The sequence below is a fragment of the Corynebacterium sp. ES2775-CONJ genome (genome assembly GCF_024814515.1).
Classification (GTDB): Bacteria; Actinomycetota; Actinomycetes; order Mycobacteriales; family Mycobacteriaceae; genus Corynebacterium.
Genome location: NZ_JANUXT010000001.1, coordinates 346029 through 403699, shown reverse-complemented (window position 1 = coordinate 403699; position 57671 = coordinate 346029). Strand labels below are relative to the sequence as shown.

The 57671-nt window shown below is 52.6% G+C and carries 51 protein-coding genes and 1 tRNA gene (2 of these 52 cut by a window edge); 21 read left to right on the top strand and 31 right to left on the bottom strand.

Annotated elements, in window-relative coordinates:
* From aspA to NXT01_RS01825, 6 genes are all read right to left on the bottom strand, one after another.
* A protein-coding gene (gene aspA, locus NXT01_RS01850) for an aspartate ammonia-lyase (protein ID WP_259076930.1) crosses the window boundary here: on the bottom strand, nt 1-682 show its 5' end (the start). Its footprint begins 773 nt before the window's first position; 682 of the gene's 1455 nt are visible here — the first part of the coding sequence; it begins with the start codon at nt 680-682; its stop codon lies off the left edge, out of view.
* 270 nt (nt 683-952) lie between these two features.
* On the bottom strand, nt 953-1627 hold the full coding sequence (locus NXT01_RS01845; RefSeq protein WP_259076928.1) for an HAD family phosphatase: 675 nt from the start codon (nt 1625-1627) through the stop codon (nt 953-955).
* A gap of 17 nt (nt 1628-1644) precedes the next feature.
* Entirely contained in the window at nt 1645-1836 is a 192-nt protein-coding gene (locus NXT01_RS01840) for a hypothetical protein (RefSeq protein WP_259076926.1), read from the bottom strand.
* Between the two features lie 329 nt (nt 1837-2165).
* The gene (locus tag NXT01_RS01835) at nt 2166-2621 is read right to left on the bottom strand and encodes a hypothetical protein (RefSeq protein WP_259076925.1); all 456 of its coding nucleotides are present in this window, start codon (nt 2619-2621) and stop codon (nt 2166-2168) included.
* Entirely contained in the window at nt 2618-3871 is a 1254-nt protein-coding gene (gene mshC, locus NXT01_RS01830) for a cysteine--1-D-myo-inosityl 2-amino-2-deoxy-alpha-D-glucopyranoside ligase (RefSeq protein WP_259076922.1), read from the bottom strand. The genes NXT01_RS01835 and mshC overlap by 4 nt, the downstream gene beginning before the upstream one ends.
* A gap of 67 nt (nt 3872-3938) precedes the next feature.
* Complete coding sequence (locus tag NXT01_RS01825) at nt 3939-4763, bottom strand: undecaprenyl-diphosphate phosphatase (RefSeq protein WP_259077104.1); 825 nt, start codon at nt 4761-4763, stop codon at nt 3939-3941.
* Nucleotides 4764-4940: 177 nt separating this feature from the next.
* On the opposite strand from NXT01_RS01825, the gene NXT01_RS01820 reads away from it, so the two are divergent.
* Nucleotides 4941-5948: a hypothetical protein gene (locus tag NXT01_RS01820; protein WP_259076921.1), complete on the top strand. Its 1008-nt coding sequence runs from the start codon at nt 4941-4943 to the stop codon at nt 5946-5948.
* A 29-nt stretch (nt 5949-5977) separates the two neighbouring features.
* Complete coding sequence (locus tag NXT01_RS01815; protein WP_259076918.1) at nt 5978-7090, top strand: quinone-dependent dihydroorotate dehydrogenase; 1113 nt, start codon at nt 5978-5980, stop codon at nt 7088-7090.
* Between the two features lie 69 nt (nt 7091-7159).
* Here the strand turns inward: NXT01_RS01815 and NXT01_RS01810 are convergent, their stop codons facing one another.
* Both NXT01_RS01810 and NXT01_RS01805 read right to left on the bottom strand, forming a co-directional pair.
* Nucleotides 7160-7528 carry a hypothetical protein gene (locus NXT01_RS01810; protein ID WP_259076917.1) on the bottom strand — a complete coding sequence of 123 codons (369 nt, stop codon included), beginning with the start codon at nt 7526-7528 and terminating at the stop codon, nt 7160-7162.
* On the bottom strand, nt 7521-8066 hold the full coding sequence (locus NXT01_RS01805; protein ID WP_259076910.1) for a YbhB/YbcL family Raf kinase inhibitor-like protein: 546 nt from the start codon (nt 8064-8066) through the stop codon (nt 7521-7523). Before NXT01_RS01805 ends, NXT01_RS01810 begins: the two co-directional genes overlap by 8 nt.
* Before the next feature lie 86 nt (nt 8067-8152).
* Here NXT01_RS01805 and NXT01_RS01800 point away from each other — a divergent pair, with 86 nt between their 5' ends.
* Both NXT01_RS01800 and NXT01_RS01795 read left to right on the top strand, forming a co-directional pair.
* Nucleotides 8153-9001 carry a potassium channel family protein gene (locus NXT01_RS01800; protein WP_259076908.1) on the top strand — a complete coding sequence of 283 codons (849 nt, stop codon included), beginning with the start codon at nt 8153-8155 and terminating at the stop codon, nt 8999-9001.
* 100 nt (nt 9002-9101) lie between these two features.
* Nucleotides 9102-9187 (top strand) — tRNA-Leu (locus NXT01_RS01795).
* Nucleotides 9188-9329: 142 nt separating this feature from the next.
* Here NXT01_RS01795 and NXT01_RS01790 read toward each other — a convergent pair.
* The 4 genes from NXT01_RS01790 to NXT01_RS01775 all read right to left on the bottom strand — a co-directional run bounded on the left by NXT01_RS01790 (nt 9330) and on the right by NXT01_RS01775 (nt 15093).
* The gene (locus NXT01_RS01790; RefSeq protein ID WP_259076906.1) at nt 9330-9740 is read right to left on the bottom strand and encodes a cupin domain-containing protein; all 411 of its coding nucleotides are present in this window, start codon (nt 9738-9740) and stop codon (nt 9330-9332) included.
* A gap of 64 nt (nt 9741-9804) precedes the next feature.
* Nucleotides 9805-10905 (bottom strand): methylmalonyl Co-A mutase-associated GTPase MeaB, encoded by a 1101-nt coding sequence (meaB, locus tag NXT01_RS01785; protein ID WP_259076904.1) that lies wholly within the window; start codon nt 10903-10905, stop codon nt 9805-9807.
* A gap of 156 nt (nt 10906-11061) precedes the next feature.
* The gene (gene scpA / locus NXT01_RS01780) at nt 11062-13281 is read right to left on the bottom strand and encodes a methylmalonyl-CoA mutase (RefSeq protein ID WP_259076903.1); all 2220 of its coding nucleotides are present in this window, start codon (nt 13279-13281) and stop codon (nt 11062-11064) included.
* A 3-nt stretch (nt 13282-13284) separates the two neighbouring features.
* Nucleotides 13285-15093 carry a methylmalonyl-CoA mutase family protein gene (locus NXT01_RS01775; protein WP_259076900.1) on the bottom strand — a complete coding sequence of 603 codons (1809 nt, stop codon included), beginning with the start codon at nt 15091-15093 and terminating at the stop codon, nt 13285-13287.
* Between the two features lie 203 nt (nt 15094-15296).
* On the opposite strand from NXT01_RS01775, the gene NXT01_RS01770 reads away from it, so the two are divergent.
* Together NXT01_RS01770 and NXT01_RS01765 are read left to right on the top strand one after the other, a co-directional pair.
* Nucleotides 15297-16016: a TVP38/TMEM64 family protein gene (locus tag NXT01_RS01770; RefSeq protein ID WP_259076897.1), complete on the top strand. Its 720-nt coding sequence runs from the start codon at nt 15297-15299 to the stop codon at nt 16014-16016.
* Between the two features lie 46 nt (nt 16017-16062).
* A complete protein-coding gene (locus tag NXT01_RS01765) occupies nt 16063-16623 on the top strand; it encodes a MarR family transcriptional regulator (RefSeq protein ID WP_259076895.1) in 561 nt (186 codons plus the stop codon).
* Nucleotides 16624-16663: 40 nt separating this feature from the next.
* Here NXT01_RS01765 and NXT01_RS01760 read toward each other — a convergent pair whose 3' ends face one another.
* The 3 genes from NXT01_RS01760 to NXT01_RS01750 all read right to left on the bottom strand — a co-directional run bounded on the left by NXT01_RS01760 (nt 16664) and on the right by NXT01_RS01750 (nt 19104).
* A complete protein-coding gene (locus NXT01_RS01760) occupies nt 16664-17803 on the bottom strand; it encodes an SPFH domain-containing protein (protein ID WP_259076893.1) in 1140 nt (379 codons plus the stop codon).
* Between the two features lie 6 nt (nt 17804-17809).
* Nucleotides 17810-18238 (bottom strand): NfeD family protein, encoded by a 429-nt coding sequence (locus NXT01_RS01755; RefSeq protein WP_259076891.1) that lies wholly within the window; start codon nt 18236-18238, stop codon nt 17810-17812.
* Between the two features lie 62 nt (nt 18239-18300).
* Nucleotides 18301-19104 (bottom strand): DUF3097 domain-containing protein, encoded by an 804-nt coding sequence (locus NXT01_RS01750; protein ID WP_396124703.1) that lies wholly within the window; start codon nt 19102-19104, stop codon nt 18301-18303.
* Nucleotides 19105-19151: 47 nt separating this feature from the next.
* On the opposite strand from NXT01_RS01750, the gene NXT01_RS01745 reads away from it, so the two are divergent.
* On the top strand, nt 19152-19871 hold the full coding sequence (locus tag NXT01_RS01745) for a hypothetical protein (protein WP_259076886.1): 720 nt from the start codon (nt 19152-19154) through the stop codon (nt 19869-19871).
* Here NXT01_RS01745 and NXT01_RS01740 read toward each other — a convergent pair.
* The 3 genes from NXT01_RS01740 to NXT01_RS01730 form a co-directional block, all read right to left on the bottom strand.
* Nucleotides 19826-20902, bottom strand: coding sequence for a ferrochelatase (locus NXT01_RS01740; RefSeq protein WP_259076883.1), 1077 nt, complete (start codon nt 20900-20902; stop codon nt 19826-19828). The two genes, NXT01_RS01745 and NXT01_RS01740, sit on opposite strands and share 46 nt — an antisense overlap.
* A 125-nt stretch (nt 20903-21027) precedes the next feature.
* Nucleotides 21028-22746: a DIP1281 family NlpC/P60 protein gene (locus NXT01_RS01735; RefSeq protein ID WP_396124702.1), complete on the bottom strand. Its 1719-nt coding sequence runs from the start codon at nt 22744-22746 to the stop codon at nt 21028-21030.
* A gap of 384 nt (nt 22747-23130) precedes the next feature.
* Nucleotides 23131-23610, bottom strand: coding sequence for a DUF6676 family protein (locus NXT01_RS01730; protein ID WP_259076879.1), 480 nt, complete (start codon nt 23608-23610; stop codon nt 23131-23133).
* 395 nt (nt 23611-24005) lie between these two features.
* On the opposite strand from NXT01_RS01730, the gene acnA reads away from it, so the two are divergent.
* The 5 genes from acnA (at nt 24006) to NXT01_RS01705 (ending at nt 29936) form a co-directional block, all read left to right on the top strand.
* Entirely contained in the window at nt 24006-26780 is a 2775-nt protein-coding gene (gene acnA, locus NXT01_RS01725) for an aconitate hydratase AcnA (protein WP_259076877.1), read from the top strand.
* A gap of 115 nt (nt 26781-26895) precedes the next feature.
* Nucleotides 26896-27465: a TetR/AcrR family transcriptional regulator gene (locus NXT01_RS01720; RefSeq protein WP_259076874.1), complete on the top strand. Its 570-nt coding sequence runs from the start codon at nt 26896-26898 to the stop codon at nt 27463-27465.
* 18 nt (nt 27466-27483) lie between these two features.
* Complete coding sequence (locus NXT01_RS01715) at nt 27484-28221, top strand: glutamine amidotransferase-related protein (protein WP_259076871.1); 738 nt, start codon at nt 27484-27486, stop codon at nt 28219-28221.
* 68 nt (nt 28222-28289) lie between these two features.
* Nucleotides 28290-28559: an ACT domain-containing protein gene (locus NXT01_RS01710; RefSeq protein ID WP_259076869.1), complete on the top strand. Its 270-nt coding sequence runs from the start codon at nt 28290-28292 to the stop codon at nt 28557-28559.
* Between the two features lie 12 nt (nt 28560-28571).
* Complete coding sequence (locus tag NXT01_RS01705; RefSeq protein ID WP_259076858.1) at nt 28572-29936, top strand: PFL family protein; 1365 nt, start codon at nt 28572-28574, stop codon at nt 29934-29936.
* 255 nt (nt 29937-30191) lie between these two features.
* Here NXT01_RS01705 and NXT01_RS01700 read toward each other — a convergent pair whose 3' ends face one another.
* The 8 genes from NXT01_RS01700 to NXT01_RS01665 form a co-directional block, all read right to left on the bottom strand.
* On the bottom strand, nt 30192-31823 hold the full coding sequence (locus NXT01_RS01700) for an ABC-F family ATP-binding cassette domain-containing protein (RefSeq protein ID WP_259076856.1): 1632 nt from the start codon (nt 31821-31823) through the stop codon (nt 30192-30194).
* A gap of 61 nt (nt 31824-31884) precedes the next feature.
* Nucleotides 31885-32295 carry a metal-sulfur cluster assembly factor gene (locus NXT01_RS01695; RefSeq protein ID WP_259076854.1) on the bottom strand — a complete coding sequence of 137 codons (411 nt, stop codon included), beginning with the start codon at nt 32293-32295 and terminating at the stop codon, nt 31885-31887.
* Nucleotides 32296-32311: 16 nt separating this feature from the next.
* Nucleotides 32312-32758, bottom strand: coding sequence for a Fe-S cluster assembly sulfur transfer protein SufU (sufU, locus tag NXT01_RS01690; RefSeq protein ID WP_259076851.1), 447 nt, complete (start codon nt 32756-32758; stop codon nt 32312-32314).
* Between the two features lie 18 nt (nt 32759-32776).
* A complete protein-coding gene (locus NXT01_RS01685) occupies nt 32777-34036 on the bottom strand; it encodes a cysteine desulfurase (RefSeq protein WP_259076848.1) in 1260 nt (419 codons plus the stop codon).
* A 35-nt stretch (nt 34037-34071) separates the two neighbouring features.
* A complete protein-coding gene (sufC, locus tag NXT01_RS01680; protein ID WP_259076846.1) occupies nt 34072-34830 on the bottom strand; it encodes a Fe-S cluster assembly ATPase SufC in 759 nt (252 codons plus the stop codon).
* Nucleotides 34831-34857: 27 nt separating this feature from the next.
* Nucleotides 34858-36051: a Fe-S cluster assembly protein SufD gene (gene sufD, locus NXT01_RS01675; RefSeq protein ID WP_259076843.1), complete on the bottom strand. Its 1194-nt coding sequence runs from the start codon at nt 36049-36051 to the stop codon at nt 34858-34860.
* A 5-nt stretch (nt 36052-36056) separates the two neighbouring features.
* Entirely contained in the window at nt 36057-37502 is a 1446-nt protein-coding gene (sufB, locus tag NXT01_RS01670; RefSeq protein ID WP_259076835.1) for a Fe-S cluster assembly protein SufB, read from the bottom strand.
* 25 nt (nt 37503-37527) lie between these two features.
* On the bottom strand, nt 37528-38208 hold the full coding sequence (locus NXT01_RS01665) for a metalloregulator ArsR/SmtB family transcription factor (protein WP_259076833.1): 681 nt from the start codon (nt 38206-38208) through the stop codon (nt 37528-37530).
* Nucleotides 38209-38560: 352 nt separating this feature from the next.
* Between NXT01_RS01665 and mptB the strand changes: the two genes are divergently transcribed.
* The 4 genes from mptB (at nt 38561) to NXT01_RS01645 (ending at nt 43073) form a co-directional block, all read left to right on the top strand.
* Nucleotides 38561-40294 (top strand): polyprenol phosphomannose-dependent alpha 1,6 mannosyltransferase MptB, encoded by a 1734-nt coding sequence (gene mptB, locus NXT01_RS01660; RefSeq protein WP_396124701.1) that lies wholly within the window; start codon nt 38561-38563, stop codon nt 40292-40294.
* 12 nt (nt 40295-40306) lie between these two features.
* Nucleotides 40307-41227, top strand: coding sequence for an ABC transporter ATP-binding protein (locus NXT01_RS01655; RefSeq protein ID WP_259077102.1), 921 nt, complete (start codon nt 40307-40309; stop codon nt 41225-41227).
* A gap of 13 nt (nt 41228-41240) precedes the next feature.
* Nucleotides 41241-42023, top strand: a complete 783-nt coding sequence (locus NXT01_RS01650; RefSeq protein ID WP_259076831.1) for an ABC transporter permease — start codon at nt 41241-41243, stop codon at nt 42021-42023.
* Nucleotides 42024-42122: 99 nt separating this feature from the next.
* Nucleotides 42123-43073: a heme A synthase gene (locus NXT01_RS01645; protein WP_259077101.1), complete on the top strand. Its 951-nt coding sequence runs from the start codon at nt 42123-42125 to the stop codon at nt 43071-43073.
* Nucleotides 43074-44637: 1564 nt separating this feature from the next.
* Here the strand turns inward: NXT01_RS01645 and NXT01_RS01640 are convergent.
* Nucleotides 44638-45567 (bottom strand): heme o synthase, encoded by a 930-nt coding sequence (locus tag NXT01_RS01640; RefSeq protein WP_259076828.1) that lies wholly within the window; start codon nt 45565-45567, stop codon nt 44638-44640.
* Nucleotides 45568-45877: 310 nt separating this feature from the next.
* Here NXT01_RS01640 and tkt point away from each other — a divergent pair, with 310 nt between their 5' ends.
* The 5 genes from tkt (at nt 45878) to pgl (ending at nt 52470) form a co-directional block, all read left to right on the top strand.
* Complete coding sequence (tkt, locus tag NXT01_RS01635; protein ID WP_259076826.1) at nt 45878-47968, top strand: transketolase; 2091 nt, start codon at nt 45878-45880, stop codon at nt 47966-47968.
* 91 nt (nt 47969-48059) lie between these two features.
* On the top strand, nt 48060-49142 hold the full coding sequence (tal, locus tag NXT01_RS01630) for a transaldolase (RefSeq protein ID WP_259076815.1): 1083 nt from the start codon (nt 48060-48062) through the stop codon (nt 49140-49142).
* Between the two features lie 83 nt (nt 49143-49225).
* On the top strand, nt 49226-50785 hold the full coding sequence (gene zwf / locus NXT01_RS01625) for a glucose-6-phosphate dehydrogenase (RefSeq protein ID WP_259076814.1): 1560 nt from the start codon (nt 49226-49228) through the stop codon (nt 50783-50785).
* Between the two features lie 17 nt (nt 50786-50802).
* Nucleotides 50803-51738 carry a glucose-6-phosphate dehydrogenase assembly protein OpcA gene (locus tag NXT01_RS01620; RefSeq protein WP_259076812.1) on the top strand — a complete coding sequence of 312 codons (936 nt, stop codon included), beginning with the start codon at nt 50803-50805 and terminating at the stop codon, nt 51736-51738.
* Between the two features lie 21 nt (nt 51739-51759).
* Nucleotides 51760-52470, top strand: a complete 711-nt coding sequence (pgl, locus tag NXT01_RS01615) for a 6-phosphogluconolactonase (RefSeq protein ID WP_259076810.1) — start codon at nt 51760-51762, stop codon at nt 52468-52470.
* 31 nt (nt 52471-52501) lie between these two features.
* Here the strand turns inward: pgl and secG are convergent, their stop codons facing one another.
* From secG to NXT01_RS01595, 4 genes are all read right to left on the bottom strand, one after another.
* Nucleotides 52502-52738, bottom strand: coding sequence for a preprotein translocase subunit SecG (gene secG / locus NXT01_RS01610; RefSeq protein ID WP_259076808.1), 237 nt, complete (start codon nt 52736-52738; stop codon nt 52502-52504).
* 82 nt (nt 52739-52820) lie between these two features.
* On the bottom strand, nt 52821-55589 hold the full coding sequence (gene ppc, locus NXT01_RS01605) for a phosphoenolpyruvate carboxylase (protein ID WP_259076806.1): 2769 nt from the start codon (nt 55587-55589) through the stop codon (nt 52821-52823).
* 173 nt (nt 55590-55762) lie between these two features.
* Nucleotides 55763-56545, bottom strand: coding sequence for a triose-phosphate isomerase (tpiA, locus tag NXT01_RS01600; RefSeq protein ID WP_259076803.1), 783 nt, complete (start codon nt 56543-56545; stop codon nt 55763-55765).
* 98 nt (nt 56546-56643) lie between these two features.
* A protein-coding gene (locus NXT01_RS01595; protein WP_259076801.1) for a phosphoglycerate kinase crosses the window boundary here: on the bottom strand, nt 56644-57671 show its 3' portion. 187 nt of this gene lie beyond the right edge of the window; 1028 of the gene's 1215 nt are visible here — the last part of the coding sequence; its start codon lies off the right edge, out of view; its stop codon occupies nt 56644-56646.

The following is a 57671-nucleotide window of genomic DNA, read 5'->3' as shown; positions in this document are numbered from 1 at the left end:
GCATAATGGCGCGTTCTTCACTCAGGTTCTGGGAGAAGGCTTTAAATTCATCGCCGAGGGTCATCGGTACCGCGTCTTGCAGCTGGGTGCGCCCCATTTTTAAGATATCGACAAATTCGTGCGATTTGACGTCAAATGCTGCCTGTAGGTGGTCAAATTCCTTGATCAAACGCATCATGGAGGCATAAAGGCCCAAACGGAAACCTGTGGGGTACGCATCGTTTGTTGATTGCGACATATTTACATCATCGTTGGGATTGATGACATCATAGGCTCCCTTGGGCTCACCTAAGTGCTCGAGGGCTAGATTGGCGACAACCTCGTTGGTATTCATATTCAGCGACGTTCCCGCTCCACCTTGGAATACGTCGATGGGGAATTGGTCCATGCAGCGGCCATGCTCCAAAATCTGATCACATGCCCACACGATTGCCTCTGCTTTGTTGGCGGGTAGTGTGTGTAGGCGTCGATTGGCTAGTGCTGTCGCTTTCTTTACCTGCACCATGCCCCGAATAAAGTCTGGGATCTGGTTGATAGTTGTTCCCGAAATCTGGAAATTTTCGATGGCTCGCTGTGTATGGATTCCGTAGTATTTGGAATTATCAATGTGCATTTCACCGAGGAGGTCTACCTCAGTGCGCATATCGGAGTTATGGGGCTGAGTTGGGTTGTGGCGAGCCATAGTCGGTGGAAGTCTCCTTAAAATTGTATTATTACACAGTAAGAAGGTGCTGAGACGGTGGAGCGCGAAATCCTAGGATTTCGCTGGGCGCGCCACTTTTAACCTAGGCGAAACCTAGCTCTGAAAGGTTTCGCACCAAGGCTACGTTACCTCGACGGCACCACCACTCACCATACACCGATACAGGGGGTTTGTGAGCCTAAAAGTACAGATCGGCTCTGTGTAGTGACCGCTCAATGGGGGTAGGTGAGCGCTCTGTACCCAGGTACGCTACTGACTTATGGAATTAAACCATTCTTCGAGCCGATTAAAGGTGATATCAGCATAGGAATTAATGCCGATCTCATGAACCTCAGGTGGGCGCTGAGCTTGTGAGCCAGGAGCGGCGACGACCACGCACCCGGCACGAGTTGCAGCGGTCATGCCAGTGTAGGAATCTTCAAAGACGAGACATTCTCGAGTGGATACCCGGAGTCTTTCCGACGATAAACGGTAGATAAGGGGATGTGGTTTTCCTGTGTGAACCTCGTCTCCGCACAAGGAGCCTGCAAAATAGTGAGCTCCGAGAGTGTCGATGACGGGCTCAGCTAATTCTCTGGAGGTATTAGTGACTATAAAATTAGGGATTCCTCGCTGCTGAATATCGCCCAAAAGCTCGATAACACCAGCAAAGATTTCAGTCTGCGGTAGCAATTCTTGCATCCGCTTCACCATAAAACGTTCAAAATGCTCGTAAGCAGGCTTATCTAAGGAAATACCGGCGTGTTCCGCGGCAATTTGAAGGGTATTAGCAAATGATCCCCCCACCGTCTGAGCCCGTAATTCAGGGGTGAGTCGTCGCCCCATCTCTTCACTGAGTTCGTAGGTAGCAATCTCCCACAGAGGTTCTGAGTTCACTAAAGTTCCGTCCATATCCCACAGGACGGCACGAAGTTTTGCAGCCATCTATTTGAGTGTCCTTCCTAACGGAAAAATTGCGCAATATTCTCGAATAACCCTACTTGATGACCTCCGCCGAAGAATACCAGCGCAAAGATGATAGAGAAGAACCTCCGGATAAGGCTTCGTACAATACTAATTATTGCAACTAGCACCACTACTCCAATAATGAGTGGAAAGGCCACTTCTGGGCTGAGGAGATAATCGAGGGACATATCTATCACTTCTTTCTCATGGGTGCTTATATAGCTTCCGGCACTCCTAGGATTCTAAGACAGAAAAGCCCTCGGTCATAAGCGGGTGTTCGTGGCTGATATTTACTCTTGATGGTCCTCCCCTATGCTCGTGCGCGAGCCAGTCAGGGCGGATAGGAGTTAAAAAGCGTGTGCACGATGCTGAAACGATCGTGCAAGTCCAGTAGCCACGATGCCTATAAACTCACCGCGAGCTGTGTGGTCACCGACTATTATTCCGTCCATCTTCTACACTCGAGCCCCTCGGTCAGCGAATAATCCTCGGATCGCCGGAAAATCGCGATCATGGTCTAGCCAAGCAGTGAGGCGTCGCGGTAGGAAATGGTATCAGTGTGGGAACAGTACTCCGCTTCCGTTAATCTCGGCAGCTCCGTTACCCGTGCTTCAGCTACTCCTTTGAGAGCCCACAACTCGGCGATAAGGTCCTCGAGTTCCGCTGCTTCTTCGGGCTCGATAATGGCATCAGCGTTACGGTAGTTGAACTCTAAAATTCGCCGATGCCAGTTGGAAGTCGTATCTACAATAAACTCGTCCGATTCCACCAAGGAGGGATCGTCAATCCGGGCGCACTCTCGGACCAGGGCGTACAGGAGGTTTTCCAGCTCAGCTAACTGTTCGCTATCATATGGTGGATCCCAGAATTCTTTTTCCGATGCTCGAAGATAAGAGCCAGTCGAAAATGTGCGCAGATCAGCGATAAAATTCTCCACCTTTTTATCAAAATATTCGATAAACGTACCCGTCATAGCTTTATTCCCAATAGTGCATCAACCCCCACCTGAACGAGCTGGCCCGCCTCGCTCAGCGTTTGACGGCTGGGGGGTTGCCCCACTACCGAATGAGCCCAACGATCGATCGCTGACAAAGCACCAGGGGTATCGAGATCATCTGCCAGTCTCGTACGCACAAACTGGATAAGATCTTCGGCGTGAGCACGGTTGCTCTCGCGGCTAATAGCGCTGCGCCATAGCGCGAGTCGATCTTCGGCTGCAGCGAGTAAATCTTGAGAGAAATCCCGCGACGCGCGATACGACGCCGAAAAGACACTGAGACGGATGGCGGCTGGATCGTGTCCCGCTCGAGTGAGATGGGATACGAATACTAGATTGCCAAGTGATTTGGACATCTTGACTCCATCGAGGGAGATCATGCCGGTGTGGACATAGTGTCCGGCCATACGCGGGCTATCGCAGGCCGCTTCCACGTGAGCCGCTGAGAACTCATGGTGGGGGAAGATGAGGTCTGATCCACCTCCTTGGATAGCGAAATGGTTACCCAAACGATGAGCAGCAATAGCCGCGCACTCGATATGCCACCCCGGGCGACCCGGCCCAAACGGAGAATCCCATGAGGGTTCCCCCTCGCGGTGAGCTCGCCAAATTAGGGCATCGAGAGGATCTTTCTTAAATTCCCGCTGTGGGTCTCCCCCGCGCTCAGCGAAGAGTTCTTCCATAAGTGCCCGAGAATAATTTGACTCGTAGCCAAAGTTCTTTGTTGCCGTAACAGAGGCATATATATCGGGATAGTCGGGATCGTCGACAATATAGGCAGCACCAGTCTCGAGCAGTCGCGATACGAGCGTGATAACCTCATCGACCGATTCCATAGCCCCGATATAATCCTGTGGCGGTATAACCCTCAGGTTAGTCATATCAGAACGGAAGAGATCAATCTGGCTGGTACCCAACGCCTGCCAGTCGAGGCCGTCTCGTTGGGCGCGTTCAAAGAGGGGATCGTCGACGTCGGTGATATTTTGCACGTAATGGACCTGCGCACCTTGATCGATGAGAACTCTGTTGATGAGGTCAAAAGTCAGATATGTCGCGGCGTGACCCAAGTGCGTGGAATCGTACGGAGTAATTCCACACACATAAATCCCAGCCTTGCCTTGATGAACTTCAACTGGTTTGACTACCCTATCGGCGGTGTCGTACAAGCTTAACGCGATGGGTTCGCCAGGGAGGTGGGGAATGTCGGGCCGTGACCAAGAAAACATAGGCGCTAGTTTACCGAAAAATCACCGTTGCGCCGATTCGCTAACACCGGCCCCTACCGAGCCGCTGCTACGGGATTAGGAGTCCGGCTGCGAGCAGCGCTATCGTGGCCAGCCCCACCGGGATGCGGTAAGCCGCGAACCAACTAAAGGAGTGCTGGGAAACAAAGCGTAAAAGCCACGCGATAGTAGCGTAACCGACTCCAAAGGCGATAAGGGAGCCGACAATGAGCTGAACGCCAGAGGCAGCCTGGCCCGTCTGTGGGGCGAAAGCATCGGGTAGCGAGAATAAGCCCGAAGCTAAGACCGCAGGTATAGCGAGCAGAAAGCTAAACCGGGCTGCGACTTCGCGCTCCAGTCCAAGAAAAAGACCAGCAGAGATCGTCCCTCCTGATCGAGAGACCCCAGGGATAAGCGCAAGACATTGAGCGAGACCCATAACAATAGCGTCAGTCATAGTGAGATCTTCGTAGCGGCGCTTTTTCCTCCCCCACCGTTCTGCTGCGATAAAGACAAAGGAGAAAAGGATCAAGACGGTGGCGGTGATCCACAGATTGCGGAGATTGCCCCGTATATAGTCCTTAGCTAGGAATCCGATGACGCCCACCGGTATGGTGCCCGCAATGACCATCCAGCCCATCGTGTAATGGAAACCACGCTGGGAGGGTCGAACCAGTCCTACGATCCAGTGCCTTATAATCGTGTAGATATCTCGGGCAAAATAGACTAATACAGCCGCTTCAGTACCCAGCTGCACAACGGCAGTAAACGAGGCCCCCGCATCTTCACCAAAGAAGAGCGAACTGACGATCCTTAAATGACCAGAGGAACTGACAGGTAAAAATTCTGTCAGCCCTTGCACGAGGGAGAGGACCACGACCTGAACCCACGACATAGCCGTCGGATCCGTGGCGGATGCCAGAATGTGGGCACCTTCGGTAATTGCAGCAGTATCAGTCACAGATGTATACCGTACTCGTTTCTCGGCGAACGTTCATGCATCAGGCCAGAAAGTACACAGCAACCCAACCTTCGGGGTGGACAGACACTGATCGGTGCTAACATTCTCCTTGTGAAATATAAAGCTCTCGGGACAATTCTTGCCCTAACTCTTACCGCCTGTAATCCCCCTTCGGTAGAAGAAAAACTCCCGGTACGTATGGGAAGTGCTTTCCCCGAACCGAGGGTGTCGGGCACGGTGCCACATGGAGACGTTATTGATCTTGACCCCAAATATCACAATGTTGAAGATATGGAACGGGTGGGCGATATCCTGGCGCTGCGTTCGAAAGACAAGCTAGCGGTGGGTACGGTTGCTGATTTCCGATCCGGTCAAGCGGCTGTCCTTGAGGTGGATCCCAAATGTGGCGATATGACCGCTGCAGCTCCGGATTTTCTGATCGCTTGTCCTGATGGGGTCAATGCTATTGACGCGAAGAACCCGAAACTGCTGGTGATTCAAACAACGCCGAAGCCTGTGACAGCAGTAGCACGCACTAGCGACGGGACCCTTTTTGTGGGTAATGCTGATAGCGAGGAAATTCTAGCCTATAAAGAGGGTAACGAGCACTCTATTACCATGGAGGGCCCAGTTGACCAGCTCATAGCCGTAGCTCGCGACGCCGGCCCCGACACCGTTTACCGCACCAATAGGGTCAATACGACCATTCAAAATATTTACCCCGACTCCCTCAAGGCTGGAGCCGTTCTGCGGGTGGGCCTAGGTGTGGGTGAAATTTCTGCCGGTAGCAATGGTATGGCTTTGGCAGCAGATGCTATAGGACATCAGTTCGGCGTCTATCTGGCCGATGATGTGATCCGGCTGCATCAAACCACACCCACGCATGGGCAATCTCCTTGGGACCTGGCATGGGATAAGAATACCGAGAGCGTGTGGGTGGCAACGACGGCTGATTCCAGCATTAGTGGGTATACAATCTCAAGCGGAGTTGGACAAGAGATTGTCCAGTATTCAGGAGTCTCCGATATTCACAATATCGAGATCCTCGACAACGGCGATATTGTAGCGGCCTCCGCATCAGGTGCTGGCCTGCAGATTATTTCCCGTGCACAACAGTGACAATAAGTATCTACGGTTAGGATGAGGTCATGAGCTATAGAACTCCGCCCCAGAGGATTGCCCTCTATCAAAAAACACTCACGCTGATGTTTAAGCTCTCTCCGGAGCTCATCCACGGCATTATCTCACGAGGTGTTAGCCTCGTGCAGAATATCCCTCCCCTACGCTGGATCTTAGCCAAGATGGTGCGAGTGAACGATCCCATTTTGGCGCAAGAGGTTTTCGGAACTGTCTTTCCCCTGCCCCTCGGTTTAGCTGCCGGCTTCGATAAGGATGGGCTCGCACCCGATGCCTGGGAGGCCTTGGGTTTTGGGTTCTCGGAACTGGGCACCGTGACAGCCTCACCGCAGCCAGGAAATCCGCAACCGCGACTCTTTAGACTTCCTAAAGATCACGCGATATTGAATCGAATGGGCTTCAATAATACGGGCGCCACGGAAGTGGCCAAAAATCTCCGCAGGCGCTCCGCTGCAAGTATTATTGGAATCAATATTGGTAAGACCAAGGTTGTCGAACCCGAAGAAGCAGCGGATGATTATCGGCGTTCCGCATCCCTGCTCGGGGATCTCGCGGACTATGTCGTGGTCAATGTATCATCCCCTAACACCCCAGGACTACGCGATTTGCAAGCGGTAGATTCGCTGCGACCTATCCTTAGTGCGGTTAAGGCTGCAACTTCGACTCCAGTTCTGGTAAAAATCGCACCCGATCTTAACGATGCGGATATTGATGCCATTGCGGATCTTGCCTCTGAGCTTGATCTTGATGGCATCGTAGCTACCAATACCACGATCTCGAGGGAGGGCTTATCGACTGATGCGTCGATAGTCGAGGATATGGGCGCTGGAGGAATATCCGGCCCCCCGGTAGCCGCCCGATCTCTCGACGTCCTGCGACGCCTGCATCAAAAGGTAGGCGATGAGATGGTATTGATTGGTGTTGGCGGCATTGAAAGTGCTCGGCAGGCGTGGGAACGGATTGCCGCAGGCGCAACCCTCATTCAGGGCTACACCGGTCTCATTTATGGGGGCCCCGATTGGATTCGTGAAATCCACCGCGGATTGGCCGAACAGCTGCGAGCCCATAACCTCGCTTCATTATCCGAAGCGGTGGGTTCGGGTCTTCCTTGGACACTTGACTAGAACGAAAGAAATAACTCCCTGCATTGATGATGTATCGATGCAGGGAGTTATGCTCAATACGTCCTCATGCTAAGCCTTTCGCCTAATATACAGGCCGCATATGAGGGCAAGTACTGCATAGGAGGGAATCCAGAACTGCTCCCACACTATGAGCGGAGTGGATGGAAATAAGCGGCCCGAGATAATAAGTAGTAGCGCCCCAACCAGAGCAATGAGCTGTGTAAAGTGCGGGCGTTGCTTGATGTGGGTGGTCGCATAGCCCCCTACTAATCCAGCGGCTACAACAGTGTTGATAAATCTGAAAGTGACGGCAAAAGGCGCCATCCACCCATGCTGGCTGATCTCCATCACTGTGAAGATCAGCAACACCACCGCAATTGCAATAAAGGCACCACCCACGCGAAGAGCCGCGGAGACTGGCGGTGCCCCCTTACTCATTCTCGTACCAACCCCAATAAATGGCACGCCCGAGGGAATGGAAGTAGACGTGGAATCCCAGCACAGCCGCGGTGGCGGTGGGTTCAATCTCCAAGGAATCAACGTCGAGAGCGTGCACCGCATAGAGATAGCGGTGGGGCCCGTGACCTGACGGAGGATTAGCGCCATAGTGAGATCGCAAGCCAGAATCTCCAGCGAGTGTGACCACGCCAGGATGAGTGGTGAGAACCCCACCTGCGGACCCGGCACCAGCTGGTATCTCGGTTACGCTCGCTGGAATATTAAAGACAGCCCAGTGCCAGTAGCCAGATGCAGTAGGGGCATCGGGATCAAAGCATGTAATCGCTAGTGACTTGGTGCCCTCTGGGAGCTGAGACCAGCGCAGATGTGGGCTTACGCTGCCGGGAGCCACCACGTGAGAGGGGAGCCGGTCTCCGTTCGCAAAATCCTCGGACACGAGTGGAAAACTGGGGAGATTCTTGAGCGGCGCATAAGGGTCAGGTCCTGGAAAACGTGGATCGTGTGCATATGAAGTCATACCTTCATCCTAACTACGCTCGCTCTCGAGCGCCGAGGAATATCAGTGTTGCATCAAAGATAGCGTGAAGGTGCAAGAATAAAACCATGAATTCTCATGCCAAGGCAATCGCATCGCTTTCACTGCGCGCCAAAGTTATGCTGCTCGTGCGCGAATTATTTGCTCCGGATATTCCAGATCATGCTTCTGCACAAATGAAATGGGAACGGCGGGTGGAGGGGCCTATGTTCGTGGCCTCGCTGGCATTTTTACTCCTCTATGCATGGAATGCCCTAGGCGATAACGAGGCCTTCCTTAACCAGGCGGCTGCGGTGGGAATGTGGGCCATTTGGGGGGCATTTCTCATTGATTATCTCGTGCGTCTATACCTCGCTGAGAATAGGGCAGCATGGATGGTTGGTCACTGGTGGGAGACCGCAATGATCGTGTTGCCTATGTTCCGCCCGTTACGTGCTCTTAGGGTATTGCCCACCCTGGTTTTGTTGCAACGCTACTCGGCTGCAAACGCGCGGGTGACCGTGGCTCTCTATACGTCAGTAGCGTCCTTACTTATCATTATTGTTGCAGCTATTTCCCTCTACGAGGCGGAAGTAACGACTCCCGGCACGGCAGTGCACAGCTTCGGCGATGCCCTGTGGTGGGCCTTGACCACCGTGACCACTGTAGGATACGGGGATATCTCACCGATCAGTAGCCAGGGTCGTATTGTGGCCGCCCTCCTCATGCTCACCGGAATTGCTGTTGCTGGTGTCGTCACAGCAATGGTGTCGGCGTGGCTGGTCGAACAGGTGCAAAACGATGCGGTGAGAGAAGGGGAAATAAGTGAAGCTCAGCGTCACGATGAACTTATGGAAACTCTGCAGGTTATGAACTCTGAGATCCAACGCCTGAGCGCAGAGCTGGCTCAACTAAGACGTGGTAAAGATGAGCCATAGATTCCACTTTTTAGCCCATAGCCAGCGGATTTGTTAATGATTGAGCTCTCTAATATAGTTTAGTGAGTGCCCAGCCGCGAGGCTGAAAACGATACCCATTGCCCGGGTGGCGGAATGGCAGACGCGCTAGCTTGAGGTGCTAGTGTCCTACTAACGGACGTGGGGGTTCAAGTCCCCCCTCGGGCACACTGTGTTGAGACAGTAAAAGAGTCCCAGAATTATTTCTGGGACTTTTTATATTTCTTTACCCCTCACCCACTCTCGCACTATGAGACAGTGCGCAAAAAGTGCTCGGCTTAAAATCCCGAGCACTTTGATATTTCGACAATTAATGTTCGTGAGGATCGTTATCCGCATCATCCTTGGTAGGATGCACGGTACCCTTCTTATGCTCAGGGGCAGCGTAGATTGAATAGACCTTCAAAGGTTCTTCACCCGCATTGACCACATTGTGGTACTTACCGGCAGGAACAAAAATAGCCCAATCGTCTTCAATAATTTCGTCAATTTCTAAGGCTTCGGCGCTCTCACCAATCATCACGCGACCCTTGCCAGCCTCGATCCTTAAGAATTGATCGTGGTCGTCGTGCACTTCGGCGCCGATCTCTCCCCCAGCGGGTATGGTCATGACCGTCATTTGAAGGAATTGGCCAGTCCAGACTGTGTCCCGAAAATGAGGATTGCTGAGAGTTTTCTCTTCGATATTGAGGATATAGGGATGTGGGCCGTAATCAGCCATTAATTCTCACCTTTCTCTTAATTATCGCGAACGGTTACCATTATAGCCTTTAGGCCATAAACTCTCAGGGAACCTGAGTATCGAAGGCGTTCAGGATCTTCTCTGCCGCTAGGGTAGGCGTAATCTGTGCCTCCCGCAGTTGGGATTCTACGAGGGCACTAACCTGTTTGACCGACGGATGTGAATTAAGGCGCTGTAACAGAGTCTCATGCACCATCGACCACATCCACTGAACCTGTTGATTTCGACGGTTTTTCTCGAAGAGGCCCGACTCGAGCATCTGCTCGTGATGCTCCATAACATAGTCCCAGAACTTATCTGTACCTTCATGCTCAATAGCCGACATTGTTAAGGTGGGCGGATGCCACTCGGCGTTCTCAGGACGCACCATATGTAGTGCGGCTGCCAGTTCCCTAGCAGCTCGCTTGGCATTTTTAAGATTGGATCCATCGGCCTTGTTAATTGCCACGAGATCCGCCATCTCAAGAACACCTTTTTTGATGCCCTGCAGTTGATCTCCTGCACCCGCTAAAGCAAGGAAAGTGAAGCAATCAACCATCTGAGAGACAGCTACTTCGGACTGTCCAACTCCCACAGTTTCCACGAGTATGACGTCAAATCCAGCAGCTTCAAAAACTACCATGGATTCTCTGGTGGCTTTGGCAACTCCACCAAGAGTTCCGGCAGATGGAGAGGGCCTAATAAACGCATTGTCCTCGCGAGTGAGCTTCGACATACGAGTCTTATCACCCAAAATAGATCCGCGCGTACGTGTGGATGAAGGATCAATGGCGAGCACTGCCACCTTATGACCTTCGCGAATTAGTTTCTGCCCTAGCGATTCGATAAAGGTCGACTTACCGACGCCGGGCACGCCCGTGATACCGACTCTGAGCGCATTACCGGAAAAAGGCAGGAGTTTGACTAACAACTCTTGGGCAAGAACGCGGTGCGCAGGCGCTGTCGATTCAAGTAACGTTATCGCGCGTGAAACCATTGTTCGGTTATTTTCTCTGACTCCCTGGAAAAGCTCATCGACGTCGATGCGACGCCGAGCCCGCACTACGATTTGAGGGGGTACCGCGGTGATCTCCCCCAAATCTGTGCCGGCGGTGGTTAGGAGAGAGCCCAGATGGTGCTCTAAATATTCATTATCGTGGGGCATGTCATCACCCTTCTTGAGGTCCCTCAGGGCTGTAAGAACCCCGAGGACAAGGTATGGAGGCTATTCCTAGGTAAACGTCGTGGCCACCCAATAGACGTTCATCGAGTGGCCACGCGTTTTCTTTCTCAGCAAGGAGAACCTAGGGTTACTAACTTGCTACTTCAGATCTTCGGGTATGTCCAGCTCAAAACCCAGTTGTGCCGATAGCTTGGTGAGCATATCGATAGCCGACTCTGCAATCACTGTTCCTGGAGGATAGATCGCCACGGCGCCATCATCGTAGAGCTCTTGGAAATCCCCTGGCGGAATCACACCACCAACGACGATCATGATGTCGTCGCGGCCCAGCTTAGCCAGCTCATCGCGAAGTGCCGGCACCAATGTCAAGTGACCTGCGGCGAGCGAGGATACGCCCACCACATGCACGTCGGCATCAACAGCAGCTCGGGCTGCCTCGGCTGGGGTCTGGAAAAGGGGTCCGACATCAACATCCATGCCAAGGTCGGCGTAGGCGGAAGCTACAACCTTCTGACCGCGATCATGACCATCCTGGCCCATCTTGGCGAGGTAGATACGTGGACGGCGGCCTTCCTCGGCCTCGAAAGCATCGGCCATAGCGATGGCGCGGGCGACATTATTCACCTGGCCCTCCTTTCCAACCTCATCCTTGTATACGCCTGAGAGTGTGCGGATCTCAGCCTCGTGGCGGCCAAAGACCTTCTCGAGCGCATCCGAGATCTCGCCCACGGTGGCCTTGGCGCGCGCACAGTCCACCGAGAGCTTGAGCAGATTGTGCTCAAGATCGCCGGGTTCCTTATCGGTCTTTGCGGCTGCCTCAGTGAGCGCCTGCAGTGCTCGCTGGCAGGCATCTTCGTCGCGCTCGGCGCGCAACTTCTCCAGCTTAGCCAGCTGCTCTTCGCGTACCCTCGTATTATCCACCTTGAGCACTTCAATCTGCTCGTCCTCGGTGACCACATACTTGTTCACACCAATGAGTGCTTGACGGCCAGAGTCAATGCGGGCCTGCGTCCGAGCTGCAGATTCTTCAATGCGAAGCTTCGGGATGCCTTCGATCGTCGCTTGTGCCATACCGCCAGCTGCCTCAACCTCTTCGATATGCTTGCGAGCACGCTCTACGAGTTGCTCAGTGAGCCATTCGATATAGTAGGAGCCGGCCCATGGGTCTACCGGCCTAACCGTGCCGGATTCCTGCTGCAGCAAGAGCTGCGTATTGCGGGCAATACGTGCAGAGAAGTCGGTGGGCAAAGCGAGTGCCTCATCGAGGGCGTTGGTATGGAGGGACTGAGTGTGTCCCTGAGTTGCTGCCATTGCCTCGATGCACGTGCGTGAGACGTTATTGAACACGTCCTGAGCGGTCAGCGACCAGCCCGAGGTCTGGGAGTGGGTACGCAGAGATTGCGATTTCGGATTCTTATTTTCGAATTTCGCAACCAGTTCGCTCCACAGCAAACGTCCGGCGCGAAGCTTAGCGATTTCCATGAAGGTGTACATCGAAATGCCCCAGAAGAAGGATAAACGAGGGGCAAATTTATCGACATCAAGGCCCACCTCTTTACCAGCGCGGATGTACTCCACACCGTCGGCAAGTGTATAAGCGAGCTCGAGGTCGGCCGTCGCTCCCGCTTCCTGGATATGGTAACCAGAGATCGAAATGGAGTTGAAGCGTGGCATCTTCATCGAGGTGTACTCGAAGATATTGGAGATGATTCGCATTGAGGGCTTCGGTGGGTAAATATAGGTATTACGCACCATGAACTCTTTGAGAATATCGTTTTGGATGGTGCCCGCCAGTTGCTCGGGAGCTACTCCCTGCTCTTCAGCGGCAACGATATAGAGGGCCAAAACTGGCAGCACAGCACCATTCATGGTCATCGAAACGGACACGCTTGACAGATCGATGCCTTGGAAGAGCTCGCGCATATCCAGAATCGAGTCGATGGCCACGCCCGCCATACCGACGTCACCAAGCACTCGTTCGTTATCAGAATCATAACCGCGGTGGGTAGCAAGGTCGAATGCAACCGACAGGCCTTTCTGACCGGCGGCTAGGTTGCGTCGGTAGAAAGCATTTGATTCAGCTGCCGTGGAAAATCCCGCATACTGACGAATCGTCCACGGCTGGTTGGTGTACATGGTGGGATAGGGTCCACGCATAAATGGCGGCATCCCAGGGAAAGAATCGAGCTGCTCGTCGGCGACTGCATCGTTGCGATCGTCGCGGTTGAAGACGCGAGGTACCCCAATGCCCTCAGGGGTTTCCCAAAGCTGGTCTTTCAAGGCGCTCATATCGGCCTGAGTGGAGGTCGGATTTTCAGGCTGTGCTGAAAAATCGGAGAAATTAGGGATCGTGCTCATTGCTTATGCTCCCAACTTATCTAGCAGCGTGGCAAGAGTTGCAGCCGCATCGATCTTAAGATTTAAATAGTCATCGGCATCGACGCCGTGACCGCTGGTGCCGGCTAACATAATAGTTTCGCATCCTGCTTCGCGCAGCGCATCGAAGGTAGCAGCGCCGGTGGCTTCGTATTCCTGATCGGTACCGCAGATAACCACGATCGAGCTCTGTGAAGCTGCTTGGGTGAATTCCTCAGTGCCTGGCTTGACTTCACCAGGGTTGTGGGATTCAATGCCTCCTGCGGCCAACAAGTTCGTAATGAAACCGGTACGAATATTATGCTTCGCTAGCGGCCCCAACGGGATAAGAGCGATAGCGGGGCGTGCCCCATGTTCCTCAAGATAGGCGTCCGAGCGGTTACGCAAGGCTTCGAATTCAGCCGCCCACCGCTTAACACCTGCGGGTTCTTGACGCAGTTGTGCGGGCAGGGGCGCCTCAAGCAGATTTGGGAACTCGTTAATTGCAGTGACTTTCTTGCGGCGCAGCGCAATTTCTTTGCGCGTTGCCTCATGCGACTCTGCAAGCATTGTCGCAACGATGCCAGCATCTACCGCCTGCTGCAAACCACCAGCCTTTTCGATGGTGGTAAATACATCCCACGCCTTGTCGGACAGCTGCTTAGTGAAGGATTCTACGTAGTAGGATCCACCGGCAGGATCGATGACATGCCCAAGATGCGATTCTTCGAGCAGTAACAGGTTGGTATTGCGGGCGATACGGCTGGCAAAAGTGCGTGAGGTTTTCGGTAGACCACCTGGAATAGCCCAGTCGAAGTGCAGAACCTCAACATCCTGTGCGCCGCCTACACCAGCTGCAAAAGCAGCAACTGTGGAACGCAGCATATTAACCCAAGGATCGCGCTGGGAGAACATTACGGGAGCAGTGACCGCGTGAAGCGGAGCCGAACCGTGCTCTGGTGCCCCCAAAATCTCCGCAACTCGAGCCCACAAAGCGCGGCCAGCACGCAATTTAGAAATTTGGGAGAACTGATCGTCGGTGATTGCGTAGCGGAAGGAGATTTGCTCGAGAGCATCCGGTACAGAGAGACCTGCATCGGTTAAGGCGCGAAGATATTCCACTCCGGCAGCGAGCGCTAGGCCAATTTCTTCAGCATCGGTGGCTCCTTGGTTAGAGAAAGACACCGCGTCTACCAACAGTGCACGGGTATGTGCTCGCTGGGAGCTCTTCTTAGCCCAGGAAATAGCTTCGTCGAGGGTGCAGGTTTCACGACCATCAATCTGGCTGGTCAAAGGGGCTGCGCCTAATTCGATAGCAGTGGGATCGTCCTCTTGGGAGTCGACAATCTCAAAGAGCGCCTGTGCTTGCTTGTCTAGGTCTGTTCCGGAATCTAGTCGCACCGGCGCTAGGCTGAGGTACACGCCGTTGAGCAGGGTGGCTAGATCGGCCGATCCTTTGAGTACTAGGTTGGTGGTGCCGTTTTCCAAAGCATGCAACACGTCGCTCTGGTTGTGGGAGGAATCGAAGGTTTCGGTTACTCCCCACCCTTCATTTCCTTCACCGGCGCCTTTGGGTCCGCGGAGGAATGGAAATTGTCCGGGAGGGGCCACTTCGTCAATTTCATCAGCTCGCGTATAGAGCGGGTTGATGTGGATACCCTCACCGGTAGTTTTAATTAATTTTCGCCAGATATCGTCAGGAATATCGGCGGCGTCCTTTTTCTGTACCCGAGCAAAAACTCCAGCAACGGCTCGATACCAAGCTTGCTGGCGGTTTTCAAACTCTTGAGTTAAGGAACTTCGTGTGTCAGTCACGATAAGGACCTACTCCCCTCTTTTTCCACGCTTAAAGGCCGTGAGTGTCCCACTCGCGACCTTTGAAGGTGATGTTAGTAATTTGGGCATGCTGCTGAGATAAGCAAATTCAGAGCACTACGATTAGTCTAGCTAATGCAGGCAGCAATTGCGCCCTGCTTTGCCTAGATATAGCGCGCAAATGAAGAAATATAGTGGAAAAAGTGAAGCAAGCATTAAAAATCGTTGTGAAATTCACATCCTTCCTCCAACTAACGTGGCGGGATTTATCCCTCTCACGCCGTATCGCGTTCTCGAGCCTGCTGATTATAGGCATGGTCGCGGTGCTCTTTATCGATATTCCATCGCTTGAAACCCTGGAGGATCTCTCTCACCGCAGTGGGTATTTTTTTATTCCAATTTTCTTCCTGCTCTATGTCACTATCACGCAATTCCCGATTCCACGGACATTATTGACGCTCAGCTCCGGGTTGCTCTTTCCACCGTGGCTAGGAGTGGCCATAGCACTCAGCGCCACCACCTGCTCAGCGGGCCTCTCTTTGTTGTTGGTTCGCTACGTTGTGGGTCAGTCTGTCTTAGATCGCCTCGATCATCCAGCGGCCTCCCGTATTAACTCTCACCTCGAGCAACGTGGGTGGCTAGCTGTGATGAGCTTGAGAATGATCGCGGGGATTCCTTTTTCGCTGCTCAATTATACGGTGGCAATGACAAGGATTCCCTTAGGTGGCTTTCTCATTGCCACCTTCATCGGTTCTGCCCCTGGAACAGCTGCGGTGGTTTTTCTTGGCGACGCTCTTACTCGCAGTTTTGATACCACTACATTGCTTATCACTGTCGCTTTCGGCTTCGTCGGATTGATTGGGTTATGGCTAGATCACACCCTGCCACTTGGGGATGCGTCACAAGTCAAGTCTTCGGACTAGAATAAGAGTTATCTATCCATGTCTTTGTAGAGTCAAAGGATTTTCTATGTTTGTTCTCTATGCTCGCTACCGCGGTCGCGAACGACGTCGTGCGGAATTGGTACGCACCTCGGCAGCACGACTTTCAACCCTTCCGGGGGCTGGTGAATTCGAAGTAGTCAGCGTCGAAGACATCGTGACGTGCATAACCTCTGCCGAAGTATGCTGCGATCTTGCGCTTGCACTTCTGTCTCATGGAGACTGGGCGATAGCTATCGCCATCGCCCCTCAAGCTGAGCAGGCGCGGCGACTAGCACGTACCACTCTTGGCTCCCATGCCCGTGCCGGTGTAGTGAAGGTTGGGATAAGGCGGCAAAAAGAAAAAGCCGAGGATATTGCGGGAGCCTTTATACTTTTAGCCTATCTTCTTCACAAGCGCACCCCTGAAGGGCGCGAAGCAACTAGCCTCATGCGACGTGGATATACTCAGAATGAAGCAGCCATGGAGCTGGGGATTTCAAAGCAGGCGATGAGTCAGCGCTTGCAAGCTGCTGGATGGCAAGCGGAATTGGCTGGTTGGCGTCTGGCAGTCCGCTTTCTCCAAGCAGCTGATGAGAAAAAAATATAGGCTGCACACCAGTGCAGCCTATATAACTAAAACTCTAGTTCTAGGAAGTTTCGGGCAGCTGACTCGTCTGAGTGGGAAGACCCGGGATGGGGTTGACCTCATCCACAGGTTTCTGCGCCACCGCATTTGCCGCCGCTAACGCTGCCTCGATCTCGGGATTAGAGCTTGCCGATAACCATTCCTCAGGCACGTCTTCTTCTTGGACCGGCTCGGATTTCTGCGCTTCGTAGCGGAATACTCCATCCTGATCTTTATCGCCAAAGCTCTTGGCGAAGTGCTCAAGAGCGTCAGAGAACTGACTTGGGATCATCCACATCGTCGAGCCTTCATTGCTGGCCATCTTCGGTAGCTTATCCAAGTACTGATAAGCCAACACTTCCGGAGTGAGCTCGGAGCGCTTAATTGCGGCATTGATTTGAGTGATGGCTCGCGCTTCACCTTGAGCTTCCAAGAACTTGGCTGCCCGAGTACCTTCAGCTCTCAGGATGGCTGCCTGGCGTTCGGCCTCGGCGCGCAAGATAGCGGCATGCTTCTCACCCTCAGCGCCGAGGATTCGCGCTTGCTTTTCACCTTCAGCGGTGCGGATATCGGATTCACGACGGCCCTCAGCAGTTAAGATCATGGCCCGCTTCTCTCGATCTGCCTTCATCTGCATCTCCATAGACTGTTGAATAGATGGAGGGGGATCGATCGCCTTGAGCTCGACGCGGGAAATTCTCAGGCCCCACTTGGTGGTGGCCGCATCAAGCTCGCCTCGCAGCCGACGGTTGATGACTTCGCGGCTAGTGAGAGTCTCCTCCAGGGTCATACCGCCTACGACATCTCTAAGAGTGGCAACAGAGATTTGCTCAACACCAACAATATAATTATCTACACCGTAGATAGCCTTGGCGGCATCATTGATTTGAAAGGTAACGACGGTATCAATAGCTACCGTCAAGTTGTCTTGAGTAATAACAGCTTGCGGAGGGAAGCTCACCACTCGTTCACGAGTGTCCACGCGTTGGCGGACACGGTCGATAAACGGTATTAGTAAAGTGATACCGCCTGAGACCGTACGCGTATAACGTCCCAGTCTTTCAATTACTGCCGCTTCGCCCTGAGGTATCAGAACCACTGCCTTAGCAACGGTCACGATGATCAAGACAATCAGGACCCCGAAGAGTATGAGAGTAACCATTATGTTCTACACTTTCCAGACCACGGCAGTCGTAGACTCAATGGAAATCACTGCCACGGTATCTCCTTCTGAGAAAGTGACACTAGGGTCGAGACTACGTGCGGTCCATATTGATCCATCTACCTTGATTTGACCACTGTGCGCTGTTATAGCTTCGACAACGAGAGCGTGACTGCCCTCTAACGCTTTGGGACTGGTATCGAGGTAGACATTCTGGTTGAGGAAGCGGGTCTTTAATGCTGGCTTGAGAAATATCAAAAGCATAAGAGAGAAGACTCCAAAACTTATGATCTCTACGCCTACTGGAATACCTAGCAAGGCGACCACACCGGTTAACAGCGCCGCACTTCCCAGCATCATTAACGTCAGCTCCCCGACCGCCAATTCGGCGACGAGGAGAACTAACCCTGCAATAACCCAGATTAAAGAGCCCACACGGTCAGTCTACTCGGTTGAACTGAAAAATAGCAGGAGTCCGTAAGGGCACTGCGATATCTCTAAAGAAGATCCGACTTTTTCAATTCAGGGTTAGTGACAAAATCGACGAGCCGTTCGACTGCCCCGATGAGATGAGAATCAATATCTCGGTAGCTGTGCACCGCTCGGTATACTCTATTCCACCCTTCTTTCGGATCGGACCAGTGCAGACGCTCACACACGCCCATCTTCCAGTCTTCTCCGAAGGGAATATCGGGCCAGTTTCTCAACCCTAGGCGTTCAGGTTTGACCGCTGCCCAGATGTCAATATATGGGTGTCCTGTCACCAGCACATCCTCGCCCACGGACTGGGTCAAGCGCATCTCCTTTGATCCTTTTATAAGGTGATCGGCTAGTACCCCGATGCGTCGTCCTGGTCCTGGGCGGAATTCTTGCAACCTGGCGGATAAGTTATCCAGCCCCTCGAGATATTCCACCACTACGCCTTCGACCCGGAGATCATGACCCCAAATCTTTTCCACGATTGCAGCGTCATGGATACCTTCGACCCAAATACGAGAAGGGGCGGCGACTTTCGCACTGAAGTTTTCCACCATCGTAGATCCCGAATTTGAGCGACGTGGCTGCTGCGCTGCGATTTTTCGTTTCAAGGTCGCCCGTTGGCCTTCGATGAGAAAGGCGCCCGGTCGTAGTTTGAAGAGTTTCTCAACCCCACGCCGATCTTCCAGGCGGATGAAATCACCATCATAGGTCTTCTCGAAACCTATGATTGCGCCCACAAAGCCATCAGCAAGCACCTCGACGACCGATCCGATGGTTACCTCTACCTCAGGGTAACGAGGTCCCTTTTTTTGCTGAAAAATATCCCCGTAATTTCTCACGATCACTTAGCCTACTAAACTCATGGAGAATGAAAGATTTCTACTCGCCTCTTCAAAATATAACCCTGTGGCTCGGCGCCTGGTTTTATGGATTCGAATCCTTTGACAGCCTTAAAGATGCCTTAGGCGACCTCGGAGGCGCACACTCGCTGTACGACGGCGAGGAAAATCTGCTTGAACTGCTGAAATTCCTTAGACAAAGGATGCTCACCTCGGCAAAACCACCAGTACTTATGGCCCTCCTTGGTGGTCCTGGTGATCCTATTCCCGCACCTTTAGGAGTCAATGAAGCCTTATTGATCGGGCATCACACACTGCTCATCCCCCATCAGCGTGCTACGGGAGTGGAATGGGAGGCCGCCCCATACCAAGGTCGCCCGCTTTCTACTATTAGTCTGGGGGAAGCTGATACCCTGTTGCGGGAAGCCACCGCCCGGTCTGCGGACTATATCGAAGGCCGAGATTCGCTGCTACAGCATCAATCGAGCCAGCCCCGCCTTCTAGTGGGGACTCTCAGTGACTTCTATGAAAATCCTGGCCTGCCCGCAGATCTGCCGCCGCGGGCCGGTCAACTAATCGCGCGCGCCGACCGTGTAAGTGCCATTGTGGAGGCAGTCCACATTCGCTACGACCACCACGCTTTCGATCCTCAACTCCTTAGCTTGGCAAAATATATCCGACACGCTCGGATGGCTGCTATAAGTTATTCCTTGGTCGAGTGGGGGCGCCGTGCCGGCGGACAACATTGATACTCACAGGCAGCTCCATTTAAGGTAACTCCTTTCGATATCACGGTACCTGAATGCTGTGCAGGACATTTACCCAGACTTTCGTCGATGAGATCGACCACCATTGACGCAAATTTCTGAGTGTGCCCGACGGTTGGCGCCCGTAAGATCGTCATATTCAGCCGCTGCGCATCGTCGCGGACTTCGTTATCTAGATCCCACACAACTTCCATATGGTCTGAAATGAAGCCGATTGGGCACACCAGAATATTGTTGACGCCTTGATCGTTAAGCTGCTCAACGTGATCTCGTATATCGGGTTCAAGCCACGGTATCCGACCATCACCGGAGGCTGATTGCCACACGACGTCGTAGTCCTTGAAGTCTACCGCGTGAGCGACAAGGCGGGCCGCTTCGTGAATTTGCCGAGAATACAGATTCCCATCCGCAAATGTGCCAGAATTTTCGTCGGCCACCATGGGAATGGAATGGGCCGTAAAAACCAGGCGAAGATCCGATGGTGGGATGTTTAGGGCTTGAAATTTTGCGAGAGTATCGCGCACCGCATGAGCATTCGCGGCTATAAATTCTGGATGATCATAAAATTGCCGCAGCTTGATAAAGTCGACTGATGGTAGTGAGCGTTCCGCGAGATGCTCGCGTAGCGCGGAGATATCCTCGTTATACTGCCGGCATCCCGAGTACCCACCCCATGCACTCGTCGCGAAAACTGCTACAGTCTTGTGCCCATCGCGAGCGATCTCTTCTGAGGTGTCAACGGCAAAGGGGTGCCAGTTCCGGTTTCCGAAGTAGACGGGAAGTTTGCGCCCTCTGTGTGATAATTCCGATTGGATATTTGCTACTATTTCTCGGTTGCAATCGTTGAGGGGACTGTATCCGTCAAAATGGTGGTAGTGGGTTGCCACAACTTCCAAACGCTCGTCGGGGATTCCGCGGCCGCGCGTAACATTGCGCAGAAAAGGCATCACATCTTCGGACTTCTCTGGGCCACCAAAACTTAACAGCAAAAGAGCATCAATAGAAAGGTGCATAGGGATGACTCTAACCCATCCTAATACCCTGAAGCGACATTTCTGCCCCACCGCGGCATCCCATATTCTCAGCCCGCCACCTTTACCGTTGAGGTGGCGGGCTGAGAATATTTAAAATGCGCGAGTTAAATTAGACGCACAGCGTACGGACTCATACCACCCCAGCGTACATCGGAGATACGGACGGTTGAACCAGATTGGGGAGCTTCGATCATTGTGCCATCACCGAGATAGATAGCTACGTGGTATTCAGCGTTGGGTCCGTAGAAAATGAGGTCACCACGCTGCATATTTTTGGGGTCGATCTTGGTGCCGTGCTTGTATTGGTAGCCAGTATAGTGTGGCAGATCGAAGCCGGCGGCGGCGAAGGCGTAGATGACCAGGCCCGAGCAGTCGAAACCAACCTTATTAAAGTCGCCGTAGCTATCGGCGGTTCCGCCATCACGGATTCCTTTCGTAGGGCCATTCACGTTGCCACCACCCCAAGCGTAAGGGGTCCCGATCACGCTCTGTGCCCTGGCAATCACGGCTTCGATGCGTTCGCTCCTTGAACCGTCGGTGATGATGTCATTACCGGTTGGAGTTTCGTCCGCAATCTCATCGAGTTTAACGAGGAGATCCTGGATAGCGGAATCTAATTCGTCGTCAGCGACCGCCGAGGCTTCTGGGGAACTAGGGCTTGAATTACTAGAATCCTCTGCTATATCCTCAGCGCTTGGCGCAACCGACTCTTGAGGGATGTCTTGGGGTGCGGCTCCCTGGTCTGGGGTATCGGAGGCTTTTAGGAGTTCATCGGCTGCGAGATTAACCAGCTCGAGTGCCTGCTTTTCGGCGGCTTGGGCTGCAGCTGCCTCCCGCGCTTGCTCGGCGGCTACCTCGGCCGCAGTTTCTTGGGCCCTGCGCGCTGCCTCAGCTTCAGCTTCAGCGGCAGCACGCCGCTCCGCTGCCTCCTTTTGTGCGGCGCGTTCCTGTGCTTGTGCTTGTGCCTCTCGGGCTGCCTGGGCCTGTGCCTCGGCTTCTTGGCGTTCCCTTTCTTTTCTCTCCAGTTCTTGTTGTGCAGCTACTCGCGCAGCCTCGGCCCGCGCTGCCTCAGCCTCTTTGGCCTTGCGTTCGGTTTCGGCTTTTTCAAATGCTCGGTATTCCTCACGTTGGGCGTAGAGAGCATCGGCCGTGCTGCGCGCCTGACTCAAACGTACCTGGGCGGCTGAGCGGTCGGCCTCGAGGCTCTGACGTTCCATATGTCGACGCTCGAGTTCTTGAGAGTTTTCGCGTATTGCTCGCTCCGCATTTTCCTTGGCGTCGAGAGCGGCCCGCTCCTTGGCCTCAGCGATATTACGCGCCTCGCGAAGGAGAGATTCCTCATTAGCCTGTTGAGTGCGAAGTCGATCCAGTTCATTAACGACTGTTCTCTGCTTTTCAGCGCGGGTGCGAAGGAAAGTCTGGCGAGCCAGTGCGTCCTCAGACGTTGTGGTTCCCGCGAGTCCCCCAACAACTCCCGTGGCGCCTTTGCGATAGGTTGATCGAGAAATCTCATCGAGCGATTGCTGCGCGCGAGTGAGATCAGATTGGGTCGACTCTAAGTTACTGCGTGCTTGGGCGACTTTAGCACGTGCTTGGTCAGCTTCGTCTTTAGCTCGGTGATAGTCAACGATGGCCTTATTAACGCCCTCACGCAGCTTACCCATCTCCAACTCAACTCGAGACAGATTGGCTTCACTATCTGAAATTGCTGCCACTAAAGCTGTCACGCTTGACTCGGCATCGCCAACCTCGCTGTGCGCAGTTGCTATCGCCGAGTCGGAGGGATTGGTAGGCACCGCAACGGCCATCAACTGTGATGGCATAAGTAGGGCAGCTACCGAGGCCGCGGTTAGGATACGCCCAAATTTGCGCACGAAAACTCCTCGTTCAAAATTGTCAAGCCCGACAATATGGCTGTTTGCGACGTGCTTCCCCACATGTGCAAAAAAACGACCAATGATAGTCAAGCTTCTGGAATCGACTCAAGAGTCAATACACAAACAATAAGGCAATTCCTTCACCACATGCACCATGCTTCGATCCAGTCACAAACGCAACAGCACACCTCTTCTGAAACAATGCATGATTGAGCTGCGAAAACGATGTAAATTTGAGGTCAAAGTGATATTGATTACATTTTGGACGTTTATCGGCGCGCCTACCCCACAAAATAAAGAAGAAACTGTCAAGCACACGTTGACAGTTGTCTATTCCCAAACCTTGATTTTACGGATACTTCCTATAATTCCAGCAGCAACTAAGCTAAAAACTAGGACGGGTACAAGGGGGGCAGACAACATAGGATTACCCCCAGCGAGAGTATCGGCAAAGGCCGTAATATCACCGGCGTAGTCGGTGCTTTGAACCAAGCTAAACTTGGCCGACTCGATTTCCGCGCGGCTCAACGTTGTACTCACAACTCCGCTACTATCGGGGCTTCTGACAATCACCAACTCATATCCTCCCGCATCCAGAAGGACCTGGCCTATATCCCGTAAATCAGCGGGCTGTGGTGGGGTCTGATCTACTACCACGACTCCAACCGGCGAGACCATCGTCTGCTCTTCGAGATAGAGCTTGGCACTTTCAAGAGTGTCGTGGAGGTTGTCATCTTGAGTTTCTAAGGCCACATCATCCTCAGCAAGCTGCCGAGCGAGATCATTCATATCAATAGTAGAAGGGATCATAGAGCTAAACTTTCCTTCCGATTAAGCCAGTGCCTTAGACAGCATAGAGCATGGTGAGTACCTCAACTTATGCCACAGGGTAGCACAATCCACGCGATAGCAGATCCACGCATTAAACGGAATCGACAGCGTTGACTGGTGCACAAATTGGAGGGGTATAGGTACTCCTAGAATGCGTCACGAGCTGAGTTTTTATTGGTATATGTAGCGATTATCTTGGAGGAGCTGAATTTATTTGCTCGATTTGATTCTAACTCCGGCCAACAGAACGCTTGTACTGTTATAATGAGCGTCACGCGACGCGACCAAAGATTTTCCAGCCGATAAAGCCTCAAGTGTCGCACCTGATACTAAGATATTCGAAACCCAATCCCTATCAACCCTGGAGCTATATAGTGACCGTTAGCAAAGACTCTTTTCATGCCCGCAAGGCTCTCGCAGTAGGTGAAAAAACCTATCATTTTTACTCTCTCGACTCCGTGCCTGGTTTGGACAAGCTGCCCTACTCACTCAAAGTGCTTGCGGAAAACTTGCTCCGGCACGAGGACGGCGCCAATATTAAGGCTGAACATATTCAGGCTCTCGCCAACTGGGACCCTCAGGCGGAACCTAGCGTAGAGATTCAATTCACTCCCGCTCGTGTACTCATGCAGGATTTCACGGGCGTTCCCTGTGTGGTCGACCTTGCCACCATGCGCGAGGCGGTCAAGACTCTCGGGGGCGATCCCGATAAGGTAAATCCGCTCAATCCCGCCGAAATGGTCATCGACCACTCGGTTATTGTCGAAGCTTTCGGTTCCAACGACGCGTTGCAAAAAAATGTTGACATTGAATACGAGCGCAATGAGGAGCGCTACCAGTTCCTACGCTGGGGTGCCGAGAATTTCTCCAATTTCCGTGTTGTTCCACCAGGAACAGGGATTGTGCACCAAGTTAATATTGAATACCTTGCCCGCGTCGTTTTTGACAATAATAACGTCGCCTATCCCGATACCTGTATCGGCACAGATTCGCATACCACCATGGAAAATGGTCTGGGCATTCTTGGCTGGGGCGTCGGCGGTATTGAAGCCGAAGCCGCTATGCTCGGACAACCAGTCTCCATGCTCATTCCAAAGGTTGTAGGCTTCAAACTCACCGGAGAGATCCCAGCAGGAGTAACCGCTACCGACGTAGTTCTCACCATCACCGAGATGTTGCGCGAGCACGGAGTTGTGCAGAAATTCGTAGAATTTTATGGGAACGGGGTCAAATCTATCCCGCTGGCTAACCGCGCAACTATTGGCAATATGTCGCCAGAGTTTGGCTCCACGTGCGCAATTTTTCCTATCGACGAAGAGACCACCAAATACCTGCATCTAACAGGCCGCTCCGAAGAGCAGGTAGCCCTCGTCGAAGCCTATGCAAAAGCTCAAGGGATGTGGCTTGAAAAAGACGCCCCGGAAGCCCTCTATTCCGAGTACCTCGAGCTAGATTTGAGTACCGTAGTACCTTCACTCGCCGGTCCGAAACGCCCTCAGGACCGAATTCTGCTATCTGACTCAAAGCAACAGTTCCGCGCAGACCTACCGACCTATACTGCCGATACCGACACCCTCGAGCCGGTCCGCCTTGAGGGCGCGTTCGAGCGCACTGCTAATTCCTCACGTTCCGGCAACGGAGAGAGCGCCGCTTTAGCGAATACAGGTCGCCCATCTCGACCCGTGGTTGTTACCTCACCAAATGGCGGCGAGTTCACTGTTGACCACGGCATGGTCGCTATCGCCTCCATCACGTCGTGCACCAATACCTCAAACCCATCAGTGATGATCGGGGCCGGCCTCATCGCCCGTAAAGCGGCAGCCAAGGGGCTCAAAGCAAAACCATGGGTAAAGACCATCTGCGCTCCTGGATCCCAGGTTGTAGACGGTTATTACCAGCTAGCAGATCTCTGGAAGGACCTCGAGGCCTTAGGATTTTATCTATCCGGTTTTGGGTGTACCACCTGCATTGGAAATTCGGGCCCCCTACCGGAAGAGATTTCAGCTGCAATTAACGAATACGATTTGGCTGCCACAGCTGTCTTGTCTGGAAACCGCAACTTCGAGGGCCGCATCTCTCCTGACGTGAAGATGAACTATCTGACGTCCCCGATCATGGTTATTGCCTATGCTATCGCTGGCACGATGGACTTTGATTTCGAGACCCAACCTCTTGGAGTCGATCAGGACGGAGCCGAGGTATTCCTCAAAGATATCTGGCCCTCTACCGAAGAGATCGAGGAGACGATCGCGCAATCGATCAGCCGCGAACTCTACGAAGCAGATTATGCAGACGTCTTCAAGGGGGACAAGCAGTGGCAAGCACTCGATATCCCCACTGGGACCACCTTCGAGTGGGACGACGACTCCACCTATATTCGCAAGGCTCCATATTTCGACAATATGACTGTAGAGCCTGAACCTGTTACTGATATTGCAGGCGCCCGCGTCCTAGCTAAACTTGGCGACTCAGTGACCACAGATCACATCTCCCCTGCTTCTTCAATCAAGCCAGGTACTCCCGCAGCCCAGTACTTGGACGAGCACGGTGTCGCCCGAGAGGACTATAATTCCCTCGGATCACGCCGTGGAAACCATGAGGTCATGATGCGCGGAACCTTTGCCAATATCCGCCTCCAGAATCAGCTCGTCGACATCGCGGGTGGCTACACCCTCGACTTCACACAGGACGGTAACCCTCAAGCGTTTATCTTTGATGCTTGCCAAAATTATAAGGCTCAAGATATTCCTCTGGTTGTGCTCGGAGGCAAAGAATACGGAACCGGGTCGTCGCGAGACTGGGCTGCTAAAGGTACTAGTCTTCTTGGCGTAAAAGCCGTGATCACAGAATCTTTCGAAAGGATTCATCGCTCCAATTTGATCGGAATGGGCGTGATCCCCCTGCAGTTCCCGGAGGGTGAGTCGCACGAGAGTCTCGGTCTGACTGGTCACGAAATTTTTGACATTGAGGGAATCGCAGCCATGAATTCGGGGGTTACCCCTGATACCGTCAAGGTCACAGCCCGCTTAGATGGCAAGGTTGTCGCAGAATTCGACGCGATCGTACGCATCGACACTCCAGGGGAGCTCGCATACTACCTCAACGGCGGCATCTTGCAGTACGTGCTTCGCAATATGGCTAAGTCATAGGAGTCAGTTCGCTGTGGGATTGAGGACGATCCCAATCCTGAGGGAAGCCAGATGGCTTCCCTCAGCCTCCCATAAATTTCGAGCTTTAACGCACTGAAAAATAAAGGACTTCGCGATGCCTATTGTGTCCGATAGCGAACTCATCTCGCGACGCCAAGATATCCTCGATGGCGCCAGGCGCTGCTTTGCCGAATACGGCTACGAGGGGGCCACCGTGCGTCGATTGGAGCGATCAATTGGCAAATCACGTGGAGCGATCTTCCATCATTTTAAGGATAAGGAAAACCTCTTCCTCGCTCTTGCTCGCGAAGATGCCGAACGGATGGCGGAGGTTGTAAGCAAAGACGGATTAGTCGAGGTGATGCGCAGTATTTTGGAGAATCCCAAAGACTATTCGTGGTTATCCACGCGGCTCGAAATTTCAACTATGCTACGCACTGACTCTAGTTTTCGGCAACGGTGGATTGAACACCAACGCACTCTAGACGATGCCCTGCGCGAGCGGCTGCGCCTCAACCTGGAAAAGGGCGGCTTGCGTACTGACGTGAGCTTGGAGGTTTTACATACATATTTGGAAACGGTATTCGATGGGCTCATAACGAGGCTATCGTCAGGAGCCGACACCACCGACCTGCAAGCTATCCTACAAATTGTAGAAGGTAGTGTACGAAGTAGTTCTTCATAACCTACAATAAGACTTCTTATGGCTGATTTTCTTTTTGTATCCTTGCGCCAAGGTAAAAGTGGACACCCAGTCGCCTTATCCGAGTTTGCTGACTTTCGGCGGGCGAGCAACCTGGGAGCCTCTGACATCGACCATATAATTTTAGAATCCGAGCGCGACACAATTGGGGACACCTCGCAGTACGCAGGCATAATAGTCGGGGGAAGTCCTCTCCACGTCTATCCTGAACCGTATTCTGTATACCAACAACACGTGCACCGTCAGCTCGATATGCTGATCTATGGCGATAAACCTGTCTTTTTAATATGCTTTGGCGCTGGCTACTTGGCGCACGCCACTGGTGGAACTGTCGCCCGTAAGCACCCCGAAGAAACCGGTATTACCGTTGTTGTCCCCGCCTCTCAAACCGACCCCATCATGCAAGGCCTGCCAGCGAGATTCCAGGCGCTTACCGGCCATACGGAAGCCATCGAGACTGTCGGCCCAGAGGTTGAGGTGCTAGCTTCTGGACCTAGTTGCCCGTACCAGCTGATCCGTTTCCGCGACCACGTTTGGGCCTCCCAGTTTCACGGAGAGATGGACTACGAAGGGGTCAGGGCTCGCATGAGCTTCTATATGCACAGTGGGTATTTTGATCCACAGGATTTTGACAAGATTCTCCAGTCTGTCGAAAACTTTGACCCACGCTGGGCGAGACACGTCCTGTGCAATTTTATCGCCCACTCGCTCAGCCTCACCGCTACAGGCCCCCGTTAATTGTGCTACCCAACGCCGGGTTCTTCTGGGGTCGATGAATATTCTCAAAACCCTGTAACATACTCCCTATGTTTGCCATTATGACCGTTACCGGTATAGATCATACGGGGATTATTGCCGCAGTATCGACAGCCCTAGCTGAACTCAATGTAAATATTCACAATGTGTCGCAGACACTCATGGAAGACTACTTCACCATGATTCTTCATGTTGCCTTCGATGAAGACTCCATTGATCTCAAAATGATTCAAGAACGCATGGAAGCGATTGAAAAGCGGGAAAAGCTGGTTATCAGAATCCAATCGCAGGCCATCTTCGATGCTATGAATCTCATTTAAAGAAAGATCGAGATGACTATTCAACATTCTTCCGATGCTGTACTAGAAACAATCGCCATGATCGAGCAGTACCGGCTCGATATCCGCACGGTAACCATGGGAATTTCACTGCTCGACTGCGTGCGCGGATCCATGCAAGAAACCTGCGATGCTGTTTATGAAAAAATAACAACCCAAGCAGCACACTTGGTAGAGACCTGCGTAGGTATCGAGCGCGAACTTGGTATCCCGATAGTTAACAAACGTATCTCTGTCACCCCCATTGCTCTGATTGCTCAAGCCCACAAAGAATCTCCCCTGCCACTGGCCCATGCACTCGATCGCTCAGCCAAGACGGTAGGTGTGGATTTTGTAGGTGGTTATTCAGCCCTTGTAGAAAAAGGCATGACCGCTGGGGATCGGCGCCTAATCGAGTCCATCCCACAAGCGCTCACAGAAACCGATCTGGTGTGTTCGAGTGTAAATATCGCCTCATCGCGTGCCGGGATCAATATGGATGCGGTGGCCTTGATGGGCAGAGTTATCAAAGAGGCAGCGGAGCTGACCAAAGAGCGCTCCGCTATCGCCTGCGCCAAGCTCGTAGTCTTTGCCAATGCTGTGGGGGATAACCCCTTTATGGCTGGCGCTTTCCATGGTGTCGAAGAACCAGATTGCGTGGTCTCCGTAGGTGTATCCGGCCCTGGCGTGGTTAATCGGGCTCTGGGAGATCTCAAGGGCGCTAGCCTTAACGACGTGGCTGAAGCCATTAAAAAGGCTGCATTCAAGATTACTCGTACGGGTCAGCTAGTAGGTACCATGGCAGCGCAGCGGCTTGGTATCCCGTTCGGAATCGTCGATCTGTCCTTAGCCCCTACCGCTGAGATCGGCGATTCTGTGGCTCTCATCATGGAAAATATGGGGCTGGATCAGGTGGGGACTCACGGCACAACAGCTGCGCTTGCTCTACTCAATGACGCTGTAAAAAAAGGCGGTATGATGGCGTGCTCACGCGTTGGAGGGCTGTCCGGCTCCTTTATCCCAGTATCTGAAGATAAGGGCATGATTGACGCAGTTCGGGCCGGGAATATCAGTATCGATAAATTAGAGGCGATGACCTCAATCTGTTCGGTAGGTCTCGATATGGTGGCGATCCCGGGCGAAACTTCAGCATCTCTCATTTCTGGGATGATTGCAGATGAATCAGCTATCGGCGTGATGAACCACAAAACCACCGCTGTGCGCGTTATACCGGTCCCTGGGACCAAGCCTGGCGACGAAGTTAATTTCGGCGGGCTGCTAGGCTATGCGCCCGTTATTCCAGTGTCTCAAGTAGATAACTCTCAGTTTATTTCACGTGGCGGTTTTATTCCCGCCCCGCTGCACGGACTAAGAAACTAAACGATCGTTCTCACCGTCTCGCAATGAACCTCCTTCTTATCATGGGAGGTTCATTTTTTTTAGGCCACGGCTGAGAAAAAGTATGGGTCCGATGATGTCGATGAGCGTAATAAAAAACCAGCGTCTTTTTGATCCGCGGATTCTGTCATGCGGAGTGTAATAGAGAAAGTGCCATGCTGTGAGGGCAGCACATAGATCTATTCCAAGGAGCGCCAAGAGTTTCTTCGACATCTCACCATAGTACGTGATGGTTGGTTAAGATAGCTCCACGATCTCCATATATTCGTCGCTCCACAGATCTTCATCGCCATCAGGGAGGACGATAACGCGCTCTGGATTGAGTGCTCGCACAGCGCCTGGATCGTGAGTCACCAACACCACAGCACCCTCGTAGGTGGCCAGGGCGTCGAGAACCTGTTCGCGGGAGATCGGATCTAAGTTATTCGTCGGTTCATCGAGTAGAAGTACATTAGCCCGAGAGGAAACGAGGCTAGCTAGCGCAAGACGGGTTTTTTCACCGCCCGAAAGGGTCCCGGCTGGCTGGTCTAGTTGCTCCCCGGAGAACATGAATGCTCCTAGTAGTCCACGCAAATCCTGCTCCCCTGCTTCGGGGCAAGCGGCGATGGTGTTTTCCCACACCGTTTGATCCGGATCGATGGTGTCGTGTTCTTGGGCAAAGTAGCCAATTTTCAGGCCGTGGCCAGTGACTACTCCCCCCTCACCATCGGTACGTTCTACCCCCGCAAGTAACTTCAACAGCGTGGTCTTGCCAGCGCCGTTGAAACCCAGAACGACCACCCGGCTCCCTTTGTCAACTGCGAGATCGACTCCAGAGAATACTTCGAGCGAGCCGTACATCTTGGTCAGACCACGACCATTGAGAGGAGTTTTTCCACAGGGAGCTGGAGCCGGAAATTTGATATGGGCCACGCGGTCGCCTGCTCTAATCTCATCGGTTTGTGCGACCATCTTCTCCGCCCTTGCCAACATCTGCTTTGCAGCGGCTGCTTTAGTGGCTTTGGCACCCAGGCGAGCTGCCTGGTCCTTGAGTGCGGACGCTTTTTTCTCAGCATTTGCGCGCTCGCGGCGGCGCCTAGCTTCATCAGTAGCACGAGCGTCGATATACTTCTTATAGCCCATATTATAAATATCAGCTTCTGCTCGAACGGCGTCGAGAAACCAGATCTTATTACATACGGCCTCGAGGAGTTCCACATCGTGGCTAATCATAATCAAACCACCCTCGTGCTTTGAGAGAAAGCCACGCAACCATAGGATCGAATCAGCATCAAGGTGGTTTGTCGGCTCATCGAGAAGAAGGGTGGTCTCGGATTTACCGCTTCCAGCCGAAGCTGCGAACAGTATCTGGGCAAGCTCTACACGTCTGCGTTGCCCTCCGGATAGGGTTTTAAGGGATTGATCGAGAATCCGCGCCTCTAGGCCCAGATTATCGCAGATGCGTGCGCACTCTGCGTTGGCTTCGTAGCCTCCGAGGGCATGGTAACGTTCCTCTAATTTTGTATACTGCCTAATTGCTTTGTCGCGTTTAGCATCACTGCCAGCGGTTTCCATAATCGACTGTTGCTTGGCCATATTGCGATTAATAGCATCGAGGCCACGAGCGCTGAGCACCCGCTCACGTGCGGTCTGCTCAATATTTCCCTCACGTGAGTCTTGAGGTAGATAACCAATAGTGCCTGACCTGACTACGGATCCTCCATAGGGTTCGGTTTCTCCCGCTAGGATTCGCATAGTGGTGGTTTTACCCGCCCCGTTACGGCCTACTAGGCCAATTCTATCGCCTGGCTGGACTCGTAAATGCTGCCGCGTGGCGTCAAGCAGGGTGCGCGCACCCACTCGGACTTCAAAGTCATTGGTCACAATCACAAAGCGCCATCCTAGCACCCGAGAGCAAAGGGAGAAATTCCTCCCTTGGGGAAAGCCTGGACTACACCGAGAATCCTAGCGCACGCAGTTGCTCCCGGCCTTCCTCAGTGATCATATGCGGACCCCATGGAGGATTCCACACCCAATTGAGCTGCAGTTTTTCAATTCCGCCGTTACCGACTACCGCACTCTGCGCTTGGTCTTCGAGAACATCGGTCAGCGGGCAGGCTGGTGACGTGAGCGTCATATTGATATGGGCTTCATTCTCATTTTCGATCCAGATATCATAAACCAAACCTAAATCCACCACGTTGATGCCTAACTCGGGATCGATAACGTCGCGCATATACTCTTCGATGTCGAATGCTTTGGCTTCATCCGCCTCGCTTTGTTCGGGGATGATATGAGTGCGGTCAATGATTCCGGTATGTGGGTCGGCGTGCGGTGGTTCTACATCGTGGTTATCGGTCATTATTAGTCACTTTCCGTTAATTATTACGATCGAGAGATTCGCTCAAGGCCGCTTCGAAGGCTTTCCATCCCAGAAGTGCGCATTTTACCCGAGCGGGGTATTGGGAGACTCCTGCGAAGGCCACACCGTCACCGATCATGACGTCGTCGCCCTCATAGGTGCCTCGCGAGGTAATCATTTTCTCAAATTCGGCTATTTTCGCGCGCGCTTGCTCGACTGTTAATCCCATCAATTCCTCCGCCATTACTGAGGTGGAAGCTTGGGAAATTGAACATCCTTCCGCTTGGTACGAAATATCTTTTACTTCGCCGTTGGATCCAAGAGCAAGCCGAAGAGTCAGTTCGTCCCCGCACGAGGGATTTACATGGTGAACCTCGGCATCATGGCCTTCGCGCAACCCAGAGAACTTTGGGTTCTTGTAATGATCAAGGATAACTTCTTGATACATGGATTCCATATTCATTGTGGCTTCCTTTTTTTCTTAGCGCGTCCCGAAAAAGTTCTGAGCTGTAGCGATAGCCCCAACTAACGCGTCTATATCTGCCTTGTCATTATAAAGGTAGAAGGAGGCGCGTGCCGTGGACTGCATCTGCAGCTTTCGATGTGCTGGCCATGCGCAGTGGTGTCCAACTCTGATGCACACACCCTGATCATCGAGAATTTGCCCTAAGTCATGGGGATGAATTCCCTCGACATCGAAACTAATGACCGAGCCACGGTTGTCAGCCTTAGTGGGGCCGGCGATTTCTAACCCTGGGATGGAGGATAATTGCTCCAAACCATAGCGGGTGAGCTCTTGCTCATGGTGATGAATTGCTTCCATCCCAATAGCGTTGAGAAAGTCACACGCCGCACCTAGTCCCACTACCTGTGAGGCCATTTGCGTACCTGCTTCAAAGCGCTGCGGGGCCGGCGCATAGGTGGAATGATCCATGTGCACGACCTCGATCATGGAACCCCCAGTTAGAAATGGCGGCAACTGGTTGAGCAGCTCACTTTTACCATATAGTGCTCCGACTCCCGTAGGACCAAGCATCTTATGGCCGGAAAAGGCCGCAAAATCAACGTCGAGCTCCACCACGTCAACTGGCATATGCGGAACTGATTGACACGCATCGAGAACGATGAGTGCACCTACCGCTCTAGCCTTGCTGACCAGGGCGGGAATATCAGAAATAGCGCCTGTCACATTTGACTGATGGGTACAGGCAACGACCTTTACTGAGTCATCGAATCGCAAGGAGTCGAGATCGATACGACCCGTTTCATCCATGTCGAGCCAGGCGAGCGTGGCCCCCGTACGGCGACAGAGTTCTTGCCATGGCACGAGGTTGGCATGATGCTCCAGCTCGGTGACTACTACGGTGTCGCCGGCACCAACGGCCCACTCCCCTGCGCGGGGATCCCCAAGGGTATAGGCAAGGAGGTTGAGTGCTTCGGTCGCGTTTTTGGTAAATACCAATTCGTTTGGCTGCGCCCCTATAAATTGCGCGATACGCCCGCGTGCACCCTCATAGGCGTCGGTAGCTTCTTCAGCAAGCTGATAGGCTCCGCGGTGTACTGGGGCGTTCGTGTAGAGGACAAACTCCTCCTCCGCGCGCCACACCGGCAACGGGCGCTGCGAGGTTGCCCCAGAATCGAGGTAAACCAGGCGGTGTCCGCCTCGAACAGATCGGGAAAATACGGGGAATTCCTGGCGGATACGCTCGATATCAAGGGTGCCCGACGGTGTATGAAACATAAGTTCCTCGCTACTTTTTCAATATTGGGGAAAGGTTAGTTGAGGAACTGATCGTATCCATTAGCTTCCAGCTCATCTGCTAGTTCAGCACCACCAGACTTTACAATTTTGCCGTCGGCAAAAACGTGCACGAACTGCGGGTTAACGTAGGTGAGGATGCGCTTATAGTGCGTGATCATGAGGATACCGCCATCGTTGTCCTGCTGGTAGCGGTTAATACCATCGGAAACAACTCGCAATGCGTCAACATCGAGGCCTGAGTCTGTCTCGTCCATAATGGCGAATTTGGGCTTGAGCAAACCTAACTGAAGAACCTCATGGCGCTTTTTTTCACCTCCAGAGAATCCGTCATTGACACTGCGTTCGCTAAAGCTTTTATCGATGAGCAAATTCTCTTGCTCAGTTTTTACCTCTTTGATCCATGTCCGTAGCTTTGGCGCTTCACCGCGAACAGCTGTAGCGGCGGTTCGCAGGAAATTTGCCATGGAAACCCCGGGAATTTCGGTTGGGTACTGCATCGCCACAAACATTCCGGCGCGAGCACGCTCATCGACGTCCATATCCAAGATATTGACGCCATCGAGGAGAACCTCCCCCTGGGTGACGTGGTAGCGCGGATGCCCCGCTATGGTATAGGAAAGTGTGGATTTACCGGAGCCGTTGGGGCCCATAATAGCGTGCGTTTCACCAGATTTGATGGTGAGATTTACTCCTTTGAGGATCTCTTTCGGCCCAGCGTTTTCATCTGTGGGGATGACTTGGGCATGGAGATCTCGGATTTCAAGGGTGCTCATTAATATTCCTTATGAGTTAAGAGGGGTTTAAGATGTGGCTTTTTTAAGCGTGCGCAGGGTTTCTAGCTCTTGCAGAATTCTGTTTTCGAGGTCCTCACGAATGGGATCAAACGGAATTTTTCCGATCACTTCAGAGAAGAAGCCTCGCACGATGAGCCGTCGAGCTTCATCCGCCGGTATTCCCCGGGATCGTAGGTAAAACTCCTGCTCATCATCAAATCGTCCGACTGTAGCTGCGTGACCTGCGCCTTGAATTTCACCAGTTTCGATTTCCAGGTTTGGCACAGAGTCGGCTCGTCCACCTTCCGTAAGAACAAGATTCCGGTTCGCTTCGTACGTGCTGGTTCCTTGTGCGTTCGGGCGGATGAGGACGTCGCCTACCCATGCGGTGTGGGCCTCAGCCCTCTTCTCTGCTGAATGGGATTGCAAGGCCCCTTTGTACAACACATTTGACGTGCAGTTCGGCTGCGCGTGATCGACGAGAAGTCGCTGCTCAAAAAATTGTCCAGAGTCCGCAAAGTAGACGCCCAATAACTCGGCGTCCCCGCCAGGAGCGGTGAATCGGACGCGAGGTACAATGCGCACGAGATCTCCACCGAACAGGGCAGCATAATGGCGTAGGGTGGCATCGCGACCAACTACAGCCATCTGCGAACCGCAGTGGACAGCATCGTCATCCCATGAGTCGTCGACGATAACATTCAATTTCGCATTGTCGCCTACAATGAATTCGATATTGTCAGCGTGTACTCCGGACCCTTTATAGCGAAGATTAATGGTGGCTTCTGCCGCTTCGCCTACCTCGATGACCACATGACTAAACGTGGTCACGTCATGGCCAGCACCGGTAATAGTGATGGAGATGGGTTCTGGATTTATCGCCGCGTCTGCAATCTGAACCACGGTGGCATGAGAGGTCGAGGTAAAAGCTTGGGCGCTTATTCGATCGATAGGTTTACCCGCGCGTCCAATCAAGGGCGAATCCATGGTGACCTTCTCGACCTCCACGTGTGTTGCCGTTTCAGGAACCGCAATGTCGATGAGGGTGTCCGTTACGGGTGCGAAGCTCCCGTCGTGAAGCCCTTTGAGGCGACGCAGCGGAACGAACCGCCACACCTCGTCCTTTCCCCGTGGGATTTCGAATTCGTTAACATCCGTGGAAGAGAATATGTCGCCCTTGTTACCATGGACGGTTGAATTTTTTTCTGTAGTACTAGCCATGTGGGTTAGCCCACCGATCCTTCCATTTGCAATTCGATGAGACGGTTGAGTTCGAGGGCGTATTCCATGGGCAATTCCTTGGCAATAGGCTCGACGAATCCGCGCACAATCATAGCCATAGCCTCGTCCTCAGCAATACCTCGAGACATAAGGTAGAAGAGCTGTTCCTGGGATACCTGAGAGACAGTCGCTTCATGACCTAGCGAGACATGGTCATTGCGAATATCGTTATAAGGATAGGTATCCGAACGTGAGATATTGTCGACGAGCAGGGCGTCGCATTCAACATTCGATGTTGAATGGTTGGCATTAGCATTAATGCGTACAAGCCCACGATACGCTGCTCGGCCGCCTCCTCGAGCTACCGATTTCGAGACGATATTCGACGATGTATGAGGTGCCATGTGGACCATTTTCGCGCCAGTGTCTTGGAATTGGCCTTCACCGGCAAAAGCTACGGAAAGGACTTCTCCTTTAGCGTAGGGACCGGTCATCCACACCGCTGGGTATTTCATGGTGACCTTGGAGCCGATATTGCCATCGACCCACTCCATCGACGCACCTTCCTCACACTTGGTGCGTTTGGTCACAAGATTGTAGACGTTATTAGACCAGTTTTGGATGGTGGTATAGCGGCACCGCCCGCCCTTCTTCACAATAATTTCCACCACAGCTGAGTGTAGGGAGTCAGATTTGTAGATCGGAGCGGTACAACCTTCGACATAGTGCACGTAAGCATCCTCGTCAACGATAATTAGAGTGCGCTCGAATTGGCCCATATTCTCAGTGTTGATGCGGAAATAGGCCTGCAGAGGAATATCAACGTGCACTCCTTTAGGCACATAGATAAAAGAACCACCTGACCATACGGCAGTATTCAATGCTGAGAACTTATTGTCGCCAGCTGGAATGACCGTTCCAAAGTACTCGCGGAATAACTCCTCGTGCTCCTTAAGTGCGGTGTCAGTATCGACGAATATGACCCCGAGTTTTTCTAAATCTTCTCGAATCTGGTGATACACCACTTCAGATTCATACTGTGCAGCTACTCCTGCTACGAGGCGTTGTTTTTCAGCCTCGGGGATACCTAGACGGTCGTAGGTATTGCGGATATCTTCGGGAAGCTCTTCCCAGCTCGTGGCCTGGCTCTCAGTGGAGCGCACGAAGTATTTGATGTTGTCAAAATCGATTCCACTTAGGTCCGCACCCCAGGTGGGCATAGGCTTCTTGCCAAAAAGATCGAGAGCTTTGAGTCGCTGTTCCAGCATCCACGCTGGTTCCTGTTTCTTGTCAGAGATATCGCGGACCACATCCTCATTCAGGCCGCGTCGCGCCTGTTGTCCTGCATCATCACGATCATGCCAGCCGTAGTTATAAGGACCAATGGACTCGATGATCTCATCGTCTGTAGGGGGTTGGAGAGTGTGGGGGTTTACGGGTGCTTGGGTCATTGAATACGTTCCTCTCAAGCAATTACTAGGAGACCGATGTAGATCTATTAACGGGGCGGATGGGTATATTAGTCGTGCAGATACCGTGGCCATCAGCGATTGAGGCGAGTAGTTGAACATGGCGGCCGAGCACTTTCGCTATCACCTCATGCTCGGCCTCGCATAACTCAGGGAAATCGGCGGCCACTTCCGAGATCGGGCAGTGATGCTGACAAATCTGAACGCCTTGTCCGGCATTGTTCATAGAAGCCGCGTAGCCGTGTTGTGTAAAGACGTCCACGAGCTCGCTTACAGCTTCCTCAATCGTGTCGCCTTCACAATTAAAATCTCCGATAAGTTCTAGCGCACGTTTGCGAGCGAAGGCCCTAACAGCCTCCTCCCCGCCGTGTTGCCTTAATGTTTCCAAAGCTGCCACTGCTAGCGAGTCATAATTGTGGCCAAACTGTGCTCGACCTCTGTCGGTTAGGCTAAATGCCCTGGCGGGTCGCCCCCGAGTGGATCGTTGATGCGCGGAAACCGATGTTATTTCCGCGAGGCCTTCCCCGACCAATATATCGAGATGGCGGCGAATTCCTGCAGTAGAAAGGTTCAAATGTTCGGCTAATTCGGAGGCTGTAATGCGATTATGCTTGAGAATTTCGCTCATGATGGCATGACGCGTTTCACCATCAGTTGAGCGCGATTCTCCGCGATTGATGTGGCCCATCGCTTCACCTCCTTGTACTGCCCTAATATCGCCCTAATATCGTTATGGAGCTAACCGTCTAGATTTCTTTAGACAACACTAGTGTTACCTAAATGGCGGCACTGTTACAACCCCGAAAAGTGCCTATCGCTCTCACCTCTAGTATTTAGGGCACCCTATCAACGGTTTTGCTACTCAAACAGGGTGAGGGTGGTCGTTTTTTCTCAGACTCCTCTCAGTGCGTTCCACGGTTGCGAAACACTTGCGATGCGAGGTTTCAGCTTGAGCCTAAGTCCGTTACTGCAAAAGATTGAGTTAAGCTGAGTGAGTGAGCAAGAATGCACCCTTGTGGTGGAACCGAGCCCTCCGCACCGTGCTGCGTATTCAATCAATTCCACCCTCTCTACAGACGGAAAGCGGTGAACGCTATCACGATACCTCCCTGCTGGTAAAGGCCACCAGCGGCGTCGATCTCATCAAGACTCTCCGCGATGGCAGCGTAACCCTGATTGGCGATTCTACCGAGGCGGAAATGGAACCCACAGTCAGGGATCGTATCCACACCCCACTCACGGCCATTGATCTCGAACGTTTCGCCTTCACCAGATGGATGGGCACACTAGGATCCCTACTCCTTAGCCTAGGGGCCCTGGGAGCAGGAGCCCTGCCCGTAGTGAACTCACCTTATACTGTCTTTCCTGGTGGCACTCTCATGGCTAGAATGCTCCAAGCATCAACAGTGCTGTGCTTTGTTGGCATAGCTCTCTTAGTCCTAGCGTGGCTATTTATGGCGCCGTTTGCCGGGGTAGCCTTGAAAGAGGCTCATACGCGTATGGGTCTTATTAGCATGTCGATGACCAGGCGTACTTTCGTGGCTTGGAGCTTACCGCTGATCGCAAGCGCACCTATGTTTACTCAAGATATTTACTCATACTTAGCCAACGGTGCGATTGTAGTGATGGGTCTCGATCCATATAGCGCGGGCCCTGTAGATCTCCTCGGGACTGACAACGATCTGGCCCGTTCGGTACCGTTCATCTGGGCCCATTCCCCCTCCCCTTACGGGCCCGTAGCATTAGGAATCGCTGCCTTGATCTCATTCCTCACCAATGACTCCATCGTGCTTGGGGTTCTTGCTCACCGCATCATCTCTCTCCTTGGGGTTGCTCTAGCCGGATGGGCTCTTACTCACCTAGCAAAACGCTGCGGTGTTCTCCCGCAGGCCGCATTATGGCTAGGGATACTCAACCCGCTCACTATCCTCCACCTCATTGGTGGCATCCATAACGAGTCGATCCTGCTCGGTTTACTCATGGCAGGCATTGAAGTCGGCTTACGCGGAGTGGATTACATGGAACGCTCGGGCTCGAGGCGAGCAGTCATTTTGCTAGCAACCAGTGGCCTTCTCATTAGTCTCGCAGGAATGGTTAAAGTTACCGGCTTTATCGGACTCGGTTTCATCGGAATGGCTATTGCTAGAGTCATTCACCTGCGCGGCCGCAGCACACCCTCAGCTTGGCTGATCGCTGTTGCGCTGCAGACCTTTTGCATGATCGCTGCAATCCTCACCGTCACGTGGGTCAGTGGGATCGGCTCAGGGTGGATCACTGGCCAAGGCGGGGCCATAGCCGTACGCAGCTGGATGTCTATATCAACTGCCCTCGGAGTAATCTTCGGATTCGTGGGGAAATTTCTCTACTTAGGTGATCACACCGAAGCTATCCTCATCATCACCCGACTGTCGGGGTTGGCGGTTGCAGGTTTTGCTATGGTGCGGTTACTCCTGCGCACCTATCAGGGCGCCATTCACCCTGTGGGTGCGCTTGGGATATCAACTCTAGTAATGGTGGCGTTCTTTCCCGTCGTACACCCGTGGTATATGCTGTGGGCGATTCTACCCTTGGCCGCGTGGGCTAATAGGGAGGTTTTTAGAGCCGCAGTCATTGCGTATACGCTCTTACTGAGCTTTTTCGTTCTTCCGCGGGGGTTATCACTGCCTCCAGAAACGGTACTTTCGATTTATACCGCCTCAGTCGTTGGATTGGTAGTAATTATCAGCCTCATGTACGTTTCCTACCGGAGAAATTTCAAACGTCGCATAGACTAGGGTGTTGTGAAGATGACTCCCACCAAAACCCCTGCTCTCAGGGTCTCAAGATTGAGCAAGGTTTTCGGAGATATACAGGCGCTTAAAGATGTTAGTTTCAGCGTTCCCGAGGGAAAAGTTCTGGCTCTCCTAGGCCCCAATGGTGCTGGTAAGACGACGCTGATTGATATCTGCGAAGGTTTTCAGAAGCCGACGCACGGCGCTGTCAGCGTTTGCGGTATCGATCCGGTTACCAGGCCTCAGGATGTGCGCGCAATTATTGGCATTATGTTGCAGGAATCTGGATCTTATTCGGGCATTAGGGTCGAAGAAATGCTGAAGTTGTCGGCGTCCTATAATGCTAATCCCCTTGATCCCGATTGGCTGATTGAATTGCTGGGCTTGGGTAATGTCAGGTCAACGACCTATCGGCGACTTTCCGGAGGGCAAAAGCAGAGACTAGCTTTAGCTCTCGCCCTGATTTCGCGCCCGAAGGTGGTCTTTCTCGATGAACCCACAGCCGGATTGGACGCACAATCTCGTGTTCTAGTCTGGAGATTAATAAGGCAACTACGCGCCGACGGGGTTACGGTCATCTTAACCACGCATTTAATGGACGAAGCCCAGGCTTTAGCTGACGAGGTGGTCATTATCGATCAGGGAAGCGTGGTCGCAGCCGGTAGTCCTAGCGAACTGCGTAAAGAAGCCTCTCCGGGCTTAAAATTCGAAACGGATCGAGACCTTGACATAACCGCTGCGCCGTGGGCGGCCTTGGGCGTTGAAGCGATTCGCCCCTTGGTGTACTCGATACCAACTGAACCCACCCCAGCCTTGATTTCTCAGCTTGCCCGATTGGCTGCCGAACAAAACGTCCTAATTATTTCATTGTCGACCGAGGCCCGAAGTCTCGAGGATATTTTCCTTGAGATCACTGGACGCGCTTTAAGAAGTTAGAAAGAGCTATTCTATGACTATTTCTCAACCGCAGCCTGATCATATCCCCCCAGGTATCTTTAGCCCACAACCACAGCGGGCCTCTGTGATGCATATGCTGAAGTCCCAGGGAAAAATTGAAGCCTTGTTATTTTTGCGTCATGGAGAGCAATTTCTGCTGAGCTTTGTCATCCCGATTGGCATCATCATTGCAGCATATTTTCTCCCTCAGCTCGATACGTATAGCCCCCATTCCCCGATTTTCCCTACGGTTCTTGCTATCGCAGCGATGAGCTCGGGCTTTTCAGGTCAAGCAATTTCTCTAGCTTTCGATCGTCGCTATGGGGCGTTGAAAAGGGCGGGCGCCTCGGGTGTACCTGCCTCCACAATTATTCTGGGAAAAGTAGTAGGACTGCTTGTAGTCTCCAGTTTGCAGGTAGCGTGCCTTACCCTGGTTGCACTTATAACCGGGTGGAGGACGACCTTCGGCTTCGGGGTCATTGGTGTGGTCATCTTTTTTGTCGGGGTTGCCTGTTTTACTGCCTTGGGAATGTTCCTTGGTGGAACTCTCTCCTCTGAAATGGTGCTGGGTTTAGCAAACCTTATATGGGTGCTTTTGGTGGGGGCGGCTAGCTACCTGACCTTCAACGTCGAGTCCATCCACCCGCTGTACCACATTATTCCTTCCGTAGCTCTGGCTGATGGAATTGGTTCAGCATTTGCCGGTCAGTTTCCAGGTTTCGCTGTGCTCAGCTTGATAGTATGGACAATCCTGGGCATCGCTGCATCGATCCGTTTCTTCTCTTTCACAGATTAGTCGAGTACTATTCATAAGATATTTCTCACAGATTCATCGGTTAGGTGTTAATAACTTTCAGCGCCTTGCGTTGCGGGGTAAAATAATCGCGTGTCTAGCATGCAAGAATCTATCCAGCGCCGAGCAAAATTCCTTATCCCATACCAGCGGCGATTAGTACTATTTGTGCTGCTTGCCCAGGCAGGTATTACTGTGACTGGCTCCATTGTCCGGGTGACAGGATCAGGCCTCGGGTGTAATACATGGCCTTTATGCCACGAGGGCTCCCTCGTGCCAGTTCCGGGGGCTGCACCGTGGATTCACCAAGCAATCGAGTTTGGCAATAGGCTCCTCACTTTTGTTCTCATCGGCATAGTCATCGCTGCCTTTATTTCTATTGTGGCTGCTCATCGACGCAAAGAACTCGTGATACACGGAATTGTCCAGGGAATCGGTGTCATCATTCAAGCTGTTCTCGGCGGAATCTCGGTTCTGCTAGATCTTCAGTGGTGGTCCGTCGCCATTCACTTCCTGCCGTCCATGCTCCTCGTCTGGTTAGCTGCCATCTTCTATATTCGAGTGGGAGAACCCGATGCTGGTATCCCCCACCGCACCTACGATCAATCACTGCGCTACCTCGTATCCTTCGCAGCTGGGTTGCTAGTTCTCGTGCTCGCTACTGGAACCATGGTGACAGGAGCCGGGCCTCACGCTGGTGACTCCGAAGCAGGAATGCAGGGGCGTCTTGAGGTCGACATTGCATGGATGGCCCATATTCACGCGTGGACAATGTATCTATTGCTCGCAGTGGTCACACTTATCGCCGCATCGTTAGCTTTTCAACGCGTTCCAACCAAAACCAAGACAACGACCCTGTGGCTTATCGCTACAATAGTGCTCCAGGCACTCATTGGAGTCATACAATACCGCTTAGGGGTGCCTCGCTGGACGGTGCCTGTCCATATCGGCTTCAGCTCTGTCGTCGTGGCGCTCCTCGGCTTCCTCTATGCCCAAGGCTGGAGCCGTCACCCAGAAGACACCTCGCCTGAACAGGAATATCATCAACTCTGATTTTTAACCCCCTAGCAGATCCTAGGGGGTTCGTTGTATCACGATTGGGACGATTCCTCGCGATCACTGGTGAAATTCACTGATCAAATGCATATGACTAACCCAGGAAAAGATCTCATCGATGCATATCGTGCAGATATTAATAGATCGTGACCTCAGATCAGCCCTGAGCAGTAATTGCGCTCCGCTTGGGGTTGATCAGGATGTGTTCGAGCTAAGAGAGATAGCCAGCTTCGCTAGGAATTAAGGCAGTGACTACAGTCGACGGTCTATTAGTTGACCACGAGTTTATATTCAGTTACGAATAATTCCCCCATAAAAGACCTGCAGGGTCAAGCTAACTCAATAGACGATAGGCAGTGCAATATCAGCCGAAACCTAAAACCACAGGGACGAGAAGAAAATGTTAATCGCGCACACGTCATATCGTTGTGTTCGGCTTTTATGACCATGCCGCCAGGTCGTATAAAACTTGGGGCATAGCGTGTTCATTAAATTCAGCGGCATCGGCTTCCTGGTGTGCGGTGATAACTAAGGCGGCACAGCCTATATGACCCCACAGTCACGGATCGAGATTTCATGCAGCAGACAAATTTCTCAATACTAACGCGTGTGCTGTGGCCAGCAATCCGCTACGAACAACCACGATACTTCCCAGTTCAACGGGCTAATTGCTAGCTCAAACCGTCTCTATCCACTGATATATCTAGGTTTTTTCCCTGCCTCGCCTTAGGCAACTGTCTAAGCTTTCTGAGCAGTCAGACATTCTTTGTTCTGAGCAACTCGCCACACTTTGGCTTGTGGTTCGGTTGTCCCTCTTTTGCTCCCTAACGAGAACGGCAGGGAGATGCTGTGGTGTCAGAAAGTGTGGAGTATACAGGCGAGGTTTTCTCGATCACCAAGCTTCGAGGCATAAGGTTCGCAGAATCAAGCGGATGGACACGAGCTTTCTCGAGGCAAAAGTTTCAGCTAAGTAGCTGGAAATTGTTCTAATTCACATCATCTAATTTGCCGAGATACGTCGTGTATCTGCCAAATTCTGGGATAGTTCCGACCTAGCGGGCCCTGCGTTAACTCATCGTACTGTTTGACGTAGGTCATGAGGAGCTGCGTGCTCTATCCCCGAGGCACCTTGATTCATTGATATATGCACACGCGTATTAGGAGAACCCCGGTTATGCATAGAATCATCGGCTAAAGGATTAGGTGTGCATTCTCGCGTGTATAGCCGTCGCTTCGGCGTTGAGAAAAAGATCATTGTTTCACGTCCCCTTTAGTCAGCTGTCACTGCTCCAGCCTGGCAGCAGATAGACAATAACCCTTGAGATGCCCCCATGAGGATGACGGAAACCGCACTGGCGATTTCTCCAATCGTTCTCTTGTGGTGTACAAAATATCTCGATGTGCATTTAACTGGCGAGAGTGCAGCCACAACCATGAGGCTGATGAGCTAAGAAAGGCTATGTGACTATCGTATAGTTTCAAGCGATACGCTCGGCTTTTGCTACGTTTCCTTGAGCTCGAAAGTCTGAGGAAGTGTGCGCCCGGGGACCGAGGCTCATTCTTAGGCCACAAAAAAGGGATCAAGCATCGCACCGAAAGTTTCCAAGCCTAAAATAGCGTCGACCGATAGCGCCACAAAGAGCACAGCTAAATAGTTATTCGACAAAATGAAGAGCTTGAGTGGTTTGACCGGCACGCCACGCTTGACTCCTTGATGGAGCCGAATCGCCATAAATAGAAAGCCTGCTCCTGAGATGATTGATCCCACTGCATAAATCCATCCAGCCGCGGGAATAAGAAGGAAGGTGGTTATAACCGTGGCAACGGTATAGCCAACAATCTGCCGAGTCACCTCAACTTCCTCCCGGACTACCGGCAGCATGGGCACTCCAGCGGCCTTGTAATCTTCCTTATACTTCATGGCCAAGGCCCACGTATGCGGGGGCGTCCAAAAGAAAATGATCAGGAAGAGTACGATGGCCTGCCACCAGTGAGCCAGGTCTGTTCCAGGCATATTGTCTTTAATTACGGCCCACCCCACTATCACAGGCATGCAGCCCGCCGCGCCACCCCAAACGATATTCATATGGGTGCGCCTTTTTAAAAACTTTGTGTAAACAAAGATATAAAAAGCAATGGTGAGCATCACACATACGGCCGCTAAAAGCGAATTGCAGAGGAGCCAGAGAAAAAGAAAGCTCAAAACAGTAAGCGCCCACGCGAAGATGGTGGCATTTCGGTTGGAAACCGTGTGCCTGACAAGGGGGCGCGAACGAGTCCTCCCCATTTTCTGATCGATATCGGAATCCGCCACCATATTGAAGGTATTAGCAGCTGCTGCCCCCATCCAGCCTCCTATGACGGTCAACAGGATGAGCGCGATATTATTCTCCCCACGCTCAGCCTGCAGCATGGCGGGAATGGTTGCTACCAAGAGGAGTTCAATGACCCGGGGCTTCGTCAACGCAATATAGGCCTTGATCGTCTCCAAGGATTATCTCCTCCATAATTTCTGTGAAAGTACGTTTCTCAGCATACTGGAAAAACTCAACGAAAAGATTTGAGCCACAGTCATCGAGCGGGGGAAACGTTATCGTACCTAGTCCAAGGTACTCCTCATTGAAGAGTTTGGCTTATCAAAACTCCCTCGCTTCGTTCATTTTGTTCGCCGTATACCAGCTCCAGCCAGCTCGCTGCCATCCTTGAAGCCAAATGGCGCTAAACTGTGGGATGTGGTTCGCGCATAAACTCGCTTGCGCGAGCCTCGACCACGAAAAAATATTAAAGGACGGACTATCACTGTGACCTTATCTCCTGAGCTTAAAAAGCATACGGTTCGCAATTATCCAGATCACTGGAGTGATTTGGATACACAAGCCATTGACACCGCTCGCATCCTCGCTGCAGATGCCGTGCAGAAATGCGGCTCAGGGCACCCCGGCACCGCAATGTCACTGGCGCCGCTTGCCTACACCCTGTATCAGCACACGATGAATGTTGACCCCCAGGACGATCAATGGGTAGGCCGTGACCGTTTTGTACTCTCGTGTGGTCACAGTTCGCTCACTCAATATATCCAGCTGTTTTACGGAGGTTTTGGCCTGGAACTCGATGACCTCAAGGCCCTGCGTACCTGGGGCGCAAAGACCCCAGGTCACCCCGAGTACCGCCACACTAAAGGCGTGGAAATTACCACCGGACCACTCGGTCAAGGGTTAGCCTCCGCGGTGGGTATGGCTATGGCGGCACGCCGTGAGCGCATGCTATTCGATCCGGATACGCCCCAAGGTGAGTCACCATTCGATCACTATATCTACACCATCGCCTCCGACGGCGATATGCAGGAAGGGGTAACGTCTGAGGCCTGTTCGCTCGCGGGTACTCAGAAGCTAGGTAACCTCATCGTCTTTTGGGATGATAATAAAATCTCCATCGAAGAGGAAACCGATATTGCCTTTGACGAGGATGTTTGCGCACGCTATCGGGCGTATGGATGGCAAGTACTAGAAGTTGAGAGCGGCGAGGATATCGTCGCCATCGAAGAGGCTATTGCTGCGGCCCAGGCTGACCGCCAGCGTCCATCGTTTATTCGGGTTCGTACCATCATTGGTTATCCCGCCCCAACTATGATGAATACCGGCGCTGTCCATGGCGCTGCCCTGGGCGAAGAGGAAATCGCCGCCACAAAGCGAGAACTCGGCTTTGATCCTGAAATCCACTTCCCTATCAGCGATGAGGTATTAGCTCACACCCGCAATTTGGTCGAGCGCGGTGCAAATAAGCATGCCGAATGGTCACAGAAATTCGAGCAATGGTCTCAACAGCACCCCGAAAAACGGGAGCTCTTCGAGCGTCTTAATAAGCGTGAGCTACCAGCTGACTTCGATGCTGATCTACCGACGTGGGAGGCCGGGGACTCAGTGGCTACCCGCAAGGCCTCAGAGTCGGTCATTCAGGAACTGGCGAAAACCCTGCCTGAGCTTTGGGGCGGCTCCGCCGATCTAGCTGGTTCCAATAACACCGTGATGAAGAGTGAAAAATCATTCGGACCAGAGTCTATTAGCACCTCCACCTGGACTGCGGCACCAGATGGCCGTAACCTCCATTTCGGTATTCGCGAGCACGCCATGAGTGCGATTATGAACGGAATCGCGCTGCACGGGGGCACGAGGCCGTACGGCGGAACCTTCTTAATTTTCTCCGACTATATGCGCCCCGCTGTGCGTCTAGCCGCCCTCATGGGAACTGATGCTTACTATGTCTGGACCCACGATTCCATTGGACTTGGCGAGGATGGTCCCACTCACCAGCCAGTAGAGCAACTGGCAAGCCTTCGTGCTATCCCCGGACTATCACTTATTCGCCCCGCCGACGCTAACGAGACTGCAGCGGCTTGGCGCGCAGCGCTACTCTACAAGGAAGGCCCAAAGGGTTTAGCGCTCTCGCGCCAGAATCTCCCGGTCCTAGACGGCACTAAAGAGAAGGCTCGCGAGGGACTTCGTCGTGGCGCTTATATACTCAAGGAAGCCTCTGCCGCTACGCCTGAGGTCCTACTCATGGCCAGCGGATCCGAGGTTCAGTTGGTAGTAAAGGCAGCTGCTCAATTGGAGAAGGAGGGTATTGCCGCCCGCGTTGTTTCGGTTCCCTGCCTCGACTGGTTCGAGGAGCAAGACCAGGCCTACCAAGAGTCCGTACTGCCACCTCACGTACGCGCCCGCGTTGCTGTTGAGGCGGGAATCTCCATGCCGTGGCATCGCCACCTAGGATTGCAGGGGCGGGCTATATCGCTCGAACATTTTGGCGCCTCGGCTCCAGCCGACAAACTGTTTGAAGAATTTGGTTTCACGGTCGACAACGTCGTGAAAGCCGCTAAAGACAGTCTGGCTGCCTAGGAACCAGTAAAGAAGTAGTGCGGGCGGAACTGAGATCTGAAAGTTTCGCCCGCATTTAAATACTTTCGTTAAAAACCTCAAGGATGAAACCATGAATGCAATAGATAAGCTCCAAGCCGTTGGAACGTCCACCTGGTTAGATGACCTCAGCCGTGATCGCATTAACTCTGGAAATCTTCGACGAGTTATCTCCGACAAAAGTGTTGTGGGAGTGACCACCAACCCCGCTATTTTTGCTCATGCAATGTCGCAAGGCTCTGCCTATGATGATCAGATTGCAGCGCTTAAAGAGCAGGGAATGCCCGCAGACGAGGCCGTCTATGAAATGAGTATCCAAGATGTTCGCGACGCGTGCGATATTTTCCGGGATATCTACCTCGAAACTCAGGGGAAAGATGGCCGCGTCTCGATTGAAGTAGATCCGCGCATTTCAGATGATGCGGCCGCAACTTTAGCTCAGGCGCGGACCCTATGGGAGCGTGTTGATCGGGAAAACCTCATGATCAAGATCCCGGCCACCGAAGGCTCGCTCCCCGCAATATCAGCAGCACTTGCTGAAGGAATCAGCGTTAATGTCACGCTCATTTTCTCCGTCGAACGCTACGGCCAGGTGATCGAGGCCTATATCGACGGAATCAATGCCGCCTACCGAAACAATCTGGATGTGACAAAAATCCACTCTGTGGCTTCGTTTTTTGTCTCCCGACTCGACACCGAAATCGACGCGCGACTCGAAGATATCGGCACACCGGAAGCTCTGGCCATGCGGGGTAAAGCGGGCATAGCTAACGCTCGAGTGGCCTACGCGCTATTCGCTGATCAATTCAAGAGTGCAGATATGCCAGCAGGTGCGCATATTCAGCGGCCGTTGTGGGCTTCGACCGGCGTCAAAAATCCCAACTACCCCGCCACCCTGTATGTAACCGAGCTGGCGGGCCCACTAACCGTTAATACAATGCCTGAGAGCACAATTGATGCCACGCTTGAAGCGGAAGATATCAAGGGTGATACCCTCAGTGAAGCCGAGAACGACGCGGCCAAGGTGCTCAGCACCTTACAAGATCTAGGTATTGATCTGCCAGATGTTTTCGAAAAGTTGGAAGCTGAAGGGGTCGAGAAATTCGTGGCAGCGTGGGAGGACCTGCTGGAATCAATGGGAGCTCGGCTGCAGTAATAGCGAAGCCCTCATTGCAGTGGGCTATCGCGGTTATGTGCAGAGTGTGAGGTTAATTCTGGTGCCGAGTAAGATGCGAGGACGTGAGTAAAAGCGTGCAAAAAATAGATAGTGATCCTCAAGAGTGGCTTCATCCGTTAAGAAGCACCAGCGACAAAAGGCTACCTCAGATAGCTGGCCCCTCTGGCATGGTGATCTTCGGAGTGACTGGTGACTTGGCTCGGAAAAAACTCTTACCAGCCATTTACGATCTCGCCTCCCGCGGGTTATTACCAGCTGGATTCTCCCTCGTGGGCTACGGTCGCCGCGACTGGACAAAAACGGATTTTGAAGAATATGTTCTCAAGGCGGTTAAATCTGGAGCCCGCACTGACTTCAATGAGAATATTTGGCACCGATTGGCCGAGGGCATGCACTTTGTTCGAGGCAATTTTGATGATGACCAGGCATTTGATTCGCTCGCAGCCAAGCTTGAAGAACTGGATCGCGACCGTGGAACCGCAGGTAACTGGGCATTTTACCTTTCGGTGCCGCCGGACTATTTCTCCGATGTCTGCCACCAGCTAGAGCGCTCCGGAATGGCTAAGGGCCCCAAGGGCTCATGGCGACGGGTCATCGTGGAAAAGCCCTTCGGGCATGACCAGAAAACTGCGAGAGAGCTAAACAATATCATTAATTCCGTCTTCCCAGAGCACGCGGTCTTTCGCATCGATCACTATCTAGGCAAAGAAACTGTGCAAAATATTATGGCGCTGCGCTTTGCCAATCAGCTTTTCGATCCGCTCTGGAATTCCCACTATATTGACCACGTGCAAATTACTATGGCCGAAGATATCGGTCTAGGAGGGCGCGCTGGCTACTATGACGGCATCGGGGCTGCCCGCGATGTTATTCAAAATCACTTGATCCAACTTCTCGCTCTCGTTGCCATGGAAGAACCGATCGACTTCACTCCAGAACAACTCCAAGCAGAAAAGATTAAAGTACTGCGCGCAACCCGCCCTGTTGAGCCCTACGGTAAAACTACTGCTCGAGGCCAATACACGGCTGGCTGGCAAGGGTCTGAATTTGTCCGAGGTTTGCGCGAGGAAGATGGATTTGATCCAGATTCCACAACCGAAACATACGCCGCCTGTACCTTAGAAATTAATTCTCGTCGATGGGCCGGGGTCCCCTTCTTTTTGCGAACAGGTAAACGACTGGGGCGTCGCGTCACTGAAATAGCTCTCATATTCAAAGATGCCCCCCATCAACCTTTCTCCGAGGGATCACGCCACGCCCAGGGCCCAAATGTAGTTGTTATTAGGGTTCAGCCCGATGAAGGGATGCTGCTGCGCTTTGGCTCTAAGGTCCCAGGGTCGGGAATGGAAGTGCGCGATGTGAATATGGACTTCTCCTACAGCGAAGCTTTTACAGAAGAATCTCCTGAAGCCTACGAACGTCTCATTCTTGATGCCCTCCTCGATGAGGCGTCTCTCTTCCCCACCAACGAGGAGGTTGAACTCTCTTGGAAGATTCTCGACCCAATCCTCGATTATTGGGCTAGGCGCGGGCGTCCCGATGAATATGCTGCAGGTACGTGGGGGCCCGCTTCTGCTGATCGTATCCTCGCTGGTTCGCACCGTGTGTGGCGGCGTCCATAGATGAAGGTAGCAAACTGATGATTTTTTGCCTAGATAATTCCAGTACCAGCGAGATTGCTAATACCCTGGTAAAAATGCGTGATAATGGCATGCAGGGCACCACGTCCCGAGTGCTTACTTTGCTGGTAGTCGTCGCAGCTACTGATCCTCTTGAGAGCATCATCGAGGCAACTAAGATGGCTTCGCGAGAACATCCTTCTCGTGTCATCGTTCTTGTCAAAGGCGATACCGACGCTGACCATCACCTCGATGCTGAGGTGCGGATCGGAGGTGATGCGGGTGCTTCCGAGCTCATTATCATGAAGCTCCACGGTGAGGTCAATGACCACCTGGTTCATGTGGTGACTCCGTTGCTGCTTCCAGATACCCCAATTGTAGTCTGGTGGCCATTTAGCTCCCCCGCTTTTCCTAGCGAGGATCCGCTGGGAAAGATAGCCCAACGTCGTATCACCGATGCACGCTTTGATAAACTTGTCGATGCTTTGTACCACCGCCGCAACTCCTATGCGCCAGGTGATACCGATATCGCATGGGCTCGTCTCACCCCATGGCGCGGCGTATTAGCTTCGGCATTGGATCAACCTCCACATGAGGACATTCGCTCAATTACAGTCTTCGGTCCTGCGAACTCACCTTCTGTCGATTTGGCAGCTGGTTGGCTGGTCGATCGATTAAGGGTACCCACGACCAGAAAGATTTTGGAGGTGGACTCCGATGACGAGATCCCAGTGGCATTGGTGGAGATCGAAAGAGAATCTGAAATATTGGTGCTTCGATCAGACCCTCAAAATCAGACAATTTGTGTTGAATCGGGCGATATGAAGGCCAAGGTGGCGGTCAATGTTCGCTCAACGGCAGACTGCTTAGCAGAGGAACTTCGTCATCTCGATCCCGATGCCGCATACCACAAGGCTCTGCGTGGCCTAACCGCCGTTCATTACCCATCGGTTTAATTTCTGAAGGAACTAAGAGAAATGGTAAAAATAAACAGCTTTAACACCGTGGAGCCGCTTCTAGAACAGGCTGCAAGAGACCTTAGGCGTCTTATACTCTCGATTAACAGCACAGGTGGAGCGCACTCCGACGGTGTGGCCCGGATCGTGCTGACAGGCGGTGGGGCTGGGATTGGCATCCTCAGAGAACTGAGGACCATGGATATCAATTGGGAACTCGTTCATCTCTTCTTCGGTGATGAACGTAATGTGTCCGTCGATCACAGCGATTCTAACGAAGGACAGGCGAGGGAGGCGCTCCTAGACCACATTGATATTCCTGAGGCGAATATCCATGGGTACGGATTAGGTGGAGTCGACTTAGAGGACGCGGCGCACTCCTATGAAGCTGTCCTGAGCGATTTTGCTCCCCAAGGTTTCGATCTTCACCTCTTGGGAATGGGCGGCGAGGGCCATATCAATTCCATATTCCCTCACTCTCCTATCCAAAAGGAAAGTCGACGATTAGTTCTCCCCGTTTTCGATTCACCTAAGCCACCGCGGGAGCGCGTATCTTTGACCTACCCGGCGATTCGCCGCTCAGATTATGTGTGGTTCTTGGTCTCTGGGTCAGAGAAATCCCGGGCAGCATCTGCGTTGGTTGGGTGCGAGGATTTTACCCAGTGGCCGGCTACTGGTGCGTATGGGCGAAAGGAAACAGTTCTCTACGCGACTCAGGATGTACTCAGTTAAGAAAAAATCCCCTCGTTAGAGGGGATTTTTCTTATACTGCATAAGATTGGATGAGATTTAGAGCAACGATACAGGTCATCCAGATGAGCCCTGTAACAATGGTGAAGCGATCGAGGTTCTTTTCTACCACGGTAGATCCCGAAAGGTTAGACTGAACGCCGCCACCAAAAAGGCTGGAGAGTCCGCCACCTTTACCGCGGTGCAATAAAACAAACAGAGTCATCAAAACACTGGAAAGCACCAAAATAATCTGCAGGGCGAGAACCATTTAATAAAACCTTCTTTGATTCGTTTTCACAGCTACCCTATGGAGCAGCTTTTCGTCTTCACCATGATACACCACATTATCACTAGCCTGAATTCCGCAGTGCGGTTGCTAAACCGTTCATCGTTAAACGAATCCCGTAGCCGACGGAGGCCTCTCGGTCACCCTCGGATCCATCTGCACGATACCGTCTCAGCAATTCCGCTTGGATAACATTGAGTGGCAGCAGATAAGGATACCGGCGACGCACTGATCGAGCGAGCTGCGGGTTGTCGTAGAGCAGTTCTCTGGCTCCCGAAATAGCGAGGAACATTTCCTTAGTGAGCTCGTATTCTGCCTGGATCGTTTCATAGATCCGAATAGCGGCTTCTTGATCTTCAACTAATTCTGAATACAACTTGGCTAGAGTCATTTCAGTCTTCGACATCACCTGGGCCATATTGGACAGCAGCGCATCGAAGAATGGCCACTCCTTATAGAGCATCCTTAGCTTTTCTAGGCGTGCGTTAGGATCTTCACCCTGTTCAATCCAGCATTTCAGCGCGGTTCCCACGCCAAACCATCCGGGCAGCATCACGCGTGATTGGGTCCAGCTTAGTACCCATGGAATAGCCCGTAGATCTGAGATAGCCTCAGTCTGCTTGCGCGAGGCAGGGCGTGACCCTATATTCAGTGACCCAATCTCAGCCAGCGGCGTCGATGCTTTGAAATAGTCAATGAAACCTGGGTCCTCATGAGCTAAAGCTGCATACTTTTCCTGGCTTAGGGCCGAGATATCTCGCATAATCTGGTGTGCTTCTTCTCGCGCGGGATTCTTCTTTTTCAGTAGCGTCGCCTCTATAGTGGCAGCAAGCAGTGTTTCCAGATTACGACGGGCCGTCTCCAGCGTTCCATATTTGGCAGATATAACCTCTCCCTGTTCGGTGATGCGCACCGCGCCCTGAACAGCACCATGCGGTTGGGCTAATATCGCGTCGTAAGAAGGTCCGCCTCCTCGACCCACAACACCTCCGCGGCCATGGAATAAACGCAGCCTGATATTATGGCGCTGGCTAAGTTGAACGAGATCCACTTCGGCGTCGTAGAGCGCCCAATTCGCGGCAAAGTATCCTCCGTCCTTATTGGAATCTGAATATCCGAGCATGACCTCCTGCATATCGCCGCGCTGGCGAAGGTAGGAACGGTAAAGCGGGATGCCCCATAGCTCCTCGAGGATAGTAGAACCAGCGGCCAAATCATCGATAGTCTCAAATAGCGGAATAATATCGATATCGCCTGTGGGATGATCTCCGTTGGCCTCGATAATGCCGAACTCTTTGAGTAGTACCATCGGCTCTAAGATATCGGAAACGGATTGTGCCATCGATATGATCGAGTGAGGAATCATCCGAGGACCGAACTTATCTATCGCCCGCTTAGCTTCTTCGAGCAAATCAAGCTCGCGTTGGGTGGCCTCGCTGAAGTCTCCTCCGCTCTTAGAAATGAGTGGTCGCCGCGAGCGCAATTCGCGCAAGAGTATTTCTCTCTTAGACTGCTCATCGAGGCTACGATAATCTTCTGTCACCTGAGCGTGGGCGAAGATCTCTGTCAGAGCGTCCTCGTAGCTATCAGAATTTTGACGTAAATCCATCGAGTAGAGATTGAAACCGAAGGTCATGAGGGCCGTGCGCACTAACGCTAATCGGTCTTCAGCGATTGTGTCATCATTTGAAGCACGCAGCGAGGCGTCAATGATCTCTAAGTCACGAGCAGTTTCCTCGGCGCTGGCATAAGGTTCATGGATCTGGTACCAATCGTCCTCTGGTGCGGCGGATTCGATGAGGGAGGCTAGAGTGGCCATCATGCGACCGCGAATTCCATGAATCGCACGTCGATAGGGTTCATCCACACGGCCGGGTATATCGTTGTGCCCCTGAGCGGCCAGTTCTAGTAGCTCTTCGGTGACGCTCGAAATCCGGTCTGAGATACTGAGTTCATGTTCGAGCTTATGCAGCTGCGCTATATAGTATTTCAGGACAGTTTCGGCAGCACGGGTAGTGGCATAATGAAGCGTTTTTGCTGTGACATAGGGGTTTCCGTCGTGATCACCACCGATCCACGAGCCTGGCTTGATGGCAGCGCCTTCACGGGCGCGGATGCCATAGTGGTCAAAAAGTTGGTGCTTCACGCTTTGGTTAAGCTCAGGGATGGCCTGCAGAAGGGCTAATTTATAGTACCGCAAACCCACCTCAATCTCGTCTTCGATTGTCGGCCGGGCTACTCGCATCAAAGCAGTCTGCCAGAGGGTATTCATCCATCGCTTAATCTCATTCTCGATGTGGGACAACCGGGATTGAGTGAGGGCATTTTCTCCAGCTTGAATAACTCGGTGCCGGCGTCTGAGCTGCTCAGTGATATGACTCTGGGCATCAAATACTGTGCGACGTCGAGTTTCGGTGGGGTGCGCGGTTAGTACCGGCGCGATTTCGGCATTGGCTAGCATATCCGCTATATCTTCCCCAGCTACTTCGGAGTCGACGAGCTTTTTCCAGGTTGCTTCCAAAGTGGAGTCTTTTGCTGGCTCCCCCTTCTCGCGCGAAGCAACAAATTCGCAATGGTCGTGAAGGTCCTCCACAACGTTGGCCAGGAGAGCAAAGTGGTAGAAGCCGCGAACCACAGGCAGGAATGCTTCTGAAGTTTGGTCACGGAACATAGCAACTAGCTCCTGGATACCTGCCTCATTTCTGGCTACCTTGAAGGACAGTTGCCGAGCCGCCTCGACCCGCTCGAGTACCTCCTCACCCTCTTGCTCTGCGATAACCTTGCCGAGGAGTGAACCGAGATACCGCATATCTTCTTTCACTGAAATTGTCATAACTGCTGATCAGCCTCACAATAGAAAAGTACTTTAAAACCGCCTGTGTTAACGCAACCGGCTGAATATGCGCCACCTACCCTAGTTGTTAGTGCACGCAGCGCTGAGATGGTGGACAAAAAGGAGAGGCTTCGACCTTCACAAGCGCCGAAGCCTCACCGTTAACCTCTTATTTATAGGGCGCCACCAGCAGCATTAGCTGCCAGTTTTGCGAATGCCTCACCGTCGAGGGAGGCACCGCCCACGAGGCCTCCATCTACATCGGGCTGAGACACTAACTCAGCCACAGTCTCAGCCTTTACCGAACCGCCATAGAGGATCCGCATCTGATGAGCGATCTCCTCGCCGGCCAGTTCCTTGAGCAAACCGCGGATTGCGGCGCATACTTCTTGAGCATCCGCAGCGGAAGCAACTTTGCCGGTACCGATTGCCCAGACCGGCTCATATGCGATCACGGTCTTGGCGAGATCATCGGCGCTCAGTCCGGCCAGCGATGCACGAGTTTGCTCGACTACATACTCTACGTGCTGTCCAGCCTCACGGATGGGCAGTTCTTCGCCGACACATACTATGGGGTGCATGCCATGCTTGAGCGTAACTTGAGCTTTGGCGGCGACGAGTTCATTACTTTCCCCGTGGTATTCGCGACGCTCAGAGTGGCCGATAACAACCCAGGAGCAGCCGAGTTTCTCGAGCATGCCAGCTGCAATTTCGCCAGTATAGGCGCCAGATTCGTGACGGGATACGTCTTGAGCGCCGTAGGTGATCTGTAGCTTGTCACCCTCTACGAGGGTTTGCACCGAGCGTAAATCAGTAAAAGGTACAGTCACTGCGACGTCGACCTTCTCGTAGTACTCCTTGGGCAAAGCAAAAGCGAGCTTTTGAACGCAGGCAGTCGCCTCGAGGTGATTGAGGTTCATCTTCCAGTTGCCAGCGATAAGTGGTTTACGTGCCATATTTTTCACATTCCTTTCCGTGCGAACCTCACGGGATTCGCCGGGTAGTCGATCCATTGAGGCAAGGAGGTTGTATCCTTGCCTAGTGTTGAAGTCTTCTAGCCTTCCAGTACCTTCACGCCAGGCAATTCTTTACCTTCAAGGAATTCTAGGGAGGCGCCACCACCAGTGGAGATATGGCTAAATCCCTCCTCCTTGAGGCCAAGGCTACGGACAGCGGCCGCGGAATCGCCGCCACCAACAACGGAGAAGGCTCCGCCAGAGGTAGCATCGATGATTGCTTCAGCGATTCCCTTAGTGCCCTTCGAGAAAGCCTCAAATTCGAAGACGCCCATGGGTCCGTTCCAGAAGATGGTCTTAGCTTCCTTAATCACAGCGGCGTATTTCTTGACAGTTTCAGGTCCAACATCCAAGGACATCCATCCCTCCGGAATGCTGTCGCGTTCAACGATCTTGGTTTCTGCGTCTTGAGCGAAGTGGGAGGCGGAAACGAGATCAACAGGAAGAACGAGCTTGTCTCCAAAAGTTTCCATCAGAGAACGGCAGTTATCAATCTGTTCCTCCTGAAGCAGGGATTCTTGAACGTTGATGCCCTTGGCTGCGAGGAAGGTATAGCACATGCCTCCGCCGATAATGATCTTATCTGCCTTGCTGGCAAGTGCTTCGATTACCCCGAGTTTATCGGAGACTTTGGCGCCCCCCAGGATGACGGTATACGGGCGCTCGGGAGCGTCCACCATCTTGCGGAGCACGTCGATTTCCTTTTGCACCAGATGACCAGCATAGTGGGGCAGCCGCTTGGCCACATCATAAACCGATGCTTGAGCACGGTGGACAACGCCGAATCCATCGGATACAAAGGCCCCCTTCTCAGCAGCAAGGGCTACGAGCTGGTCGGCGAAGCTGCCACGCTCGCCTTCGTCTTTCGAAGTTTCACGAGGGTCGAAGCGTACATTCTCAAGCAGCAGGACATCTCCATCGTTGAGGCCATTAGCGCGCTCGTGGGCGTCCTCCCCCACGACATCCGCTGCTAGAGCGACGTACTGTCCGAGGGCCTCAGACAGGGCCTCTGCGACAGGAGCGAGGGAATATTTTTCGTTCACTTCACCCTTGGGGCGGCCCAGAT

What these genes read in the sequence shown, in the direction of transcription:
- NXT01_RS01705 (WP_259076858.1), top strand. Translation starts at nt 28,572, where the DNA reads ATGACTATTCAACATTCTTCCGATGCTGTACTAGAAACAATCGCCATG.
- NXT01_RS01715 (WP_259076871.1), top strand. Translation starts at nt 27,484, where the DNA reads ATGGCTGATTTTCTTTTTGTATCCTTGCGCCAAGGTAAAAGTGGACAC.
- NXT01_RS01745 (WP_259076886.1), top strand. Translation starts at nt 19,152, where the DNA reads ATGAAAGATTTCTACTCGCCTCTTCAAAATATAACCCTGTGGCTCGGC.
- sufB (WP_259076835.1), bottom strand. Translation starts at nt 37,502, where the DNA reads ATGACCCAAGCACCCGTAAACCCCCACACTCTCCAACCCCCTACAGAC.
- tpiA (WP_259076803.1), bottom strand. Translation starts at nt 56,545, where the DNA reads ATGGCACGTAAACCACTTATCGCTGGCAACTGGAAGATGAACCTCAAT.
- NXT01_RS01765 (WP_259076895.1), top strand. Translation starts at nt 16,063, where the DNA reads ATGTTTGTTCTCTATGCTCGCTACCGCGGTCGCGAACGACGTCGTGCG.
- NXT01_RS01845 (WP_259076928.1), bottom strand. Translation starts at nt 1,627, where the DNA reads ATGGCTGCAAAACTTCGTGCCGTCCTGTGGGATATGGACGGAACTTTA.
- NXT01_RS01710 (WP_259076869.1), top strand. Translation starts at nt 28,290, where the DNA reads ATGTTTGCCATTATGACCGTTACCGGTATAGATCATACGGGGATTATT.
- NXT01_RS01840 (WP_259076926.1), bottom strand. Translation starts at nt 1,836, where the DNA reads ATGTCCCTCGATTATCTCCTCAGCCCAGAAGTGGCCTTTCCACTCATT.
- sufU (WP_259076851.1), bottom strand. Translation starts at nt 32,758, where the DNA reads ATGAATATGGAATCCATGTATCAAGAAGTTATCCTTGATCATTACAAG.
- NXT01_RS01645 (WP_259077101.1), top strand. Translation starts at nt 42,123, where the DNA reads ATGCAAGAATCTATCCAGCGCCGAGCAAAATTCCTTATCCCATACCAG.
- tal (WP_259076815.1), top strand. Translation starts at nt 48,060, where the DNA reads ATGAATGCAATAGATAAGCTCCAAGCCGTTGGAACGTCCACCTGGTTA.
- NXT01_RS01720 (WP_259076874.1), top strand. Translation starts at nt 26,896, where the DNA reads ATGCCTATTGTGTCCGATAGCGAACTCATCTCGCGACGCCAAGATATC.
- NXT01_RS01790 (WP_259076906.1), bottom strand. Translation starts at nt 9,740, where the DNA reads ATGGCTGATTACGGCCCACATCCCTATATCCTCAATATCGAAGAGAAA.
- mshC (WP_259076922.1), bottom strand. Translation starts at nt 3,871, where the DNA reads ATGTTTTCTTGGTCACGGCCCGACATTCCCCACCTCCCTGGCGAACCC.
- NXT01_RS01735 (WP_396124702.1), bottom strand. Translation starts at nt 22,746, where the DNA reads ATGCCATCACAGTTGATGGCCGTTGCGGTGCCTACCAATCCCTCCGAC.
- NXT01_RS01835 (WP_259076925.1), bottom strand. Translation starts at nt 2,621, where the DNA reads ATGACGGGTACGTTTATCGAATATTTTGATAAAAAGGTGGAGAATTTT.
- ppc (WP_259076806.1), bottom strand. Translation starts at nt 55,589, where the DNA reads ATGACAATTTCAGTGAAAGAAGATATGCGGTATCTCGGTTCACTCCTC.
- meaB (WP_259076904.1), bottom strand. Translation starts at nt 10,905, where the DNA reads ATGCCCCACGATAATGAATATTTAGAGCACCATCTGGGCTCTCTCCTA.
- sufD (WP_259076843.1), bottom strand. Translation starts at nt 36,051, where the DNA reads ATGGCTAGTACTACAGAAAAAAATTCAACCGTCCATGGTAACAAGGGC.
- pgl (WP_259076810.1), top strand. Translation starts at nt 51,760, where the DNA reads ATGGTAAAAATAAACAGCTTTAACACCGTGGAGCCGCTTCTAGAACAG.
- NXT01_RS01685 (WP_259076848.1), bottom strand. Translation starts at nt 34,036, where the DNA reads ATGTTTCATACACCGTCGGGCACCCTTGATATCGAGCGTATCCGCCAG.
- secG (WP_259076808.1), bottom strand. Translation starts at nt 52,738, where the DNA reads ATGGTTCTCGCCCTGCAGATTATTTTGGTGCTTTCCAGTGTTTTGATG.
- NXT01_RS01825 (WP_259077104.1), bottom strand. Translation starts at nt 4,763, where the DNA reads ATGTCGTGGGTTCAGGTCGTGGTCCTCTCCCTCGTGCAAGGGCTGACA.
- NXT01_RS01620 (WP_259076812.1), top strand. Translation starts at nt 50,803, where the DNA reads ATGATTTTTTGCCTAGATAATTCCAGTACCAGCGAGATTGCTAATACC.
- scpA (WP_259076903.1), bottom strand. Translation starts at nt 13,281, where the DNA reads ATGAGCACGATCCCTAATTTCTCCGATTTTTCAGCACAGCCTGAAAAT.
- NXT01_RS01730 (WP_259076879.1), bottom strand. Translation starts at nt 23,610, where the DNA reads ATGATCCCTTCTACTATTGATATGAATGATCTCGCTCGGCAGCTTGCT.
- NXT01_RS01650 (WP_259076831.1), top strand. Translation starts at nt 41,241, where the DNA reads ATGACTATTTCTCAACCGCAGCCTGATCATATCCCCCCAGGTATCTTT.
- NXT01_RS01740 (WP_259076883.1), bottom strand. Translation starts at nt 20,902, where the DNA reads ATGCACCTTTCTATTGATGCTCTTTTGCTGTTAAGTTTTGGTGGCCCA.
- NXT01_RS01760 (WP_259076893.1), bottom strand. Translation starts at nt 17,803, where the DNA reads ATGGTTACTCTCATACTCTTCGGGGTCCTGATTGTCTTGATCATCGTG.
- NXT01_RS01815 (WP_259076918.1), top strand. Translation starts at nt 5,978, where the DNA reads ATGAGCTATAGAACTCCGCCCCAGAGGATTGCCCTCTATCAAAAAACA.
- NXT01_RS01810 (WP_259076917.1), bottom strand. Translation starts at nt 7,528, where the DNA reads ATGAGTAAGGGGGCACCGCCAGTCTCCGCGGCTCTTCGCGTGGGTGGT.
- sufC (WP_259076846.1), bottom strand. Translation starts at nt 34,830, where the DNA reads ATGAGCACCCTTGAAATCCGAGATCTCCATGCCCAAGTCATCCCCACA.
- NXT01_RS01805 (WP_259076910.1), bottom strand. Translation starts at nt 8,066, where the DNA reads ATGACTTCATATGCACACGATCCACGTTTTCCAGGACCTGACCCTTAT.
- NXT01_RS01665 (WP_259076833.1), bottom strand. Translation starts at nt 38,208, where the DNA reads ATGGGCCACATCAATCGCGGAGAATCGCGCTCAACTGATGGTGAAACG.
- NXT01_RS01695 (WP_259076854.1), bottom strand. Translation starts at nt 32,295, where the DNA reads ATGACCGATAACCACGATGTAGAACCACCGCACGCCGACCCACATACC.
- NXT01_RS01800 (WP_259076908.1), top strand. Translation starts at nt 8,153, where the DNA reads ATGAATTCTCATGCCAAGGCAATCGCATCGCTTTCACTGCGCGCCAAA.
- NXT01_RS01655 (WP_259077102.1), top strand. Translation starts at nt 40,307, where the DNA reads ATGACTCCCACCAAAACCCCTGCTCTCAGGGTCTCAAGATTGAGCAAG.